Source organism: Lyngbya sp. CCY1209, from assembly GCF_055795065.1.
Genome location: NZ_JAYFER010000680.1, coordinates 1 through 46383, shown reverse-complemented (window position 1 = coordinate 46383; position 46383 = coordinate 1). Strand labels below are relative to the sequence as shown.

Below are 46383 nucleotides of genomic sequence, written 5' to 3'. Positions count from 1 at the left end.
GGGGGTGTGTGGCGATCGCGCGATCGCCACACACCCTGGCTGGCGAGCGACTGTTGAATCCGGAGATCTACGACATGGCAAAGAATATCGCAATTAACGGACTGGGAAGAATCGGGCGGGCAGTCCTCAAAATTGCCCACAAAAATCCGCAATTGGAAATCGTTGCAATCAACGATTTGGTTCCCCCGGAAACTTTGGCTTACTTATTAAAATACGATACCGTCTATGGCAGATACGAGGGCAGCGTCGAATCGACCAACGACAGTCTGATTCTCGACGGTAAACAGTATCCGGTGTACAGCGAAAAAGACCCGGAACAGCTCCCCTGGAGTTCCAAAAATGTCGATATTGTGCTGGAATGCACGGGCATTTTTACCAAAAAAGAGGGGTTGGAAAAACACCTGAAAGCTGGTGCAAAAGCAGTCATTTTATCCGCCCCCGCCAAAAGCGAGGGCATCCCCACAATCGTCCACGGCATCAACAAGCCAGACGAGAGCGATCGCATCATTTCCTGTGCCAGTTGTACCACCAATTGCGTCACCCCAGTATTTGAAATGGTCGGACGCCGCATCGGGGTTAAAAAGGCGATGATGACCACCGTCCACGCTTACACCTCCAGCCAATCTATTGTAGACGGTCCGAGCAAAAAATTGCGCCGGGGAAGGGCCGGTGCAGAAAATTTAGTCCCCACTTCTACAGGTGCGGCAAAAGCCACCACAAAAGTGCTCACCCAATACGAAAATAAATTCGATGGCGTAGCTGTCCGCGCCCCCGTCCCCGTCGGTTCCATCACCGACATCACCTTCGTGACGGAAAAACCGACTTCCGCCGAAGAAATTAACAGCATCTTTCGGGAGGAAGTCGATAGCGAAACCTACCGGGATATCGTCAGCATTTCCGAGGATGAAATCGTCTCCGCCGATATCGTCAAAGATCCCCACGCTTCCATCATCGACCTGACGATGACCCAGGTGGTGGACGGCGACCTGGTGAAGGTGATGAGTTGGTATGACAACGAGTGGGGTTATGCCAGCCAGATGGTGCGGGAAACGATGCGGATGCTGAAGGAATCCCCCGTTTTATCCGGGGCGAGCTAACTCTTTTTTAAATCCCCCCCGATCGCAGTTCGACAGGAGGAAATCACGAAATGTTTCCCATTCCCAAAATCAAAACTATAAAACTGCTGATATCCGGCTTTTTGGCGGTGACAGTTGCCTCGGTGTCGGCCGCCTGCGATCGCCGTCCGAGAGTCGGTGCCGAACCGAAGGTAATGGAAGAAACCCAGCAAGTCGAGTCCGTCGCCGCGATCGGGGAACCCGAGTTCACCGACTCGGAAATCACCGCCGCTATTAAGGGAGAATACGCCCTCAGCAACCACCTTTCCGGCTACGATGTTAACGTCGAAACTAACCAGGGCATCGTCATTTTATCCGGTGCCGTCGAAGATCTCCTCGCCCAAGAACGAGCCACCCGGATCGCCGAAACCGTCAAAGGGGTGCGATCGGTGGTCAACCGGGTTATCGTCGAACCGAGCGATCGCACCGATCTCGAAATTGCCGAAGACGTAAAAACCGCTTTGGAAGAAGATCCCGCCACGGAAGAATGGGCGATCGAAACTGCTGTAAATAATGGCGTCGTCTCCCTCTCCGGAACCGTGGATTCTTGGCAGGAAAAACAACTCGCCGCCCGCGTCGTCAAAGATGTCAAAGGGGTCAGAGAAGTTGACAACCAAATCCTCGTCACCTACGACGAAACTCGCGCCGATAGCGACATCGCCGCCGACATTCGCCAAGCCCTGAAATGGGATGCGCGGGTGGATGCCGCCCTAATCGATGTCAGCGTCGCCAACGACCAAGTGATCCTCAGCGGGACTGTGGGCAGCGCCTTCGAGAAATCCATCGCCGTCTCCGATGCCTACGTCGTCGGCGTCGATTCCGTGCTCGCCGAAACCCTGGATGTGGAGCCCTGGGCCGAAGATGAAAGCCTGCGGAAAGAGGCGATCGCGGACATCACCGATCCGAACCTCCGGGAAGCCATCAACGACGCCCTGAGGGCCGATCCCCGCGTGGCGGCGTTCAACGTCGATGCGGACGTCAGCAACGGCATCGTCACCCTGTCGGGCATCGTCGATAACCTGAAAGCCAAGCGGGCCGCGGCCCAGGATGCCGCCAACACCACGGGGGTTTTGGACGTCCGCAACGAAATTACCGTCGTCCCCCTCGACCCCCCCACGGACGGGGAAATCGCCGAAAATTTGAGAAATCGCATTTCCCGCAGTCCCTACATCGACGCCGAAGATGTCAACGTCTCCGTTGACGAGGGCATCGTCACCCTCAGCGGCACGGTCGATTCCTACTCGGAAAAATGGCGGGCGGGGGATCTGGCGACGCTGACGTTGGGCGTCACCGGCGCGATCAATAACCTGCAAATTGAAGGTCAACAATTGTCCTACGATCGCCCGTTTTACGACTGGGATGCTTTGGAAAATGGCGGCGACTACAGCCCCGCAGAAAAAGCCGATGCGGAACTCAAACAAGATATCGCCGACCAGATGGCTTGGTCGCCCTTTATCGACCGGGATGATATTAACATTTCCGTCAATAACGGCGTGGCAACCCTCACCGGAACCGTCGATTCCCGGTACGAACATACCCAAGTTTTGGAGGAAACCTACGAAGCTGGAGTTATCGGCGCGATCGATAAGTTGGATGTCGAACCGCGATCGGCATCGTAACCGCGATCGAGTAGCACGGGCATCCTGCCGGTGAAACATCACAAGCTAGAAGCTTGTGTTACCAAGTTATTTAAGGAAAAAATATGTCGGGTTCAAATTCTTATATTCGCTGGTTTGACGATCTCAACTCCGAAGATGTCGCCGCCGTGGGAGGAAAAAATGCCTCCTTGGGCGAGATGATTCAGAGTTTGAAAGAAAAACAGATTCGGGTTCCCGACGGTTTCGCGACCACGGCAACAGCCTATCGGGAATTTTTGGACGAAAACGAAATCACCGATAAAATTAAGGCAGAAATCGACAAACTCCACGACGAATCCGCACCTTTGGAAGAAGTCGGAAAGTCGATCCGGGGGTTATTTAAAAAGTCGAAATTTCCCGATCGCATCGCCGAGGACATCAAAAGCGCCTACCGGGAAATGAGCGATCGCTACGATACAAAATCCGTGGATGTCGCCGCCCGCAGCAGCGCCACCGCCGAAGATTTGCCGGACGCGAGTTTCGCCGGACAGCAAGAAACCTTCTTGAATCTGACCGGAGAAGACGAGGTTTTAAACGCCTGCCGGGACTGCTTCGCCTCCCTATTTACCGATCGCGCCATCAGCTACCGGGAAAGCCAGGGATTCGACCATTTAAAAGTCGCCCTCTCCGTGGGAATTCAAAAGATGGTACGGTCTGATTTGGCATCTTCCGGCGTCATGTTTTCCATCGATACGGAAACCGGATTTCCCCATGTCGTGGTCATTAATGGCGCTTGGGGATTGGGGGAAAATGTCGTGCAGGGCAGCGTCACACCGGACGAATTTCAGGTTTTTAAACCCCTACTGGATAACGAAAATTTGCAGCCGATTTTAGAAAAGCGGTTGGGGGAGAAACAGAAAAAAATGATCTACGCCAAGGGCGGGTCGAAGACGACAAAAAATGTCGAAACCTCCGAGGAAGAACGGCAACAATTCGTCATCGAAGATGAGGAAGCCCTGCAACTGGCGCGGTGGGCGACGACCATCGAATCCCACTATGGAAAAGCGATGGATATGGAGTGGGCGAAAGATGGGAAAAGCGGGGAATTGTTTATCGTCCAGGCCCGCCCGGAAACCGTGCAATCTCAGAAAGAGGCGGGTTCGCTGAAAACCTACAAATTGAAGGAAGAAGGAGAAAAAATACTGTCCGGGATCAGCATCGGAGAAGCGATCGCATCCGGGAAAGTTTGCCGGATCAAAAGTGCCGAAGAAATCGATAAATTTGAACCGGATTCCATCCTGGTGACGGGGATGACCGATCCGGACTGGGTGCCGATCATGAAACAGGCCGCGGCTATCGTAACCGATCGCGGCGGGAGGACCTGCCACGCGGCGATCGTCAGCCGGGAATTGGGGATTCCGGCGATCGTCGGCACCGGATCGGGGACGCAAGAATTGCGGGGCGATCGCGAGATCACCGTGTCCTGTGCGGAGGGCGATCGGGGTTTCGTTTACGACGGTATTTTAGACTTTGAAACCGCCGAAGTCAACCTGGAAGATATCCCCAAAACCGACACCCAAATTATGATGAATATCGCCAGCCCCGCCGCGGCTTTCCGGTGGTGGCGGTTGCCCAGCGACGGCATCGGCTTGGCGCGGATGGAATTCATCATCAATAATACCATCAAAATCCACCCGATGGCGCTGGTTCACTTCGACAAAATCGAAGATAAAGACACCCGCAAAACCATCGAAAAATTGACCCGGGGCTACAGCGACAAAAGCGAATATTTCGTCGATCGCCTCGCCCGCGGCATCGCCAAAATCGCCGCCCCCCAATATCCGAATCCGGTCATCGTCCGCATGAGTGACTTCAAAACCAACGAATACGCGGATCTGATCGGCGGCGAACAATTTGAACCCGGAGAAGCCAACCCGATGCTGGGATTTCGGGGCGCCTCCCGCTACTACAGCGATCGCTACCGGGACGGTTTCGCCCTCGAATGTCGCGCCATCCAACGAGTCCGGCAGGCGATCGGTTTGAACCATGTGATTATCATGATTCCCTTCTGTCGAACTATCGAAGAAGCCGACCGCGTTTTGGAAGTTTTGGCCGACAACGGTTTGAAGCGCGGCGAAGACGGTTTGGAGGTTTATGTGATGTGCGAAATTCCCACCAACGTCGAACAGGCGGACGAGTTTTCCGAACGGTTCGACGGCTTCTCCATCGGGTCGAATGACCTGACCCAATTAGCCCTCGGAGTCGATCGCGATTCTTCCGAATTATCCCACCTTTTCGACGAACGCAACACCACCGTCAAACGGATGATCCGGCGACTGATCGAAACCGCCCACAAGTGCGATCGGAAAGTCGGAATTTGCGGACAGGCGCCCAGCGACTACCCCGACTTTGCCGCCTTCCTCGTCGAGTCCGGAATCGATTCAATTTCCCTCAATCCAGATAGCATCGTGGAGGTAAAAAACCGCATCGCAGACATGGAAAATTAACCCTTCGTAGTTCGGGCATCCTGCCCGATCGCACCCCCGGCAAGATGCCCGGGCTACACAGTTTATATTTAGGAGAATTAAATGATGGATATGATGGATATCACCACTGTCTGGGAAGATTTAGTTTGGGATAACGGCGGCAAAATCGTTTACCTGATCCTCGACGGCGTGGGGGGGCTAAAAGACCGCGATCGCGGCGGCACCGCCCTGCAAGTCGCCCACACCCCCAACTTAGATGAAATCGCCAAAAATTCCAGTTGCGGCTTACTCGAAATTGTCGGCCCCGGCATCACCCCCGGCAGCGGCCCCGGCCATCTATCTCTGTTCGGCTACGACCCGTTAAAATACCGGATCGGCCGCGGCGTCCTCTCCGCTTTAGGCATCGATTTCGACCTGCAAACCGGGGATGTCGCCGCCCGCGTCAACTTCGCCACCCGCGACACCGAGGGCAACATCAGCGATCGCCGCGCCGGACGCATCGAAACCGATTTAAACCGCCACCTGTGCGATAAAATCAACGAAAAAGTCAGCTTGGATTTTGAGGGAAAATTCTTCTTCAAAACCGTCAGCGAACACCGGGCCGTTTTCGTTCTCCGGGGAGACGGATTGAACGACAAATTGCCGGATACCGACCCCCAAAATATCGGCGTTCCCCCCATCGAACCCAAAGCCACTTCGGAAGACTCCAAAAAAACCGCCGATCTGGTGCGTAAATTTATCGATCGCGTCAACGCCGTCCTCGCCGACGAACAGCCCGCCAACACCATTTTGATGCGCGGATTTGAACGCTACGAACATTTGCCAAAACTGCGCGATCGCTTCCGGTTGAACGCCGTCTGCATCGCCGACTATCCCATGTATCGCGGCGTCAGCCGCCTGGTGGGAATGGATGTTTTACCTCACCCCGGCGGCATGAAACAGCGCTTTGAAACCCTCCAATCCTGTTACGGCGACGATTATAATTTCTACTTCCTCCACGTCAAACATTCCGACAGCGAAGGGGAAGACGAAGACTTCGACGGAAAAGTTGACGTCCTCGAAGCCGTTGATCGCCTGATCCCCAAAATTACCGACCTCAACCCCGATGTCCTCGTCGTCAGCGCCGACCACTCCACCCCCGCCGTCATGGGGCGCCACAGTTGGCATCCCGTCCCGGCGATGATCCAAGCCGAAACCGCCCGCGTGGACGACGTTTCCCGGTTCGACGAATACTCCTGCGGCCAGGGACTCCTGGGATTGCGCCCCGGCACCCACCTGATGGGACTCGCCCTCGCCCACGCCGGACGCCTGCAAAAATTCGGCGCCTGATCGTTCTCTTTTGTAGCACGATGGGTAACAATGCGGCGACGCTGGTATACCTGGCAAATCAGGCCTGTACGACCCCCCACGTCTGGCCGAGTCGGTGCGATCGCCCCCGTTACCCCGATCGCGTCATTTTCGACCTCGACCCTCCAGGAGACGATTTGGGGTGTAGGGTGTGGGGTGGATTGGATCGAGAAACCGGGTTTCTGCGAGAATCTCGAATTCTCACCCAAGTTATTAGATAGAAACCCGGTTTCTTTGCCACCTGTAATATCTCGCGATTACTTCTCAGGGTAGACGTATCGACGGTTCGATTAACTTAGTCTGAAGCCAGGGAATATTTTTCTGTCAATTTATACACAATTTTTTGTGAAAAATTGAGAATTTTCCCGGAATTTAAGACGTATTTTGAGAACATCGATTATGACGGCACAACGCACGAAAAGACCGCCCCAGCACCAAGACCAAGTTCCCGGGCGCGAAGGGGAGATGGCACCCCGTCCGATAACGGATGATGCCGATTATAAGGGCAGCGACAAATTGCGCGATCGCGTCGCGGTGATCACCGGCGGCGACAGCGGGATCGGCCGTTCCGTGGCGACCCTTTACGCCAAAGAGGGGGCGGACGTGGCGATCGTTTACCTGGAAGAAAACGAAGATGCACAAGAGATCAAAGAACGCATCGAAGCGATCGGCCGGAAATGCCTGTTAATTGCCGGGGATATCAGCGAAGAATCGTTCTGTAAAGAGGCGATCGAAAAGACGGTCGAAGAATTCGGGCGGCTCGATATTGTGGTCAACAATGCCGGCGAACATTTCCCCCAAGAGAACTTGGAAGACATCAGCGAAGAACAGTTGGATCGCACCTTCCGCACCAACATTTATTCGATGTTTTTCATAACAAAAGCAGCCCTTCCCCATATGCAAGAAGGTAGCGCGATCGTCAATACCACATCCGTCACCGCCTATCGCGGCAGTTCCGGCTTGCTGGATTATTCCTCGACAAAAGGCGCGATCGTCGCCTTCACGCGATCGCTCGCCACGAATTTAGCCGACCGAGGAATCCGCGTCAACGGCGTCGCACCTGGCCCCGTCTGGACACCTCTGATCCCCTCTTCCTACGGCGAAGACAAGGTGGAAACCTTCGGCCAAAAAGTGCCGCTGGGACGGGCCGGACAACCCATCGAAATCGCCCCCAGCTACGTCTTTTTGGCTTCCAAAGATGCCGCCTACATGACGGGTCAGGTACTGCACCCCAACGGCGGCGAAATCATCAACGCCTGATACGCGGGAGTCGGGAAAAGGGGGGAGAACTGGACTCAAAGTCCCCCTTTTTAATGGGAATAATGGTGGCTCTTTCGTCCTCGGGCAAGGTTGAGATCCCCCCCAGCCCCCCTTGGTAAGGGGGGAGAATTGGACTCAAAGTCCCCCTTTTTAAGGGAGGAGAATTGGTTTCAAAGTCCCCCTTTTTAAGGGGGATAATGGGGGATCTCCGTGCCTCTGTGGTGAATTTACACCGTACTATAACTCATCGCCTCCGCCCGATGTTTTTGCAATGTCGTTTCCGGCAGCGGGCCCTGCAAGTGACTCCAGGGTAAAACCTGGTCTAAATCCCAATCTTGATGGACGTAAAAATCTTGTCCGGGAAGCTGCCCCCGCAACTCTTTAAACGCCCGCCGATAGCTTCCGGGCGTGTCCCCGTAGTGCCGCACTTTTTCCAGCAAATAAGATAACCGCCGATCGCCCCTCGAAATCAACCCTTGAATCACCGACCAGCGGTAACTCTCCGGGCGAAAATCCATGCCGTGCGATCGCAGTTGTTTCTCCAAAAATTTCAATCGTTTCTCAGCCTGTTTGTTGACCCCGAACCACTGAAACGGCGTGTGGGACTTCGGCACGAACGTGCTGCAACCGAGGGTGAGACGCAAACCGGGGGCTGCTTTTTTGATCGCCTTCATCATCGCCACGGTTTCTTCCAAATCCTCCGGTTCTTCGCCGGGAATGCCCACCATCCCGTAAAGTTTTATCCCCTTCAATCCCCCCGCTTTGGCATTAATTGCCGCTTCGATAATTTCGTCATTCTCCAATTTTTTGTTGATAATTTTCCGCAGGCGATCGCTCCCACTTTCCACCGCGATCGTGATGCTGCGGGTGTCCCGTTTCGCCAACGTTTCCGCCAGTTTTACGGTGACAGTATTTGTCCGCACCGAAGCCAAACTCAACCGCACGTCATCATATTTCGGCCGTCCGAGATAATCTAAAAGTTCTTCAAATTGGGGATGCTGCGTGACCGATGCCCCCAACAAACCCAGCCGTTTTGTCACGCTAAGACCCCTATCGATCGCCGGAATTAAAGAGTCTTCGATGCTGGCAGATCGGAAGGGGAGGGTCAGATAACTGGCGAGGCAAAAGCGGCACATTTCCGGACAACTGCGAACCACTTCCACCATGTAGATATTTTCCCACGCCGCCAACTCCGTCACCACCGTCGAGGCGGAGAGGACGTTTCCCCGGTAGGTTTGCTTTTTTACTTGCGGAGGAATATCGCCGTCAACGGGTTCGATAGAGGCGATCGCACCGTCCGGACCGGTGTAAGTGACGTGATACAAACTGGGGATATAAACCCCCGGAATTGTGGCGAGGTGGCGTAATTTTGTATCGCGATTTGCTCGTCTAACTTCCCGATAAGCGGTGATAAAATTGGGCAATAAATCTTCCCCGTCCCCCAATAAAATAACGTCGAAAAAGTCCGCGAAAGGTTCAGGATTCGCCGTCAACACCGGCCCGCCGCCGAAAATCAGCGGGTGAGAGTCGTCGCGATCGCGCGATCGGATGGGAATATTTAACCCCTCCAACTGCGACAAAATATTCACATAATCCAACTCCCAAGACAGGGAAAATCCCAGCAATTCCGGATGTTGGGGAAGCGGTTCCCGCCAGTCGGTAAACAGGCGACTCACCGCCACATCAGAACGCAGGGCCAAAGTCGCCCAAACCACCTGATATCCGAGGCTGGTAATTCCCACGCTATATTCGTTGGGAAACGCAAAAATAACGGGGATGGCGTCGGGTTCGGGAGTCGCCGGGGTAAACAGCAAACGTTCGCGATCGAAAGCGGAAACAGTCACGGGATAAAAGCTCGATAAATTGACATCTGGGGCGCCGGGTTCAGTGATATTTTAGCTTAAACCAGAGGATCGTCGAGGCGAGAATGAAAGTGGCGATATTCGTCAGCAGGACGGGAAGATCGCGAACCAGAGTCCCGTACACGATCCACAGAAACACCCCCGTACAGAAAATCACGAACATCCCCAAAGAGACATCGCGGGTAGATTTGGTTTTCCAAGTTTTGAGGGCCTGGGGGAGGAAGGCGATCGTCGTCAACATTCCCGCCAGCAGTCCGATTCCGGTAATCACGTTCATGGATAGATTCATAAATCGTCTCTGATGTTATAGCAATTGTTTCAAAAAACAGACGTAGAAGAGGACACCCCCACCCATCCCCAAAAATCCTTTCGCAAACAAGCGATCGCTTAAATCTGCGAAAATCTGCGTCATCTGCGGATCAAAAGAAAATCCCACTCACAAACGAGCGGGATCGGAGCAAATTTGAGCATTTAAGCTCTCAATGTGAGGGGTTTTCCTACATAGAGGATCCTACGCCGACGTAAGCTCCGTAGAAAAACAGACCGACGACAACGAGAACGCCCGTTCCGGCGATCGTTGCCACCAACCAAAGGGGAAGTTTAGCGTCTCCAGACACGGTTTTGTACCTCTCTCTTCAAAAATCAACTGACTGCACGGAAAACGGTCAAATTTTAAGGCAATTGCCAGTTAGTTAAAGAAGTAACTGGAAAATAGGATGCCGAGAACGAAAATGAGCAGCAAACCCAGATACAGAGAGGTTCTGTTTAATTCGACGGGCTGCTTGTTGGGATTAGAACTGCGATCCATAAATTCCTCCTATCGTTGAATGAACTGCATCGCGGCGATCGCGCCCAGGAAAAATACCGTGGGGACGGCGAGGGTGTGGACGGCCAGCCAGCGGACGGTAAAAATCGGATAACTTATCGGTTCGTTGGGATTTGCATTCGTCATTTTTTCGCGGTTCTCCTCAAAACTACTTACTTAATGAATTCGTCAATCTGTTTTTTGCTATCCAGGCGATCGGTGATGATCGGCAGCTCCTGACGCTCTTGAGTAAAATACTCATTGGGCCGGGGCGTACCGAAGGCATCGTAAGCCAGTCCGGTGCTGACGAACAACCAGCCAGCAATAAACAGAGCGGGAATCGTGATGCTATGAATCACCCAATAACGGACGCTGGTAACGATATCTCCAAACGGACGCTCTCCAGTGGTACCTGCCATTCAAATTGCTCCTGTAACCAAGTCAACAACGTATTCGGACTCTCGATCATATCTTATGATACGGGACGGAGGCATCGGTAACAAGTCAACTGAACCGACATTTGAAATCGACTTGTTTTTCCCTCAAACTGCCTCCGAGGGGGTTCCCGCATATCGGAGCAACGCCCCCTGTTGACCGAGTATAAATCCCCGGTCGGGATTCATGAACTCGATGCGGTAAAAGTTGGCGGGAACGTCCTCGACCCCGCGATCTTTTTTCCAGGTTTCACCCCCGTCAAAACTGCACAGGAGATTGCCGCTGCCGCCGCTGACCCAAATTTCCTCGGGGGTGCGGTAGGCCAGATCGAGCAGTCCCCAACTGGTGGCAAATTCCGGCTTGATCGGGTCGCTCCAGTTTTCCGGGTCCTCGGGATCGCTGAATCGGATTTCGCCGCCCCGGGCCAACATCCACAGGCGATCGTCCGGGGCGAAGCCAATTTTTTCCAGGCGTTTGGAACTGTAGCGGTTGTGGGGCGTCCAGGCTTTGTCCTCCCGTTCCCAAGTCGAGTAGAAGTTCCCCTTGGCGGAAACCGTGACGTACTCCCCTCCCTCGGAGCGGGACAGGCTGCGGATCACCCCGACCGCCTCTTCAACCAGGGCCTTCCAGTTTTGGCCCCCATCTTCGGTTTTGTAGATCGCCCCGACATTGGTGGTCATTTCAGCCGAGTTCGGCCCCACGGCGACAATGGTGTTGGGGGCGCCGGGCAGCTTGCTACTCAGGGCGATGCGAGTCCAGGACTGGCCTTCGTCGGTGGTGTGGAGCAAGACCGAAGGTTCCCCCACGATCCAGCCCTCGGAGCCTTTGAAGCTGACGGAGGTGAGCAGGAGATTTTCTTCGCCCAGGTCGAGCTGCTTGGTTTCCCAGGTTTTACCCCCATCTTGGCTTTCCAACAGGGTGCCGTCGCTGCCCACAACCCACCCGTGGTCCGAGCCGTCCACGAAGTCGATGTCCAACAGTTTGGCATCGGTGGCGACGGGAACCACTTCCCAGGGATTGTAACCCAGGTCTGCCGCGTAGTCACAACTCGCACAGAGCAAGGCGACGACGGTCAAAATGGCAATTTTTTTCAGAAATTTAGCGAATTGCATTTGATTCGATCGGTTTAAAGATTCCTTAACGCAAGGCGTACAAACTCATAAAAAACAAAAATCCCAAGGCGAGCCCGCCAAAAATGAGAAGATTTTTCTGCTGGGCGGTCAGCGTGTTGACTCCGAGGCCGAAGCCGAGATTTTCCTCAAATCCCGACGGCCCTTCCTTGGAGCCGATATTTCTGAATTGGCTCCGGGGCGCCCCGCAAACCGGACAGCGCCACCCCTTGGGCAAGTCTTCAAATTCGGTGCCGGGGGCAATGTCGCCCGACGAACTGCCTTTGGAGGGTTCGTAGACATAGCCACAGGCGTTGCACTCATAGCGATCCAGGGATTTGACTTCGGTGGCTTGCTCGCTCATAGTCTCGACCGGAGGGGAGTTAATTCTTAAAAGTCTATTACATAATATTACAGAACCTGAGAAAATTGAAGCCCGTCGGATGCGATCGCCCGCCCGAGGGCTCCCCGGCCCGGGGGATAGATTTATATAATTTGAAAAAACGCGCCACCCCGATGCGGCCAGACGGCCGGCACTGCACCGCCGGTCAGCCCCCGGAGCGTTGATGGCGCGGGTCCCCGAGTCCGGATGCAAATAGCGCTCTATCAAGTTTGGTGGTAAATTGAAGGCAATCGAACCTCGGTAGGGACGGGCGAGAATTGGGGTGCAGGGTGTGGGATGGCGGGGAAATTCCGACTCCCGACTCCCGAGTCCCAATTCCCGATCTCCCAAACCGCCAGTCTCGCACTGGAACACCCTTTGGAGAGATCGACCCGCGATCGCGGGTCGATCTCGCCGAAATAGAAATCCCGGGCCGCACCGAAACGGCCGGGGACAACGCCAGAACACTATAGCGCTCATTGAATTAACCGTGTTTGTCCTCAGTGGCTACGAATATTTCCTCGGCTTCCTGATCATTTGCAGCCTGGTTCCCCTCCTGGCTCTCGGAGCCTCCAAAATTGTCCGACCCAAAAGCCGCGGCGGTTCCCGCCGCACGACCTACGAATCCGGCTGCGAACCGATCGGAGGGGCCTGGATTCAGTTCAACATCCGCTACTATATGTTCGCCCTCGTCTTCGTCATTTTCGACGTGGAGACGGTGTTCCTCTATCCCTGGGCAGTAGCGTTTCACAAATTGGGGCTGCTGGCCTTCGTGGAAGCCCTGATTTTTATCACCATCCTCGTCATCGCTCTGGTTTACGCATGGCGCAAGGGTGCGTTGGAATGGTCGTAAATGGTTCATCAAAAATGACAACTCAAAGTCCCCTATCCGATAAAACAATTCTCAATCCCATCGAGCGGCCCCAGGTCACTCAGGAACTCTCCGAAAACGTCATTCTCACCACGGTAGACGACCTCTACAACTGGGCGAGACTCTCGAGCCTCTGGCCCCTGCTCTACGGGACGGCCTGCTGCTTCATCGAATTTGCCGGCCTGATCGGATCGCGGTTCGACTTCGATCGCTTCGGGTTAGTGCCCCGGTCGAGTCCCCGCCAAGCCGACCTGCTGATCACCGCCGGGACGATCACGATGAAATACGCCCCGGTCTTGGTGCGCCTGTACGAACAGATGCCCGAACCCAAATATGTGATCGCGATGGGAGCCTGCACCGTCACCGGCGGGATGTTCAGCATGGACTCCACCACCGCCGTCCGGGGTGTCGATAAACTGATCCCCGTGGACGTCTACATCCCCGGGTGTCCCCCCAGACCGGAAGCGATCATCGACGCGATTATCAAATTGCGGAAGAAGATCGCCAACGACTCCTTCCAAGAGCGGGGCAACCTGCAACAGACCCACCGCTACTACACGCGATCGCACCAGATGAAAGTGGTCGAACCGATTTTGACCGGCCAATACCTGGCCTCGGAAAGTCGCCAGGTGCCGCCCAAACAACTCACCGAGGCGATCGGGATGCCCGTCCCCCCCGCCCTGCAAGCCGATCCCGTCAAGAAGGAGGAACAGCGTGGCTGAAAACGAAACCGAAGCCCCCATCGTCGAAGCCGGCCCGGTGTCCAAATGGCTGAGTGAAAACGGCTTTGAACACGAATTTCTCGGCCCCAACCATGTCGGCGTCGAGATGGTGAAAGTCGATCGCGACTTTCTCATTCCCCTGGCTACCGCCCTCTACGCCTACGGCTTCAACTACCTGCGGTGCCAGTGCGCCTACGACGCGGGCCCGGGAGAAGATCTCGTCAGCACCTACCACCTGGCGAAAGTCGCCGACGACGTGGAACAACTCGAAGAAGTCTGCGTCAAAGTCTTCGTTCCCCGAAATGACCCCCGAGTTCCCTCCGTCTACTGGATTTGGAAGACGGCGGACTTCCAAGAACGGGAGTCCTATGATATGTATGGTATCGTCTACGAAGGCCACCCCAATCTCAAGCGCATTCTCATGCCGGAAGACTGGGTCGGCTGGCCCCTTCGCAAAGACTATATCTCGCCGGACTTCCACGAATTGCAAGATGCCTACTAGGGGGTTCCGGAGGCGGGGTTCTCGGGCGGCAACATGAAGGGTCATTCCGACGTTGGAGAATGGGAGATTGCCCCCGGGCAAATCCCAACTCCAAGGGGGATAAAATTGGGCATCCCCGGTTCAAAACCAAATTGCAATGTTTCTGGAAAGTCTGGTATATTTTCTTAGGCTCATGCTGTATTCAATGTGGTCTTAAGAATATGCACTCATAAGCGATCGAGTGTATTCTGTTCGGATTAAGTCGAGGAACAAGGACTTGGTCTTGCATAAACTGTCTTAGCCCAACATTTTGGTGGAGGAGTTCAAGCTAATGTCAAACCTTACAGGTACTAGTTTTCTAGATGTCAACGGTGACGGGGTACTCGGTCCCAACGACCAGAGACTGGCTGGCGCCACAGTATTTACCGATCTGGCTCCGTTCAATGCCGCCCTCGACGCGGGCGAGTTGAGCGGTGTCACCGATGCGAACGGAGGTTATACAATCGCCGGGTTGGAGGCTCTGGGGGCCGGGACGCCCTTCCAACTGCAACAAGCCCTGCCCGCCGGCGTGACGACCTCCGGGAGCAACCTGCCCGTCGATCTGAGCGTCCCCGCCGACCCGGCCGCCAACCTCGGTCCGATTCCCATCGTCAACAGCGTTTTCGTCCCCCCCGTCCCCCCCGTTCCACCGCCCACCGGTCTGGGTAACATCCAAGGGGTGACTTACGTCGATAACAACACCAACCGGATCTTCGATCTCGACGAACCCGTCGTCGGCGGCATTCCCCTGTTCCTTGATTTAGATAACAACGAAGTCCGGACGGCCAACGAACCCATTGCCGTCAGCCAACCCAGCGGGTTTTATTTCTTCAACAACCTCGTCCCCGGGACTTACCAAGTCAGACCGTTACTTCCCCTGAACGACCCCCCCTCCAGTGAGGAGCTGGCCCTGGTGGGGCTTCCGCCCATCACCCCCTTTGCCGAGGATTTCGAGGCCACCAATACCGTTCCGCAAGCAGTCACCGTTTTTGGCGGGGCGGTCACGTTCCAAGACCTCGGCTACGTCGTTCCCAACAGCATCTACGGTTTCGCGATCGAAGACCTCAACGGCAACGGCCTGGTCGATGCCGGGGAACCGGGAATTCCGGAAATTACGGTGACGGGCGGCGGACAAACCGCACTCACCGATCGCAACGGCTTGTACGTCCTCCAGGGCTTGGACACGGGCTTCGGTGAGATTTCCGATGAAGAGCGGGCTCAAAACCCCTATCTGCTCTACACCCTTGAGAATAATCCCGAACTGTTGGCGACCAGCTTCCCGGTGGAAGCCACCAGCCCCAGCAGCAGCGTCGTCCTGACCAATCCGCTCCCGGGGGTGAATGACTTTGACGTGGCTTTGCCTCCCGACCAGAGCGCTCAGAAGAACTTCTTCTTCAGCGTTTCCCCGGCTTTGATCGGAGGAGGTGGAGTCCCAGATACCGTCACCGGTTTCGTGTTCACCGATGTCAACATCGACAGCGGTTACCAGATTGGCGAACCCCTGATCGAAGGTGCCACGGTTTACATTGACATCAACAACAACGGACAGTTGGATAGCGGACCCCTGACGGTCTTCGATCCGGTGACGGGAACCGATATCATCGCCCGCGACGCCAACGGCAATCCCCTGCCCGCCGAGCCGAGTACGGTGACGCTCGAAGGTGGAAACTACGGAATCTTCGAGGTTTCCCGCTGGTTCTCTTCCACCGAGCTGTCCGCACCTCCGGTTCTCGTCGTCCGGGCTGAAGCCCCGGCTAACTTGCCCTTCCAGACCACCGCTCAACCCGTCATCGCGGGTGACGGCTTGGCACTTCTGGCCAGCAACGGTGCCTCCGGCGTGCCGTTCGGCTTCTCCGAGTTCCCCGTTCCCGTCGTGTAGGCGGCGGTGGAGACGGTCTCGGGCTTCCATCTGACCGGTATGACCCGATGAGCTTTCATCACCCCCGGCCGGAGTCAATCGGCCGGGGGTGATTTGTTGGGTCTCTGTGCGCCTTGCGATTTGGTATCAAAATACTCAGATTTTGTGGCGACGAACCATTATTCTGTAGGTAGGGGATTAATGGGAGTTTAAAAGGTTAAAAGTTGTCTGCACTCTCAACTGTCGAAACATTTCCCGCCACCGTCTTCACCCTGGACAATGGGCTGACCGTCATCCACCAAGAAATGCCGGCGACGCCCGTCGCGGTGGTCGATGTGTGGGTGAAGGCCGGCGCGACCCGGGAACCCGAACCCTGGTCGGGGATGGCCCACTTCCTGGAACACATGATTTTTAAAGGCACCGATCGCATCGCCCCCGGTTTGTTCGACTGGGCGATCGAGAGCCGGGGAGGAGTCGCCAACGCCGCCACGAGTCACGACTACGCCCACTTCTTCATCACTAGCGCCGCCCAATATTTGGAAGACACCCTGCACCCCCTGGCCGACCTGTTGCTGCACGCGGCCATCCCGGAGGACGAGTTCGCGCGGGAGCGGGCGGTGGTGTTGGAGGAACTGCACCAATCCCAGGATAGCCCCGATTGGGTGGAATTTCAGGCGATGATGGAGACGCTGTATCCCAATCACCCCTACGGGCGATCGGTGTTGGGGACCGAAGAGACGCTGATGGCGCGATCGCCCGAAGAAATGCGCCGCTTCCACCGCTGCCACTACCAGCCCGAAAATATGGCCGTGGCGATCGTCGGAGGGGTGGACCAGGGGCGGGCGCGGGAGCTGGTGTCCCGGGCTTTCGGCTGCTTCAGCAAACCCGAAGATTGCCCGTCCACCAATGGAAACGGGGCCCCCCAACTCACCGGCATCCGCCACGAAGAATTGTTGCTCCCCAACGTGGAACAGGCCCGGATGACTATGGCTTGGTCGGGGCCGGGGGTGGAAAATCTGCGCCACGGCTACGGTTTAGACCTGCTGTCGGTGCTGCTGGCCGAGGGGCGAACCTCCCGGCTGGTGCAACTGCTGCGGGAAGATCGGCAGTTGGTGCACGGCTTGAGCAGCGGTTTCTCCCTGCAACAGGAGTCCAGCCTGTTCACCATCAACGCCACCCTGGAATGGGAAAATGTCGAAGAGGTGGAATACCTGATCTGCGAGTGTCTGGCCGAGATCGGCGATCGCCCCCTCGCCCCGGCCGAACTCGATCGCGGCAAGCGACTCCTCTGCAACGACTACGCCTTTTCCACCGAAACCCCGGGACAACTCGCCGGTTTGTACGGCTACTACTTCACCGTCGCCCAACCAGAACTCTCCGTCACCTATCCCCGACAGATCCAATCCCTCAACGCGGCCGAATTGCAGCAGATCGCCAAAACCCACATTAGCCCGGAACGGTACGTCATGACAGTGGTGAAACCGCTTTTATAATTAATAATTAATAATTAATAATTAATAATTGAAGGAACGGGTGGGCAACCGGGGACGGTTGCCCCTACACATTTGATTCCCGATACAATAAAGGTGGGCAACCGGGGACGGTTGCCCCTACACATTTGATTCCCGATTCCCGATTCCCGATTCCCGATTCCCGATTCCCGATTCCCGATTCCCGATTCCCGATTCCCTACACCCTACACCCTTCCCGATACAATAAAGGCTGTTGTCCTGACGTGCGATCGCATACCATGTCCATCTCCTCGAACTGCCCGTTTCCCCCGGAAGAAATCGCCGCCGAAGGCCTGAAGCCGGAAGAATACCAAGAAATCGTCAACCGTTTGGGACGGCATCCCAACAAAGCCGAACTGGGGATGTTCGGGGTGATGTGGAGCGAACACTGCTGCTACAAAAACTCCCGCCCCCTCCTGAAACAGTTCCCTACCGAGGGCGATCGCATTTTGGTCGGCCCCGGGGAAAACGCCGGGGTGGTGGACTTCGGCGACGGACTGCGGCTGGCCTTCAAAATCGAATCCCACAACCACCCGTCCGCGATCGAACCCTTCCAGGGCGCCACCACCGGCGTCGGGGGCATCCTGCGGGACATCTTCACGATGGGCGCCCGCCCCGTCGCCGTATTGAACGCCCTCCGCTTCGGTTCCCTGGAAAATCCCCGCACCCGGCAAATTTTCCAGGGCGTCGTCGCCGGTATCGCCAACTACGGCAACTGCTTCGGCGTGCCCACCGTCGGGGGCGATGTCTATTTTGACCCCGCCTACACCGGCAACCCCCTCGTCAACGCCATGGCGATCGGAATCATGGAAACCCCCGATATCGTCAAATCCGGCGCCGCCGGCATCGGCAACCCCGTCTTGTACGTCGGTTCCACCACCGGACGGGACGGCATGGGCGGTGCCAGCTTCGCCAGCGCGGAACTCAGCGAAGAATCCGCCACCGATCGCCCCGCAGTCCAGGTCGGCGACCCCTTCCTGGAAAAATCCCTCGTCGAAGCCTGCCTGGAAGCCTTCAAAACCGGCGCCGTCGTCGCCGCCCAGGATATGGGAGCGGCGGGCATCACCTGTTCCACCTCGGAAATGGCGGCTAAAGGGGGCGTGGGGATTGAATTAGACCTGGATTTAATTCCGGTCCGGGAAACGGGCATGGTCCCCTACGAATATTTGCTCTCCGAATCCCAGGAGCGGATGTTGTTCGTCGTCCAAAAAGGCCGGGAACAGGAACTCATCGACATTTTCCACCGCTGGGGACTCCACGCTGTCGTTGCCGGAACGGTGATTGCGGAACCCATCGTCCGCATTTTATTCAAAAAAGAAATCGCCGCGGAAATCCCCGCCACCGCTTTGGCCGACAACACCCCCATCTACCACCGGGAACTCCCCCCGGAACTGCCGGAGTACGTCCAAAAAGCCCGGGCCTGGATGCCGGACACCCTGCCCCCCTGCACGACGTCGGGCATCGAACTGGCGGATGGGGTTTCGACCTGGAATCAAGTGTTGCTGACGCTGTTGGATACGCCCTCCATCGCCTCGAAAGCGTGGGTGTATCGCCAGTACGACCACCAGGTTCAGAACAACACCATCATCGTGCCGGGGGGGGCGGATGCGGCGGTGGTGCGGTTGCGTCCCCAGGGAGCGATAGGTGCGCGATCGCGGATCGCCACCCCCTCCCAAACTTGGCCGGGGGTGGCGGCAACGGTGGACTGCAATTCCCGCCACGTCTACCTCGACCCCTACGAAGGGGCGAAGGGGGTGGTGGCCGAAGCCGCCCGGAATTTGAGCTGCGTGGGGGCCGAACCCGTGGCGGTGACGGATAACCTCAATTTCGGCAGCCCGGAAAAAGCGATCGGATACTGGCAGTTGGCCCAGGCCTGTCGGGGCATTTCCGAGGGCTGTGAGGCGTTTTCGACTCCGGTGACGGGGGGGAACGTTTCCTTGTATAACGAGACGCTGGATGCGGACGGAAACCCCCAGGCGATCTATCCCACGCCGGTGGTGGGGATGGTGGGATTGATTCCCGACCCGGCCCAAGCCTGCGGCCAGAGTTGGCGGGAGGAGGGCGATTTGATCTACCTGCTGGGGGTGGCGAATTGGACGGACGACGATCGCAATTCTACCCACGTCACCCTGGGGGGGTCGGAATATTTGGCGACGGTACACGGTTTGGTGGCCGGAGAACCCCCCAAAGTGGATTTCGAGTTGGAACGGCGGGTTCAGGAGGCCTGTCGGACGGGGATTCGCCGGGGTTGGGTGCGATCGGCCCACGACTGTTCGGAAGGGGGTCTGGCGATCGCTTTGGCCGAATGTTGCATCGGCAACCGGCTGGGAGCTACCATTAACCTAGAATTAACTTCGGATTCCCCCGAACGGTGGGACGCCATCCTATTTGGAGAGGGGGGGGCCAGAATTTTGGTTTCGGTTCATCCCCGGCAGCAACGGGTTTGGGAGGATTATTTGCAAGAAATTTGGGGAAATCCTGGCCGGAACTGGCACCATTTGGGTACAGTAAATGCAGCGCTTTCCCCCCTGCGAATCGCGACATCTCATAACCTGACGTTAACTGAAGTCGGGATGTCCGAGATGTGCGATCGCTACGACGGGGCGATCGAGCGCCGTCTGACATAGTACAAACGCCTGTTGTGGGCGCGAATCCTCCCTTTGCTCATCGATTTGGCATCTCAGATTGAACGGTCAGTATCAGTCTTGTCTATGACAATCATCCGTTTTAACAATCTTTTTCGGGGGGCGAGCGATCGCGATCGGTGCGATACCGACCCCCCCCAAAAAAATTAAGAAATTGTTAAAATAAAAGCGGAGATTGTCCGAGACTGTCGCATTTTTTTAAGGTCCATTTCCGGTTCATCACAATCTGAATTCACGAGCTTTGCATCACCATGATTCCTAATAAGTCCCGCGCGATCGACGACCCCGGCCCCGCCGAATTGCACCCCGACAAACCGGAGGAAGCCTGCGGCGTTTTCGGGGTCTACGCTCCCGCCGAAGACGTCGCCAAACTCACTTATTTTGGTTTGTACGCCCTCCAACATCGAGGTCAGGAATCGGCAGGAATCGCCACCTTTGAAGGGGATCGCCTGCACTTGTACAAGAACATGGGATTGGTTTCCCAGGTCTTCAACGAATCGATTTTGCAGCAGTTGCCGGGGGATCTGGCGGTGGGCCACACCCGCTACTCGACCACCGGATCGAGCCGGGTGGTGAACGCCCAACCCGCCGTCGCCGAAACCCGCCTGGGGGCGGTTGCTGTAGCACACAACGGCAATTTGGTCAACGCCGCCGAGTTGCGAGAGGAGATGACCCGGCGGCAATTCGATTTTGTCAGCACGACGGATACCGAATTAATTGCACTGGCGATCGCTTCCGAGGTGAATCGCGGGAAAGATTGGTTGGAAGCCAGTATCACCGCCTTCGAGATGTGCGATGGAGCCTACAGTTTGGCGATCGGCACCCCGGCGGGATTGATGGGCGTCCGCGACCCCCACGGGATTCGCCCCCTGGTGATCGGCACCTTGGGAACCACCCCCCAGCGGTACGTCCTCGCCTCGGAAACCTGCGGGTTGGACATCATCGGCGCCGAATACCTGCGGGACGTGGAACCGGGGGAACTGGTTTGGATCACCGATGAAGGCATGGCGTCCTTCCACTGGAGTCAAAAACCCACCCGGAAATTGTGCGTATTTGAGATGATTTATTTCTCCCGGCCCGATAGCGTCGTGGAGGGAGAAACCCTGTACAGCTACCGCCTGCGGATTGGCCGGGTGTTGGCGAAGGAATCATGCGTCGATGCCGATATCGTCATCGGGGTTCCGGACTCGGGAATTCCCGCCGCGATCGGATTTTCCCAAGGGTCTGGCATCCCCTACGCCGAGGGGTTGATTAAAAACCGCTACGTCGGCCGCACGTTCATCCAACCCACCCAAAATATGCGGGAATCCGGCATCCGGATGAAGTTGAATCCCCTCAAAGACGTGTTGGACGGCAAGCGGGTGATCATGGTGGACGATTCCATCGTCCGGGGCACCACCAGCCGTAAAATCGTCAAGGCGCTGCGGGATGCGGGGGCGACGGAGGTACACATGAGGATTTCCTCTCCCCCCGTCACCCACCCCTGTTTCTACGGCATCGATACGGACAACCAAGATCAGTTGATCGCGGCGACCAAATCCGTCGAAGAAATTCAAGCTCAAATCGGGGTGGATTCTTTGGCGTATCTGAGTTGGGAAGGGATGCTGAATGCGACGAAAGAAGATCCCAACAGTTTCTGTTCGGCTTGCTTTACCGGAGATTATCCGATTGATGTACCTGAAACCGTGAAGCGTTCTAAATTGATGTTAGAACAGCCGATCGAGGTTTAATTCGGGTTGTTTTTAATTCATGTTCTGTCGGGGTAATTCGCAAATTGCCCCGACATTTTTTGAGATTGGAGAAGAAACCGGGTTTCTAGGAGGGTGTCGGGTTGTTGATCGAGAGGTTGCCAAGAAACCCGGTTTCTAGAGCTGTCTCGCTGGGGGGAAGAAACCAGGTTTCTAGGAGAGCGTCAGGTTGTTTATCGAGAGGTTGCCAAGAAACCCGGTTTCTAGAGATTACAAATGTTTTAATACCGTCTCCAGGGTTTCCAACGGTTTGGCTTCGTGGGTGGCGGGGTCAAATTGAAAACGTCCTGAAAAGTTGGTTTCGCCGTACAGGTTGAGGGTGACGCAGGGTTCGTCCCCCACCGCTTCGACGGCGTGGATGGCCTCCGTCGTCAAACTGACAATTTCCCCCACCTCCAAAATCTGTTCCCCGACCGTTTCAATTTTATCGGGAAATTGGGCACTCGGCGATCGCATCCAAGTGATATTTTTCGCCCGTCCTTTCACCACCGCCAAAATCCCCCAAGTTCCGTGATTGTGAATGGGGGTGGAGGCGCCGGGTAACATGGTTTCCATTTGCAGGGTGAGGGGATATCCGGGTTCGTCGTATAAAAGAGCGATCGCGGTTTCTTTTCCGGGTTGGGGTTCCGGAATTTTTGTCGTCACCCAGTAGGTTTTCAGCATGAGTTTGCGGACCAGCCGCCGCAGGGATTGTAAAAATACGTCCTCTGTCTGGTCTTCTTCCTCGGCGACATCGAGAATGCGATCGACATCCGCGAGAAAGTGAAAGAGGCGATAGTCCTCGCACTCCGTCAGCAAATCCCACTGTTTGGGAGGGGGGCAACTCACCCATCGGCCGTCCCCCGAAATCAACCAATCTCGCTGCTGCATGGCGACCTCCCCCAAGCCACAAATTCTCACGATTCAGCGTCTCACGGCGATCGCCCCGATTTCTGTTCGCCATGAACTTGTCGGGGGAGAGAAAAAAAATTTGCGTAAAATTCTGTATTTCGGCCGATAGGTATGATAGGCGCGATCGATTTTGATGGGGGAGTGCGATCGCGTCCCGTTTGTATGGCTCGGCGCGATCGCCGTCCGATACCGTGATTTAGGAAACTTTACAGTAAAAAGTTCGGCACTGTTTGATAATAAAAGTATAAACCGGAGGAATTGGCCGCGTTTATGAGAAATCATTCAGCTTTTAAATGTCGCGATCGCCCGTCTGGCAAAGGCTTCGGACGTTCTCGGGGCGGGGGGTCGGTGGAAAAAGTGTTGCATCCTTTTTTAGAACTTTTGCCGGGGGAGGGGCGATCGAGATGGTAAATGCGATCGCGATCCAGTTCATTCTTTGGATTTTGGCCAATATACAGTGAGGTTTCACGATTGAGATGGTTAACTTTACAGCAAAAAATCAAGCTCTACAGGTCATCCAACAAGCTGTTTGGCATTTGGCAAATTGGGCAAACGCCAAGTTGCCACAGAATTTCAGCGTTTCAGAAGATAATCCGGCGATCGCCAGAGCCAAACAACTGTTATCTTGGACGGAGACAAGTCAGATTAAACCTTTGCATCTATTGTTTGATGCAGTTAATCTCTCCCAGGGACAATCTCAAAAGCATTATGTACCGCCTATCTCAATTCAAGATAGCGATCCGACAATTCCCTATCCCACAACCGAACCCGTTCAGCAAAACCAAATTGATAATCTACAGCGCCAAATTCGTAAAACCCTCGAGTCTTTAACCGAAGCAGATTGGAAAAATTTGTCCCTGCTAACCTTGATTTTAGAAAAATTCGGTTCTCATGTAGCGTTAGAATTTGACAACGTTGCCCTATATGATTTGGCAAAATCAACGGCTGCGATCGCGGCCATTATATCGGGCAACCCTCAAGCTCATAACATCAGTTTAATAGCGGGTGATTTGTCCGGCATCCAAGACTTTATTTATACAATTTCATCGGATGGGGCATTGAAGTCACTGAGAGCCAGAAGTTTTTATCTAGAATTGGTAACGGAAGAAATCGCTCAACAACTGCTCATCAAATTAAATCTACCTCGCACTAATATTATTTATGTTGGGGGTGGAAATTTATATCTTTTAGCTCCCGAGCAGAAAGAACATGAAAATTGCGTGCAAAAAATACGAGATAGTTTCAATGAATGGCTGATCGATGAATTTCAAGGTAAAGTATTTTTAAGCTTGGGTCATAAAAATTTTGATATCGCACAAATTAGCTCCGCCCAATTTTCTGAACAATGGGCAACCGTTACTCAAAACCTGGCTCAACAAAAAGCCCGCAAATTTGACCGTCATTTTGAGAAAGTTTTGGCAATTCAGGAAACTTACGAACCTTGTCGAGTTTGCCATCGAGATGATGAGGAAAACTTGCAACCGCTCAACGATCAAGAAGCCGATTCTGTTTTGGCTTGTCCGATCTGTCGGCGGATGTTTCGCCTGGGCAGTCAGCTTTTTCGAGTGGACGCTATCGTGCGATCGCCAATTCGAGATAGTCTTCCAAAATCCTTAGATCGTTTGCAAATAAAATTGCCAGATAGAACCGTTTGTTATCACTTATTTCGAGACAAGGAGCAAGTTGAAAATTTACGAGATTCGGAAACGGTTTTTTGGGTCAACAATTGGACAGTTGCCGATTATCAAAATCATAAATCCGTGTCTCTGTTGCTCGGCAACTATGCTCAAAATAGCCGGGAAGAATACGGGACAATGAGAGCCAATGAAATGGCAGATATTGCCCAAAAAGATGGTTGTATTCCTAGAATTGGCTATTTGCGAATGGATGTGGACAAATTAGGACAGATTTTTGCCAAAGGCTTGGGAAATAATCAAACCTTGCCTCGGTTGGCTGGTTTGTCACGACAGATGAGCTACTTTTTCAAAGTTTATTTAAATAGTCTGGCTCAATGTCGCAATCAAAATTTACATGATACCGTCGTTCAAAGATTGACGGGAGAGCGAAAAAATTTGGTATTTATTTATGCTGGAGGAGATGATTTATTCGTGAGCGGTGCATGGCATGAAGTGGTCGAATTTGCCTTTGATGTCTATCAGTGTTTTCGGGCTTATACAGGAAAACATCCAGACATCAGCCTTTCGGGTGGAATTAGCTTATCCGTACCCAAATTTCCTCTCTACCAAGCAGCCGAAGAATCTGGCAAAGCAGAAGAAAAAGCCAAAGCAAATGGTCGGGACAGCTTAGGATTGTTTGGCAGTGTCTTTAAATGGGATGAGTGGTTGGGAACTTCACCAGAAGATTTGCAAAATATGCAACGGAGTCAGCAGGATTACCTCGATCGCGAATTGCAAAATTATCTGTCTGGCGAAATGAAACCGAGTCTTTGGGGAGTTTTGCCATTTGTCAAACAATTGGATCGCTCTCTACAAATCAACTATTCACGAAGTTTTGTAAGGAATCTCTTGGCAACGGCAGAACTTCAAGATAAAATGATCAAAGAATCCGTCAAAAAATCCCAAAAGGATCAGTGGGATATCCGTTACTTTCTGCACTTGCCAAAAATTGCCTATACTTTGGCAAGGCTACCAGCCCAAGTCCGGAATCATCCTGATTTTGAACCGATTCGTACTTCCCTAAAGAACCCCTATAATGCTCCCTATTTTCGGGCGATCGCCACCTGGCTGGAGCTACTCAACCGTTCTTCAATTAACCGTGAATGAAATTTATCCATTTCAGATCATGTTCGTTATGAATACAGGCAGTTACTATGACCCCAAATAAACCTAGACGCAACCCACAAACTCAGCCTCAAATATCTCAAAGCCCAGAGCAAGAGATAATTAAAGCAATTCACCAGTTGAACAATCAGAAAAATGGGACTCTCAAAGATTACCCCATTCGAGATCTGGTGAAACACGCTGAAATTTTTGGACCCTATCTAAAAAACAAGAGGTTAGAAACCAATCAGATCCGCAAGTTTTTGGATGCAATTAATCGTTTGAAGGCAAAGCTGGCTCAAACTGAAGAAAATCAGAATCAGCTTTTTTCCGAGATTGAACCGGAAATTGTACTTCTAAAGCCCAAGTTGGCTTATGCAGCAGCCAGACAAGAAGCAGCCAAACCTTTAAGTGATGTTATGTCTGCTGCTATTGACCAGGTACACTCTTTAGAAGACTTTGAGCGATTAGTTCAATTGATCGAGTCTGTTATTGCTTATCATAAAGCCGAAGGAGGAAAATAATGACAGTTATTGAAAGACCTCAAAAACCATTAGTTGGTAAGTTGAAAATCACCGGAACTCTAATTATTGAAACAGGACTACATATTGGTGGTGGTGGAGAAACGTTAGAAATTGGAGGACTGGATAAACCTGTGATTCGCGACCCGGTGAGTCAGTATCCTTATCTGCCGGGTTCTTCGATTAAAGGTAAATTGAGGTCAATTTTGGAACGATGGCTGAATAAACCTTTAAACCGGGGTGGAGGCAGCGGAACATACCGCTATGAAAGTGACGATCTGGAAAGTGGTTATACAGAGATTCAACGGGATCAGTATGTTGAATATGAAGGGGCAAAAACTTGTCAGGTTAGCCGTTTGTTTGGCTCCACTGGCGGTTCTAGCTGTTGGATTCCCACTGAGATCGCCCAGTCACAAGAATTAGAGGGGCAGGGAACTAAAACAATTGATGGTGTATCTCATACAAAAATTAAAGGCAGAAATTGTCCGGCTCGTTTGATTGTGCGGGATTGCCATTTGACTCCGGAATCGGCAGAGCAACTCCGCAACATTGACACGGGGTTGTATATGACTGAGTGGAAGTTTGAGAACGGATTAGATCGGGTGACAGCCGCAGCGAATCCCAGACAATTGGAGCGAGTTCCAGCCGGATCGAAATTTACCTTTGAAATGGTATATACCGTCGAGGATGAAAGTCAGGCGATTGAAGATGTTAAAAACTTGGCGATCGCCCTGTCAATTTTAGAAGACGATGCGTTGGGTGGACACGGTTCTCGGGGTTACGGAAAAGTGAAGTTTGAGAACTTTAATTTTTCTTACCGCGATGCCAAACAATACGAAAATATTGCCGGTGGCAGCGGTACTTCTATTAACTTTCCATCTGTCAAAAACACTTCTGAGTTTTTAAGCCGATTTAGTGAAATCCAATCTCAGTTACCAGGAAGTTAAACCTAAGTTATGAGCAACTACAAGCGAGTTAGCCTGAATTTTGGACAACATTCTGCCCATTTTGGTGAAGTCGGAATTGGAGTTGAGGAAACGAGCGAGCGGGTGCGATCGGATACATTATTTAGTGCATTGATTGTTACCTACGCTCGCTTGTTTGGAAAAGATGCCGTCGAAGATTTACTGAAGTCTTTTGACCCATCACCTCCTTTTCGCATCAGTTCAACATTTGTTTATTATGATGACGGAAAAAATAGGATTGACTACCTGCCAAAACCGCTCAAATTTCCTCGGGGATATCCGGTAGGGAATGACTTGGAATTTGCCAAGACCTACAAAAAAATTCATTACTTGCCTTTGGATGTTTGGCAACGTTGGTATCAAGGTAATGGGTTTACGAACGACGATCGCACCGAATTGATTGGCTATACAAACAAGACTAAAACCTCTGGTTCTCTTAATAATGCGGGAATCTTTGACTATAGCCAAACCTATCAAATCCATAAAACCCCGAAAGTGGCCATCGATCGCACGACTCGGGCGACGAATTTCTACCACACTGGTTTTGTTCAATTCGATCGCTCCTGTGGCTTGTACTTTTTGATCGAGTTTATTAATGCCGATCAAGACCTAGAAAATCGACTTCACGCAGCCTTAAATCTGCTGGGAGATGAAGGCTTAGGTGGTGAGCGATCGAGTGGTGCAGGACAGTTTGAAGCGACCTGGTCGGATTTATCAGATACATGGAAAAAGTTGCTCAACTGTTCTCAACCAACTGACTACAGTTTAATCAGTTTGCTTTGGCAAACTCCCATTCCAGATACACTCCATGCCGATCGCGCCAGCTATGGAATCTTGGAACGAGGGGGGTGGATTTCCTCTCCCTTTTCGGGGCGACAACTGCGACGTAAAAAAGTGCGGATGTTTGTCGAAGGCTCGGTATTTCCCGTGCGTCCTGACGGACAACTGGCGGATGTCACTCCCTACCAATTTCAAAAATTGCATAAAATTTATCGGAGTGGAATTGCTTTTAGTTTGCCCATTATTCTCTATTGACAATCATGGTTGCTTCTTCTAATCTTTCCAAGCCTCAAGTTTACGAAACTCGAACGATTACATTATCGAGTCCCCTGCTGCATATTGGGTCTGCGGTATCTCGGCTGAACCCATTTGAATATGTTCAGACAAGGCAAAAAGTCTATCTTCCAGATCAAGAAGCTCTGGCAAGGGAATTGCGAAATCGGGGAAAATTGCAGGACTATATTGGTGCGATCGAGCGTCGAGAAGAACTGACCGGTATTCTTCAATCAGCATTTGGTGAGCGGTGGCACGATGCTGAAGATTCTGTGGGCAATCGCATTTTTCCAGAAGCTGCGATCGATGCTAAGTGGACGGATGAAAGAGTTACCGATTTACGACCGATGATTCGGAACGGATTCGGACAGCTTTATATTCCGGGAACCTCAATTAAAGGTGCGATTAGAACAGCGATCGCATATTACTTGCTCAAAAATGATCAGGAGTATGGAGTACCCAATTCTAACCGAGTGAGTGCGATCGAGCAAAGACTCAGGCAGCAGTTGAATAATGGAGAGTTAAAACAAAGGTCAAAGTGGGCAGATGATCGGCTATTCATGGATAGTTTATTTTCTGATTTTTCATTAAACTACCAAGGGAAATCGATTTCAGCCCGTACCGGGCCAAACACTGATATTATGAGAGCCGTCCAAGTCACTGATTCTCAACCTTTAATTAAAAGAAAGGTGACGCTCAAAAACAACAAAATAGTTACTTTTAACATTCCCGCTGTAGCTGAAGTTATCGTTTCCAGCCATTTTGAGGATTGGAATGCCAAATACAGAGCTTCTATTTATGCAGAGGTTGTCCGAAATGTCAAAACGACTTTTGCCTTGGCTCTGGATACTGAAATGTTGTCCTGGTTCAAGCACAAGCAAGGGATGAAAATTCCGTTTCACTCTGTAGATGAATTGCTGAATATCTGTCAAACTTTTGCTCAAGATCAGTGGGATGGAGAATATGATTATTGGGCGATGGTGAAAAACAAACGGCATCAAGGTAAAAATCTTGATTTTGAAGCGATTCGAGATTTTTATGAAAAGGAAGAATGTCCTTATAATTTGCGAATTGGCTGGGCAAGTGGCATGACGGGAACAACGGTAGGATGGCTTTTTAAGGATGATTTGCGAAAACAGATTCGAGATACTTGTGGGATTAGAGCGCCCAACTTTGAAGCTCCAAAATCTCGTCGTACTGTGGTCGATCCTAGAGGAGATATTAAATATGTTCCGGGGTGGGTCAGATTTAAGGGATAATTAATTGATGCTGATTCGTTCGACTTGGACATTGACGGTTTCCGAACCGATGACACTTCCCCGATCTTACGGCTTAGAGTTGGTCAAGCAACTTCACCATAAATTGGGGTTAGAAATTGGTGGCGATATTATCCCAGATACCAGCTTTTCGACCATTAGAGGGCGGTGCTGGGGAGCCGGAGATTTTATCACGTTTCAACCGGAAGAGTTTTATCGTCTCACATTTTCTGGGTTGCAAGAAAAAAGTTCTAAGGCGATCGCATCTCTCGACCTGTCCGATGGCTTAGAATTTTTGGGGACTAAATTTTCGGTTGGCGATCGCCAAGATCAGATCGCGAGTTACGAACAGCTTTACACAACCTTAGTCGCTAATGAGCCGGAACCCATCCGCGAGTTTCAGTTACAGTTTACAACCCCCACTGCTTTCGCCCAGCAATCGATCAAGCTTCCCCTTCCAGTTCCCGGACTCATGTTTCGGAGTTGGCTGAAATCTTGGAATAACTTTGCTCCCATTTATTTGGGTGGGGGAGAATTGATTGGTTATTTAGCAAATGCGATCGCAATCAAGCGTCATCGCATTTCGACTCAACTATTCCGCATCGGAAAAGACTCGGCGACCGGATTTGTTGGCGAAGTCACCTTAAAGGCGCTGTACAAAACCGATCCTTTACTGGCGAACGTCGCCAACTTGTTAGTTCAATATGCTCAGTTTTCAGGAACGGGGATCAAAACTCGCTTGGGAATGGGCCAAACACAAACTGATTAGAGGAGTCATTAATCATGGCAAAACAAATCACAAAAATCCTTTCTTTTTTAGGATTTAACTCTTACCAAGTCACAGAATATCAACATCCTACAAAGTCAATCTCTTTGAAAACAAAATACTATCAAGAGGCTTTAGCTGAATTTTATCAGCCCGACAAAATGTATATTTTCTTAACTCCAAAGGTTGAAAATGAATGTCCCGGACATAAAGAAAAAAAAGAAGATCGCTCAAATTGGCATCAACTTGAAGAACGATTGGCAGAGAAATTTCCAAACATCGAGATCGTCCCAGTCAAAAACATTCCCGAGCGCAATAGTCCAGAAGATATATGGACTATTTTCAATAAAGTTAATGAATGTTTAGAAGAAGGCGATCGCGTCATTTTCGACATCACACATTCATTTCGCTCCGTGCCGATTGTTGCACTGTTGGCAGTCAGTTATTTTCGAGTTGTACGAAATATTGCTATCGAAGGTTTGCTTTATGGCGCGTTTGAAGCAAAGGAGAATGGCATTACCCCCACGTTTGACCTTTTACCAGTGGTCCGCTTGTTTGACTGGCTCACCGCAACTGACCAGTTTTTAAAAACAGGGAATGGTCAAGACTTGGCGCAATTGCTACAAGAAGCGGAAGGTCATACGCAAGCATTGGGCGATCGCATTTTAGAAATTTCACAAGGTTTGCAGTTATTGCGTCCGATGGATGTGATGACGGCGGCGGCTGCATTACCAGAGGATATTGAACAGGCTAAACCAGATTTAGGAAAAGTTGTGCCACCATTTGAGATGTTGTTAAATCGGGTTGTAGATGAGTATGGTCAGTTTGCCTTAGAAGAACCGCAAAATTATCAAGACAATGGCAAGGCTGCATTGCAGAAACAGCTTTTTGAAATTGAGTGGTATGCAAAGAAGGGTCTAGATGTCCAAGCTATATCACTGGCACGGGAATGGCTACCTTCTCTCCTTTGTTATCATTTTGAACTCGATCCAATGGATAAACAAACACGCGAAGAAATGGAAATCCTTTGCTGTGGTGGTAAAGTGGGAGATCGGGAGTCCATTTACCGCAGTCAATATAAAGAAATTGAACAATCTAAACGTAAGACGATCAATCAGTTGTGGAACAATCCGCCTTGTAAGTTGGCTAATTTACGCAATGATGTTCTACATTCTGGATTTCGCAAAAATCCGAAAACTGTGGCAGAAATTAAGAACACCTTACAAGAAATCTTACAACAACTGAATCAGATTGCTGTAGCCTGGGAGATCATCGACAAGCCGAGCTAGAGTTTTAAAAATTGTCTAGGGGGTAAAAAAATGTGGCTTTATCATCGATATAAAGTCCGTCTATTCCTCTGGATAATTGACTCTAATTCTAATCTTCTCCTGCTCTATTATCTAATTTGCAACAACCATGAGAAACACGCTCATTTGCACCGTCGGAACCAGCCTCCTGAACAACCTAAGACGATCGCCCGATTCGGACATTCAGGACGCCTTCAACGCCCACAACTGGCAGCAACTCTCCCTGTCCCTCCTCGATCGCAGCAACTCCGATCGCCTCTGCGGGGCGGAAATTAACTCCATCGCCAGCATTTGCGACAAGGGGTTTTTGCCAAATCGCCTGTCCCTGATCTTTCTCGTCTCTGATACGGACGACGGCAGGGCGATGGGAAATTTGCTGAAACTGTATTTTGATAATAACAAAAATCCCCTGAAATTTGAACGGGTTGAGTATCGCGTTTTGGAGGGACTCCGGGATGATAGTGTCCAGGATTTTCGACAAAAAGGTTTGAAAAATTTGGTTCGGGAAATTAGCACCGAAGTCCGCAAGTTCTCCCCGGAAGCGATCGCTATCAATGCCACGGGAGGCTACAAAGCCCAAATTTCCTTCGCGGGGATGATCGGACAGGCGTTGGGAATTCCCGTCTATTACCTGTTCGAGAAGTTTTCGGAGGTGATCGAACTGCCGCCCCAACCCGTCGCCCTCGATTTGGCGTTTTGGTTGAACAATTATTTGCTGTTTGAATCTCTGGAAACGGAAAATATCGTCGAAGTTTCTAATCTCGAATTTTCCCTCGAAGATCCCTACCTTCAATCTTTGCTCGATCGCGAAGCGGATTTGGTCTGTCTTTCGGCAATGGGGATCTTATTCAACGAGCGATCGCGCCTGCAATTCGCCAAACAGGAAACGGCGATTTTGTCCAGTATTCCCCAAAATGACACCGTTCCAGATCGCAAACCTATCAGTTTGCGAGACGATCATGGCAAAGATATTCTGGAAGATTTTTCTAAAAAAATTCGCCGTTCTCCCTACGTCCTTAAGATTGTAAATTCTTTGCCATTTAACCCCAATCAAACCAACCCAATTCGGCGCACTACTGCCGATGGGATTGTCGAGTTCGTCCTCACCTGGACGGATGCGGGTTACGGTTTGTGCATCCAGACGACGGGGCGAAATCTGGCGGAAACCAACAGTATCGCCATCCACCTGAACCAGGAATTTGCCGAGTAAGCTGTTTCGGCTGAATCCATATAACTGGGGGTGGCTCAACAGCCACCCCCACAGTATTTATCTGTCTAAAAGATTCTGATCGCGTTGATATAAGGGCGATTGCGGGGGTTGCTGCACCCGTCCCTGGGTGTACAATTCCGGATCGTCAGACATCATCATTTCCCAGCCGTTGCGTCGCAGGAGTGAGAACAGGGTGCGATCGCCCGCAATTCCCGCAGCCAGAGAAATTCCGAACACGAAAGCCGTACAGATGATGACGGTAAACAATCCCAAAGGCGCGATAATTAAGAACACCCAAGTTGCGACGGCATTGGCGATCGCGACCCCGATGCTGCGATACCGGATCAGCGTCCGGGCACTGGAACGGTTCATGATTTTAGACCCCGATTTTCAATTGATTTTTTTCACCAACAATTATATGCTAAAAAAACGAGATGACCAACAATTGAAACATTCTGTTTAAATACTATAATTTTCTTTACATTATCGCCATGACCACCCTTTACCTGACCGAACCCCAAACCGTGGTTCGGTATCAGAATCAGACCCTAAAAATTGAGCAGTCCGAGAAGTCCACAACCTGCCGCCTCGCCGAAGTTGATTTGATCGTCATCCTCCCCGGCGTGCAGTTGACGGATGGCGCGATCGCCCAACTCCTCGATCGCGGCATCGAAACCATTTTCCTGCGCCGGGACGGGCGGTTTCGCGGGCGCCTCCAGGGGCACTTCGCCACCAACCCCACGGTGCGACTCGCCCAATATCGCGCCCTGGACACCACCTTCGGCATGGCCCTGGCCCAACGGCTGATTTTGGGGAAAGTCAGAAACCAGCGGTACGTCCTCCAGCGGCGCAACCGGGACACCGGGGGGCGCATCGGACAACTCACCGAGGCGATCGACACCATCGCCTCCTACCTCCCCCGCCTCAAACAGACGGAAACCCCCCTCGATCGCGACGAGTTGATGGGTGTGGAGGGGATCTGCGCCCGCATCTACTACCAAGCCCTGACCCACTGGTTCCCCCCCGAGTGGAAGTTCGGGGGACGCAACCGCCGCCCGCCCCGCGATCCGGTGAATGCCCTGCTGAGTTGGGGTTACGGCGTTTTGTTGGCGCGGATTTTTGCCGCCGGCGTCCAGGCTGGGTTCGACCCCTATTTGGGCTTTTTCCACGCTATTACTCCATTTCGCCCCAATTTAGTCCTGGATCTGATGGAGGAGTTTCGCCCCGTGGTGGTCGATCGCGCCGCCATCGCTTTGGTGAACGGCGGGTTGATCGATCCGAATGATTTTGAACCGGCGCCGGGGGATGAGGAGGGGGTCTGGTTGGGGCAGACGGTGAAAAAGCTGTATTTGGGGCAGTTGGAACGCCAATTTCAGGACTCTATTTTATATCCGCCCCAAAATCGGAAGTTGAAATTGAGTCAGATCCTGTTGGAACAGGCGCGATCGCTCGGCCGTTGTCTGGTGGAAACTCGCCTGGACTACGAGGCGTTTACCTTGCGTTGAGCAAAGCCGGTATTGATATCAAATCCGGCGAAAACTCCGCTGGGGGAGGATCTGCAATGGTCGGGCTAATCGGGGGATCTGCATCAAAGCCCCCAGAATTGGGGGTTTGGGGGCTAGAGCCGATGTCGGTTGGGTTGAGGAACGAAACCCAACAGATTATCCGGACACCATAGGACTGATGAATCAAAAGATCGGACTTTTGACTTTTAACGTTTTGAGGAATGATTATGGCGAATTTTTGGTTGGTTTGCTACGACGTCCGGGACGACAAGCGCCGCAACAAGTTGGCGAAGTTGCTCGAACAGCGATGTCAGCGGGTTCAGTATTCGGTGTTCGAGTGTCCCCTGGAGGAAAAAGTTCTGGAGGATTTATTAAATAAACGATGGCTGAGGGTTTTGAAGTTGGAGGAGGATAGCCTGCGGGCCTATCCCCTCAATCCCGCCACCAAAGCCCAGGTGAAGGTGTACGGCGGGCCGGCCCCCTACGAGCCGCCGGATTTTCTCATTTTGTAGGGGTGCGATCGCGCTATTTTTGAAAGTTTTGGGGCTGGAATGCTTGTGGGAAAATCGTTTCAGCTTTTGTGAAGTTATGTTGCTTTTTTTAAGAATGTGGCGCGACGAGCAGGGACGCGGGAGTTGATGTATCCGTCAGCAAGAAAAAGAAAATTTTGTGTTTTTGGGGGTTGACAGTCTCGCGCAAGGGCTGATACTATAAAAACCATCGAAAACGAAGAAATTTTCTCGCGACAACAAAGCCCGTAAAGTTTTGTTAAGCAGTTTCTCCGTGCTCTCGCGCAAACGCACCTTGAAAACCGCATAGCGTATAGTTTCCAAAGGTATAGGGTTCTTTCCTACCTATTCCCCGCAAGGGGACGGAAACATGTGGGGTGGATACCCCAGTGTGGGTTGCGTCGCGCCCAAGTTCTTTCCTACCTATTCCCCGCAAGGGGACGGAAACTCCTTGCAGATTTGGATTGACAGATAGCCAAGGATTCCAGGTTCTTTCCTACCTATTCCCCGCAAGGGGACGGAAACGCCCCTCCGCCCGGTCCCGTATTGTACAAATAACGGTTGTTCTTTCCTACCTATTCCCCGCAAGGGGACGGAAACCTTCTCGTAGGGACATCAGGACATGCCCGATCAGGTTGTCAGTTCTTTCCTACCTATTCCCCGCAAGGGGACGGAAACCGGTTGCCTTCCGGCACCGCCTTCTTGCCATACTCATACAGCAGGTTCTTTCCTACCTATTCCCCGCAAGGGGACGGAAACCTCCTCTCCAAATATGAATGATTTACCCCCCATCTTATGTGTTCTTTCCTACCTATTCCCCGCAAGGGGACGGAAACGACGTCGAAGTCTTCGTCGTCGTCCTCCAGGTCGTCCAGTTCTTTCCTACCTATTCCCCGCAAGGGGACGGAAACTCCTCCAGGACTTCGGAGTCTGTTTCCAATACGTAGCGGTATGGTTCTTTCCTACCTATTCCCCGCAAGGGGACGGAAACGGAGGTTCCCTTCTTCGAAGCTTCCTCCTCAATCGGAGTTCTTTCCTACCTATTCCCCGCAAGGGGACGGAAACTCGTTTCTACCAGGGCACAGCCCCGGTAGGACCACACGTTCTTTCCTACCTATTCCCCGCAAGGGGACGGAAACCAGCCGGGATACTGCTTTATTCCTAGAGAAGTTCTTCAGTGTTCTTTCCTACCTATTCCCCGCAAGGGGACGGAAACTAACCTTATTTGATGCTCTTTATGAAGTCTTCAGCAGGTTCTTTCCTACCTATTCCCCGCAAGGGGACGGAAACGTAGGCGTCGTGGCGGCATGCCTGTGTTGAAATCAACTTGTTCTTTCCTACCTATTCCCCGCAAGGGGACGGAAACCTACGACACCTTGGAGGCCGCAGAACCACTGCAACCATTCAGAGTTCTTTCCTACCTATTCCCCGCAAGGGGACGGAAACAAAACTTGGAGCCCCTTCTCGGGGGTCTGCATCTGGACCCAGTTCTTTCCTACCTATTCCCCGCAAGGGGACGGAAACGGAGTCTCGGCCTGAGACGTTCTTCCAGGTCGGAAGCTTGCGAGTTCTTTCCTACCTATTCCCCGCAAGGGGACGGAAACTCTTGATAAACATCAGAAGGGGTCTCTACTCCCTGGTTCTTTCCTACCTATTCCCCGCAAGGGGACGGAAACTCGGCTTGGACGGACCTTGGCCTTTTTCACCCCGATGCTGTTCTTTCCTACCTATTCCCCGCAAGGGGACGGAAACATCACCCCGCCGTGACCATCGGAGGTCCGGCGCATCGTGTTCTTTCCTACCTATTCCCCGCAAGGGGACGGAAACGAGAAACAAAGGAACGCAACAAAGAGAAGAACTGGAAGCTTTCGTTCTTTCCTACCTATTCCCCGCAAGGGGACGGAAACGCGAGGGGCGGGCTTCATGAGTTTCTCGATGATGGACGCGGTTCTTTCCTACCTATTCCCCGCAAGGGGACGGAAACGGACGGTCATCAGTGCTTGAAGGGCCGCTTTTTTCTCGGGTTCTTTCCTACCTATTCCCCGCAAGGGGACGGAAACTAGGGTTAACCATGGTATTTGCCTCTATTTTGAACAAGTTCTTTCCTACCTATTCCCCGCAAGGGGACGGAAACTTATACCGAGATTTTCGGTAGAATGTTAAAATCATTAGTTCTTTCCTACCTATTCCCCGCAAGGGGACGGAAACCTCCATCCCTTCTGAAGAGATGTCGACTCTTTCAAAGACGCCGTTCTTTCCTACCTATTCCCCGCAAGGGGACGGAAACGACTGAATAGCCGGAAATCCTCTAGCCGGGAACCTCGGTGTTCTTTCCTACCTATTCCCCGCAAGGGGACGGAAACAAGTCGTGGCGGTACGCCTCCTCCCACCGGGCACGGACGTTCTTTCCTACCTATTCCCCGCAAGGGGACGGAAACATCCAAGCTACTGATAAACACTTGAGAAAACATTTTGTTGTTGGTTCTTTCCTACCTATTCCCCGCAAGGGGACGGAAACGTCGTTTCGATGAGACTACATCCACGGTAGGACCAGTTCTTTCCTACCTATTCCCCGCAAGGGGACGGAAACTTGCCATCGCTGACACGGGTCATTGTCTGGAAGTTCATGGAAAAGTTCTTTCCTACCTATTCCCCGCAAGGGGACGGAAACTCCGGCGACACAATATAAGACAACTACATAGTTATATAATCAATTAAGTTAACTACCAATTCCCGGTCAGGAGACAGAACTTTAAGCAAAAATCGCCACACATTTGCAGCCCAAAATACGGGCAAATTCACAATATAGCCGTGTCAAATGTTCGCAAAATTTCCAGCCGATCAAAGCCCCCAGAATTGGGGGTTTGGGGGCAAAAAAAATTAAAATAACTTCCCATTACTATCGTCGAAGCGAAAGAGTCCGATCGCCCGCTGGAAACGAAAAATTGACGGCGATCGCTCTGACGAATGCCATGATTTCAGCAATAATAAAAAACGGTTACGAACCCACCGGACACACCGTCAAACAGCGCGTGCAACTCTTACAAACCGCCATGTCCACCTGTCCGGTTGCCATCGGGTTTTGGGGACATTTTCGCACGCAAACCATGCAATCCGTACACCCCCCCGCCTCCGGCCGGCGACTCGATATTTGCAGGGGATAATCGGTTTTCAATCCCGTCAAAATCAACCGGGGGCCGAACCGGGGATGGACCAACAATCCGTAGGGACTCAGATTCCCCAAACCCGCTTCCACCGCCAGACGCGGCAAACTGAGTTGGGGCGAGAGGGGATCGAACGGTTCGGCCCGATATCCCGCCTCCCGCACCCCCCGCGTCACCTTTGACAAAAAAACTTTCGCCCGCGCGAAGGCCGTCGGATCAAAATCTTTCCCCCGCCAACGGTGCACGAAAACCAACGTTTCTCCGACTCTCGCCACATCGTCCGTTTCTGCTGTAATAAATGTGTCGATATCCGGCGGGGGGGTTTGGCGGGACTCCCATTGGGAGGTGAAAAAATAACCGGGCGATCGCACCAACAATAACCCCATCGGCATCACGGTGCCGAACACCCGAAGCAAAGTTTCATTCGTCGTCGCCGGTATGGTTTGAATTTCCCGCCGCTTCACTTGTCCTATCTTCTCTTCCTCCGAATTTCTTTTTTCTCGACGATCGCCCGCGCGATCGCCCCGTTGAAATGGGGAATTTCGGCGATCGCTCTCAAAATGCCCCGACCCACCCCTATCCCGTTTGATGACTAAAATCCTATATAATTATAACAAAAGAACCCGAAACGGTTCCGCGATCGCCCACAACGGACATTCACAGGAGACAATCGTGAAAAATTATCCCGAAATCGGCAAAAACTTCATGGCCGGAAGCAAAGAACTGGCCAAGGCCGAACCGGAAACGATGAAGGCCTTCAAATCCTTGATGATAGCCACCTCCGCCAAGGACGGCGCCCTCTCCCACAAGACGAAAGAAATGATCGCCCTGGCCCTCGGCATCGCCGCCCGCTGCGACGGTTGCATCGCCCACCACCTCCACGAATGCATCGAAGCCGGCGTCACCCGGGAAGAGTTGGTGGAAGTGATCGGCGTCTGTCAACTCATGGGGGGCGGTCCGTCCACCGTCTTCGGCGCCGACGCCCTGATGGCTTACGATCAGTTTATGGCTGAAAAGGGCTGATCTCGAAGTTTTATAGCAGTTGTCGATCTGTTGCGATACGGTTCGATCCGCCATTATCCCCCTTCAAAAGGGGGACTTTGACTCTCCGTAGCTGACTCATTTGAGAAACACCCGATCGTAATTTTAAATAGTCCTCCCCTTACCAAGGGGAGGGTTGGGTGGGGGCGATCGCATCTCGAACCCCACTGCATTCATCCCCACGGATAAACTGGGAAAAAGGCGATCGGCTATGCGATCGAATTGAATTTCGAGGAGGCGTAATCGGAACGTATGGAAAAAATGCGATCGGATTTTGCGTAAAAGTTGGCATTGCGGCCGATAGGTATGAGAGCACCCCGCATCGAGGTGGAACTGTCGGCGGTTTGGTTTTGATGGGAGGGTGCGATCGGCCTCCGAAGCCGTGATTTATAGCAACAGACTGCAACGGTTCGCACTGATCTGCCAATTTGAAACCCGCCTTGAAATTCATTTCAAGGCTCATAGCAAAAGTCCACTCAAGTGGACTCGGGACAGGCAATTGTATCCGAACTGCTACGGTTGCTATATAAAAGTTTACATTCAAAAGTCAATCAATGTTAGATAATAAAATATAAACCGGAAGAATTAGTCGCGTTTATGACGGATCGCTCGGATCGGAAAGGCGCGATCGGCTTGTCGTGATATGATTGTGGCGTTTTAAACCAAGCGTTGCCTTCAATCAAAAAAACGAATCAATTCAATTAGAGGAGAAACTCAAAAATGGCAATCATGATTCCATCTCCTATTCCTGCAAAAGCGAGTGAAGGAGAAAAAAAACTTTATGAAATATTGCGCGATCGGTTAGACGATAACTTTTATGTTTGGTATGAACCTCTGCTGAATAGTCATTGTCCAGACTTTATTATTTTAGGTCCCGATTTAGGATTGTTAGTAATCGAAGTGAAAGGTTGGTATTCTAATCAAATTAGGGAACCATCAGATACTAATACTTTTCAAATTGTTTCTTTGAAAGATGATGTAGAAAGTGTAGAGTGGCAAAAATCGCCTTTACGACAGGCGAATGATTATCTAGATAAACTATTAAATAATTTGCCCAAATATCGAATTCTCCAACAGCAGCAAGGTAAGCATCAAGGAAAAGTGGCATTTCCGATAGGTTTGGGTGTCATCATGTCAAACATTAACTATAAAAAAGCCACCGAGACTGATTTAGATAAGATTCTTCCTTATCCCCAGGTTGTCTATCGAGATGAGTTTTTAAATTGGCAAAACTTATCGACGGAAAATTTGTGCGATCGCTTGCGACAAATGTTTGTAAAAGCTTATTTCAATTTTGAACCACTAACATCAGATCAGATTAGTACAATTAAAGGCGTTCTCAATCCCGAAATGGTGATTAGAGATGAACCAGCAAAAACGACCAGTGTTAGAGGTAATTTTTATCCTTTACCTGATGACAAAATTCTGAAAACTCTAGATGCAAAACAAGAGAATTTGGCGCGCAGAATTGGAGAAGGACACCGGATTTTCTTTGGTGTTTCCGGATCTGGAAAAACTTTGCTTTTATTGGCTCGTGCCAAATTAATCCTCAATAATAATCCCCATGCTAAAGTTTTAATTGTCTGTTTTAATGTTAGTCTAGCATCTTACTTGCGATCGGTTATCAAAAATTCAGTCGTCGCAGATCAACAAAATAGAATCCTGGTAGAGAACTTCCATGAATGGTCAAAAATTGTAACTGGCAAATCCTTAGGCAGTCAACCTGGAATCAATTATGATGAATACGTAGGTCAAGAGACTTTGAAAGCGCTTTCACAAAAACACAGTCAAAAATGGGATGCAATTTTAGTCGATGAAGCTCATACCTTTGTACCAATTTGGTTTCGCTGTTGTGTTCAGGCATTAAAAGATCCGGAAAATGGAGATTTAATGATTGTTGCAGACGGTAGCCAAAGTCTTTATAAGCGAGACGATTTTACATGGAAGGAAGTTGGGATTAAAGCTGTAGGTCGAACCATTAGCAAGCGATTTGATTTAGACAAAAATTATCGTAATACTCAAGAAATTCTATCAGCAGCATGGACGATGCTTCATCATTCTGTGCCTCAAGATAAAGTCTCAGAAACTGATGAAATTACTTTTCCTATCGTTCTTCCCAGCCAAGCTCAACGCTCAGGTACTCGTCCAGAAGTTTATGTGACAGGTTCTTCTCGAACTCAAGAACAAGTGGTGACAGAGGAAATCAAAAAATTATTAAAATCTGGAAATTATCAACCAGAAGATATAGCTGTAATTCACCGTCAATCGAATAAAAAACAGATGAATATTTTTCAACAATACCTCGCCCAAGCCAATGTTTCATTTTATTGGGTTAGCAAAGGTCAGCAAAGTAAGAAGAATTATAGCCAAAGTCGTCCGGGTATTCGATTAATTTCTAGTTTATCATCTTTGGGTTTAGAGTTCAAAGCAGTTTTTATTATTTGGATGGAAGATTTTGCCCAATGCTCTGATAGTAGTGATGGGAGTATTCTTGCTCGTCGTCAGCTTTATGTATCCATGACTCGTGCTCAAGAATTATTGAAGTTGTTTATTTGTCAAGAAAATGCGTTAATCCGAGAGTTCAAAAATGACAAAAAATTTGATTTTGTTTATTTGTGATTTTTTCACAATTTATCGTTGATTAATTTTGGGGTCAATTGAAAATGATACAAGTTGGAAGAATCAAATGGTTTGGCGGTTTTAATACCCAAAGGGGAGTTGAAAACAACTATGGTTTTATTGAACGAAAAGGCGAAGCAGATTTATATATACACAAAAGTCAAGTAAAATGTGAATGTAGTAATTTAGTGGCGGGTAAACTTGTCAAGTTTGATTTGGGTTTCCATCCCTATAATCATCGAGAACAAGCTCAAAATTTAGAATTACTTAAATTATCAGAAGAGACGGCTTGTAATGTACTCCAAGCTTGTTTTGAACATCAAGACCCAAAAATATGGCAACCCATTATTAACCGATACTTATCGATGTTATCGGCTAATGAAATTAAAGATCAACTTATCAAAAAAATCAACAGTATCAAGCCTGAACAGCAATTGAGCTTGATCGAATCTCTTTCCCCGGAGTTTTTGTGTTCTCCTGATTTAAGAAATATTAGAGATTCTTTGCCTACAGACAAGCATCTACAGATATGCAAAAAAATGCTTCCTGCGGATGTTAACGGACAAATATCCCAAGAATTGAGAGAAGAAATTATTGGAATTTTGGACTCTGGGATTCATAATATTGATCGAGAATTATCAGAAACTATTGGGTTGTTTATCCCCGAACATCCTTATTTTAAAAAAGAATTGGGAAGGGATTATCTCAATAAATTTGGGATTAAATATTTGTATCACATGACACATATTTCCAACTTAAATTCGATTTTAGAAAATGGCTTGCTTTCTCACAATCTTTCTCATCAGGGTGGGTTTATAAAAACAGATATTTCCATGCAAGAAGCTCAGTCTTGGAGAACAAGATGGCATGGTCATGTTCCTTTTTATTTTAATCCCAGAAATACCATGCTCTATAAAAGACGGGATCTTCAAGATGAGATTGTCATGCTTGGCATTGATCCGATGTTAATCTTGGAAGAAGGAACATTGTTTTCTGATGGAAATGTAGCAGCGGTTGCTACAAATGTTTATCATGACCTAGCCATGCTAGAACAACTACCTTGGACAATCATAAAAGGACGTTCATGGAATGATGAAGATCCGGCAACAAAACAAAGGTATAAAATAATTATGTGTGCAGAAGTGTTAGTACCTGACCGAGTAAATGTGCAAAGCATTCTTAAGATATTCTGTAGATGGCCGTTTCAAATGCCAGCAGTTCGAGAGCTTATCCCTGATTGTGTTAACATATCGGTAGAAGTCAATCGTTCTCTATATTTTTGAGAGTTGCTAATGATTAAGTACACAGATACAACGGTGTTTAATGTGGAGTCCCAAACTATTGTCAATACGGTCAATTGTGTGGGAGTTATGGGAGCGGGTTTGGCTTTGGAATTTAAACTTCGCTATCCAGATATGTATGAAGACTATCTCAACCGATGCAAGCAAAAACAAGTTCGGGTCGATCATCCTTACCTCTATCGAGGTTATGAATCGCCTTGGATCATGAATTTTGCGACCAAAAATCATTGGAAGTATCCTTCAAAACTAGAGTGGATAGAACAAGGATTAACTTACTTTGTTGACAATTATGAAAGAGCAAAAATTGAATCAATTGCATTTCCGAAGCTGGGTTGTGATAAAGGAGGGTTAAATTGGCATGATGTTCGAGAAGTTATGGAAAAATACTTGAGTGATGTTGACATAGATGTTTACATTTGCTTGGATCGGGAATCTCATGCTAGTGGAACAGAAGGTTTGATGGTTGAGATGCTGAATAAAAAAAATAATCAATTCTGGATTTCTAAGTTAAAAATCCGCAGCAATATTGTCGATAAAATAAATTCAGCTTTGCCAATTCAACGTTTTCGGCAGTTGCAAAAAATTCCAGGAGTTGGTAAAAAAACTTATGAAGATATTTTTAAGCTGTTGTACTCAAAATCTCAATCCGAGATGGCTAAGAACCTACACTCTGACAAACAATTAACTGGTGGAGACAGTGAAAGAGAACCAACCCAACTACAATTGCTATTTTAATTACAGACAATTCTTTTCTTGTTGGGACTGACGCGACGGTAACATATTCCATTCCATTCTCTATCAGGGGGGGCTGTTTCGCACTTTACGATCGCCCCCTCTCCACCCCATCCCCCCATACAAAATACTCCGGGGCTTGACATTTTGCAGAAAAAGTGCTAGGTTCAACAGCTAATCCAAAATCCCAACGCCAAATCAAAAGACGATCGCACCCTATTGAAATTGCGAGTTATCCAACCTTTAATCAAAAACGAAATAGGCTAATCCAATTTTGGGGCAATTGCTGAAAATACACCCAAAGAATCGATATGTAGGACTTTGAAAAGCCCTTGTAATCAACTTTTGACTTTTGACTTTTGACTTTTGACTTGCGCGTAGCGCTATACTCGTCTGAAGCGTAACACTCGACAGCATGAACCAAACCCCCACCCCCGCTTCCGACCCCGCCGGAGACATTCCGAACCCATTTGATGTCCTCGTCGTCGGCAGTGGCGCCGCCGGACTCTACGCCAGCTTGTGCCTGCCCTCCCATCTGCGGGTGGGGTTGGTGACGAAGGACAACCTCGAAAGCGGTTCGAGTCCGTGGGCTCAGGGGGGCATCGCCGCGGCTATCTACCCCCCCGACACGCCAAACCTGCACCTGGAAGATACCCTCAAAGCCGGGGCGGGACTGTGCGATCGCGAGGCGGTGCAGTTTTTGGTGGACCACGCGGCGGAGGCGATCGCATTTTTGGTCAACCTGGGCGTCGATTTCGATCGCAAGGGGGAAAAATTGGCCACCACCCTGGAAGCCGCCCACTCCTTCCCCCGAGTCCTCCACTCCCGCGACACCACCGGACGGGCGATTGTGGACGTATTGATGGCGACGGTATTGGAACGCCCCAACATTCAGGTGATCTCCCAGGCGATCGCCCTGAGTCTGTGGCTGCACCCCGAAACCGGCCGCTGTCAGGGCATCAGCCTCCTCTGCGACAACCAAATTCGCTGGATGCGGGCCAAAGCCGTGGTCCTGGCGACGGGGGGCGGCGGCCAGGTGTTCGCCAAAACCACCAACCCCGAAGTCAGCACCGGGGACGGGATCGCGATCGCGTGGCGGGCGGGGGCCGCGGTTCGGGATCTGGAGTTTGTCCAATTCCACCCCACCGCACTGATGAAACCGGGGGCGCCCCACTTTTTGATCAGCGAAGCGGTGAGGGGAGAGGGCGCCCATTTGGTCGATCGCGAGGGGCGGCGGTTCGCCTTCGACTACCACCCCTCCGGGGAATTGGCGCCGCGAGATGTCGTCAGTCGGGCGATCTATCTCCACTTACAAAATACCGCCGAAAATCCCGCCGAAGCCAACGTTTATTTGGATATGCGGCCGATCGCACCGGACAAAATTCGCCGCCGGTTTCCGAATATCATCCAAGTGTGCCAGCACTGGGGAATCGACGTTTTCAACGAGTTGATGCCCGTCGCCCCCGCCGCCCACTATTGGATGGGGGGAGTCGCCTGCGACGTGATGAACCGCACCTCGATTTCGGGATTGTACGCGATCGGAGAAACGGCGAGCACGGGGGTGCACGGCGCGAACCGGTTGGCGAGTAATTCCCTGCTGGAATGTTTGGTTTTTGCCTCCCAGTTGTCGAAGATTGAAAGCGATTTAAATAAGGAGATGAATGGCACAGCCGAACCGTCCCCGGAAACGGTCGAAATCGACGATCGCCCCGTCCCATCCGGCGACCGCATCGCCAGTTTGCGGCAGGATTTGGCAGCTTTGATGTGGGATAGCGCCGGAATTTGTCGCACCCGAGAGGTTTTGGAAGCGGCGATCGCCACCGTCGAAGGTTGGCGAAAGGAGGTGGAAAACCTGGAAATCAGCCCCTATTTACTCGCTCCAAATCCCCAAAAAACCGTCCGATTTACATCCCCGGAAACCGGCAAATATCTGAAGTCCGTCGCCGAACTTCTCAACTTATTAGATATCGCCCATTTAATTTTAAAAAGTGCTGCATTCCGCACCGAAAGCCGCGGCGGACATTACCGCTTGGATTATCGGGAAACCCGGGAAGATTGGCAGGTTCACACGGTTGTTAAGGGCGATCGGTGTACGTCCGTGCCCACGGGGATGCGGTATCAGGAAGAAATGATCCGATCTTGATATTTTGGGAGAAGTGAGGATCGTCCGAAATTTTTACCACAGAGGCACAGAGGACACAGAGAGAGGATGTGTGTTCACCTAAATACATACCGCTATAGCAATGAGAAATAATTGGGAAGTTTTCTGTCCCCCAAAACCACCAATTATGAGGGCTTGGAATGGGTGAGATGAGTCCACTTGAGTGGACTTTTGCTATCAGCCTTGAAATTCATTTCAAGGCGGGTGAGTTCTGAGAACTCCTCATATCAAATCCGGTTGAATGCCCGGAAACAAACGGGTTGGATATCAACACCGCTTGGGAATCAATTCCCGAGGGCGCAAGCCTTGCGCCCCTACCAGCTCAAATCATCTAAAGATGATTGGGGAG

Annotated in this window: 39 protein-coding genes and 1 CRISPR repeat array; of the genes, 28 read left to right on the top strand and 11 right to left on the bottom strand. The window is 51.1% G+C overall.

The window, feature by feature from the left end:
• From gap to AC0QHF_RS28155, 6 genes are all read left to right on the top strand, one after another.
• The coding region (gene gap, locus AC0QHF_RS28180) for a type I glyceraldehyde-3-phosphate dehydrogenase (protein ID WP_324707604.1) at nt 1–1097 on the top strand (1097 nt) is incomplete at its 5' end.
• A gap of 50 nt (nt 1098–1147) precedes the next feature.
• Nucleotides 1148–2734: a BON domain-containing protein gene (locus AC0QHF_RS28175; RefSeq protein ID WP_324707603.1), complete on the top strand. Its 1587-nt coding sequence runs from the start codon at nt 1148–1150 to the stop codon at nt 2732–2734.
• 83 nt (nt 2735–2817) lie between these two features.
• On the top strand, nt 2818–5199 hold the full coding sequence (gene ppsA / locus AC0QHF_RS28170; protein ID WP_324707602.1) for a phosphoenolpyruvate synthase: 2382 nt from the start codon (nt 2818–2820) through the stop codon (nt 5197–5199).
• 81 nt (nt 5200–5280) lie between these two features.
• Entirely contained in the window at nt 5281–6507 is a 1227-nt protein-coding gene (locus tag AC0QHF_RS28165) for a 2,3-bisphosphoglycerate-independent phosphoglycerate mutase (protein WP_324707601.1), read from the top strand.
• 20 nt (nt 6508–6527) lie between these two features.
• Nucleotides 6528–6746 carry a non-homologous end-joining DNA ligase LigD gene (ligD, locus tag AC0QHF_RS28160; protein ID WP_324707600.1) on the top strand — a complete coding sequence of 73 codons (219 nt, stop codon included), beginning with the start codon at nt 6528–6530 and terminating at the stop codon, nt 6744–6746.
• A 178-nt stretch (nt 6747–6924) separates the two neighbouring features.
• Entirely contained in the window at nt 6925–7785 is an 861-nt protein-coding gene (locus tag AC0QHF_RS28155) for an SDR family oxidoreductase (protein WP_324707599.1), read from the top strand.
• Nucleotides 7786–8012: 227 nt separating this feature from the next.
• On the opposite strand, the gene AC0QHF_RS28150 is transcribed toward AC0QHF_RS28155, so the two are convergent.
• From AC0QHF_RS28150 to AC0QHF_RS28115, 8 genes are all read right to left on the bottom strand, one after another.
• Nucleotides 8013–9629, bottom strand: coding sequence for a B12-binding domain-containing radical SAM protein (locus tag AC0QHF_RS28150; protein ID WP_324707598.1), 1617 nt, complete (start codon nt 9627–9629; stop codon nt 8013–8015).
• Between the two features lie 40 nt (nt 9630–9669).
• Complete coding sequence (locus tag AC0QHF_RS28145) at nt 9670–9924, bottom strand: SemiSWEET transporter (protein ID WP_324707597.1); 255 nt, start codon at nt 9922–9924, stop codon at nt 9670–9672.
• Nucleotides 9925–10144: 220 nt separating this feature from the next.
• A complete protein-coding gene (locus AC0QHF_RS28140; protein ID WP_324707596.1) occupies nt 10145–10264 on the bottom strand; it encodes a photosystem II reaction center protein J in 120 nt (39 codons plus the stop codon).
• 71 nt (nt 10265–10335) lie between these two features.
• On the bottom strand, nt 10336–10455 hold the full coding sequence (locus AC0QHF_RS28135) for a photosystem II reaction center protein L (RefSeq protein WP_324707595.1): 120 nt from the start codon (nt 10453–10455) through the stop codon (nt 10336–10338).
• Between the two features lie 9 nt (nt 10456–10464).
• On the bottom strand, nt 10465–10599 hold the full coding sequence (gene psbF, locus AC0QHF_RS28130) for a cytochrome b559 subunit beta (protein ID WP_324707594.1): 135 nt from the start codon (nt 10597–10599) through the stop codon (nt 10465–10467).
• Nucleotides 10600–10625: 26 nt separating this feature from the next.
• Nucleotides 10626–10871, bottom strand: coding sequence for a cytochrome b559 subunit alpha (gene psbE, locus AC0QHF_RS28125; RefSeq protein WP_324707593.1), 246 nt, complete (start codon nt 10869–10871; stop codon nt 10626–10628).
• 123 nt (nt 10872–10994) lie between these two features.
• A complete protein-coding gene (locus tag AC0QHF_RS28120; protein ID WP_324707592.1) occupies nt 10995–11999 on the bottom strand; it encodes a photosynthesis system II assembly factor Ycf48 in 1005 nt (334 codons plus the stop codon).
• Nucleotides 12000–12024: 25 nt separating this feature from the next.
• A complete protein-coding gene (locus AC0QHF_RS28115) occupies nt 12025–12360 on the bottom strand; it encodes a rubredoxin (protein WP_324707591.1) in 336 nt (111 codons plus the stop codon).
• 508 nt (nt 12361–12868) lie between these two features.
• On the opposite strand from AC0QHF_RS28115, the gene ndhC reads away from it, so the two are divergent.
• The 7 genes from ndhC (at nt 12869) to purF (ending at nt 22235) form a co-directional block, all read left to right on the top strand.
• Nucleotides 12869–13231 carry a photosynthetic/respiratory NAD(P)H-quinone oxidoreductase subunit C gene (gene ndhC, locus AC0QHF_RS28110; RefSeq protein ID WP_324707590.1) on the top strand — a complete coding sequence of 121 codons (363 nt, stop codon included), beginning with the start codon at nt 12869–12871 and terminating at the stop codon, nt 13229–13231.
• Between the two features lie 14 nt (nt 13232–13245).
• The gene (gene ndhK / locus AC0QHF_RS28105; protein ID WP_324707589.1) at nt 13246–13971 is read left to right on the top strand and encodes a photosynthetic/respiratory NAD(P)H-quinone oxidoreductase subunit K; all 726 of its coding nucleotides are present in this window, start codon (nt 13246–13248) and stop codon (nt 13969–13971) included.
• On the top strand, nt 13964–14473 hold the full coding sequence (locus AC0QHF_RS28100; RefSeq protein ID WP_324707588.1) for an NAD(P)H-quinone oxidoreductase subunit J: 510 nt from the start codon (nt 13964–13966) through the stop codon (nt 14471–14473). The genes ndhK and AC0QHF_RS28100 overlap by 8 nt, the downstream gene beginning before the upstream one ends.
• Nucleotides 14474–14783: 310 nt before the next feature.
• A complete protein-coding gene (locus AC0QHF_RS28095; protein WP_324707587.1) occupies nt 14784–16370 on the top strand; it encodes a Cna B-type in 1587 nt (528 codons plus the stop codon).
• A 203-nt stretch (nt 16371–16573) separates the two neighbouring features.
• Nucleotides 16574–17842: a M16 family metallopeptidase gene (locus tag AC0QHF_RS28090; RefSeq protein ID WP_324707586.1), complete on the top strand. Its 1269-nt coding sequence runs from the start codon at nt 16574–16576 to the stop codon at nt 17840–17842.
• A gap of 257 nt (nt 17843–18099) precedes the next feature.
• A complete protein-coding gene (purL, locus tag AC0QHF_RS28085; RefSeq protein ID WP_324707585.1) occupies nt 18100–20487 on the top strand; it encodes a phosphoribosylformylglycinamidine synthase subunit PurL in 2388 nt (795 codons plus the stop codon).
• A gap of 269 nt (nt 20488–20756) precedes the next feature.
• Entirely contained in the window at nt 20757–22235 is a 1479-nt protein-coding gene (gene purF / locus AC0QHF_RS28080; protein WP_324707584.1) for an amidophosphoribosyltransferase, read from the top strand.
• Between the two features lie 228 nt (nt 22236–22463).
• Here the strand turns inward: purF and AC0QHF_RS28075 are convergent, their stop codons facing one another.
• Entirely contained in the window at nt 22464–23153 is a 690-nt protein-coding gene (locus AC0QHF_RS28075) for a cysteine dioxygenase family protein (RefSeq protein WP_324707583.1), read from the bottom strand.
• A gap of 467 nt (nt 23154–23620) precedes the next feature.
• Between AC0QHF_RS28075 and cas10 the strand changes: the two genes are divergently transcribed.
• From cas10 to AC0QHF_RS28035, 8 genes are all read left to right on the top strand, one after another.
• Entirely contained in the window at nt 23621–25927 is a 2307-nt protein-coding gene (gene cas10, locus AC0QHF_RS28070; RefSeq protein WP_324707582.1) for a type III-A CRISPR-associated protein Cas10/Csm1, read from the top strand.
• A 47-nt stretch (nt 25928–25974) separates the two neighbouring features.
• Complete coding sequence (csm2, locus tag AC0QHF_RS28065) at nt 25975–26448, top strand: type III-A CRISPR-associated protein Csm2 (RefSeq protein ID WP_324707581.1); 474 nt, start codon at nt 25975–25977, stop codon at nt 26446–26448.
• Nucleotides 26448–27392 (top strand): type III-A CRISPR-associated RAMP protein Csm3, encoded by a 945-nt coding sequence (gene csm3, locus AC0QHF_RS28060; RefSeq protein WP_324707580.1) that lies wholly within the window; start codon nt 26448–26450, stop codon nt 27390–27392. Before csm2 ends, csm3 begins: the two co-directional genes overlap by 1 nt.
• A gap of 9 nt (nt 27393–27401) precedes the next feature.
• Complete coding sequence (gene csm4, locus AC0QHF_RS28055) at nt 27402–28445, top strand: type III-A CRISPR-associated RAMP protein Csm4 (protein WP_324707579.1); 1044 nt, start codon at nt 27402–27404, stop codon at nt 28443–28445.
• A gap of 5 nt (nt 28446–28450) precedes the next feature.
• Nucleotides 28451–29722: a type III-A CRISPR-associated RAMP protein Csm5 gene (gene csm5 / locus AC0QHF_RS28050; RefSeq protein WP_324707578.1), complete on the top strand. Its 1272-nt coding sequence runs from the start codon at nt 28451–28453 to the stop codon at nt 29720–29722.
• 7 nt (nt 29723–29729) lie between these two features.
• Complete coding sequence (gene cas6 / locus AC0QHF_RS28045) at nt 29730–30488, top strand: CRISPR system precrRNA processing endoribonuclease RAMP protein Cas6 (RefSeq protein WP_324707577.1); 759 nt, start codon at nt 29730–29732, stop codon at nt 30486–30488.
• Between the two features lie 14 nt (nt 30489–30502).
• Entirely contained in the window at nt 30503–31774 is a 1272-nt protein-coding gene (gene csx2 / locus AC0QHF_RS28040) for a TIGR02221 family CRISPR-associated protein (protein WP_324707576.1), read from the top strand.
• A gap of 127 nt (nt 31775–31901) precedes the next feature.
• Entirely contained in the window at nt 31902–33002 is a 1101-nt protein-coding gene (locus AC0QHF_RS28035; RefSeq protein WP_324707575.1) for a putative CRISPR-associated protein, read from the top strand.
• Nucleotides 33003–33059: 57 nt separating this feature from the next.
• On the opposite strand, the gene csx18 is transcribed toward AC0QHF_RS28035, so the two are convergent.
• Nucleotides 33060–33374 carry a CRISPR-associated protein Csx18 gene (gene csx18 / locus AC0QHF_RS28030; RefSeq protein WP_324707574.1) on the bottom strand — a complete coding sequence of 105 codons (315 nt, stop codon included), beginning with the start codon at nt 33372–33374 and terminating at the stop codon, nt 33060–33062.
• 119 nt (nt 33375–33493) lie between these two features.
• On the opposite strand from csx18, the gene cas1 reads away from it, so the two are divergent.
• Nucleotides 33494–34507: a CRISPR-associated endonuclease Cas1 gene (cas1, locus tag AC0QHF_RS28025; protein WP_324707573.1), complete on the top strand. Its 1014-nt coding sequence runs from the start codon at nt 33494–33496 to the stop codon at nt 34505–34507.
• A 227-nt stretch (nt 34508–34734) separates the two neighbouring features.
• On the top strand, nt 34735–35019 hold the full coding sequence (cas2, locus tag AC0QHF_RS28020; RefSeq protein ID WP_324707572.1) for a CRISPR-associated endonuclease Cas2: 285 nt from the start codon (nt 34735–34737) through the stop codon (nt 35017–35019).
• A 330-nt stretch (nt 35020–35349) separates the two neighbouring features.
• Nucleotides 35350–37687: a CRISPR direct-repeat array (repeat unit 37 nt; unit sequence GTTCTTTCCTACCTATTCCCCGCAAGGGGACGGAAAC).
• A 327-nt stretch (nt 37688–38014) separates the two neighbouring features.
• On the opposite strand, the gene AC0QHF_RS28015 is transcribed toward cas2, so the two are convergent.
• Entirely contained in the window at nt 38015–38644 is a 630-nt protein-coding gene (locus tag AC0QHF_RS28015; RefSeq protein ID WP_324707571.1) for a hypothetical protein, read from the bottom strand.
• Between the two features lie 208 nt (nt 38645–38852).
• On the opposite strand from AC0QHF_RS28015, the gene AC0QHF_RS28010 reads away from it, so the two are divergent.
• From AC0QHF_RS28010 to nadB, 5 genes are all read left to right on the top strand, one after another.
• Nucleotides 38853–39203 carry a carboxymuconolactone decarboxylase family protein gene (locus AC0QHF_RS28010; protein ID WP_324707570.1) on the top strand — a complete coding sequence of 117 codons (351 nt, stop codon included), beginning with the start codon at nt 38853–38855 and terminating at the stop codon, nt 39201–39203.
• Between the two features lie 738 nt (nt 39204–39941).
• Nucleotides 39942–41840 (top strand): nuclease-related domain-containing DEAD/DEAH box helicase, encoded by a 1899-nt coding sequence (locus tag AC0QHF_RS28005; protein ID WP_324707569.1) that lies wholly within the window; start codon nt 39942–39944, stop codon nt 41838–41840.
• 44 nt (nt 41841–41884) lie between these two features.
• Complete coding sequence (locus AC0QHF_RS28000) at nt 41885–43123, top strand: DUF4433 domain-containing protein (RefSeq protein ID WP_324707568.1); 1239 nt, start codon at nt 41885–41887, stop codon at nt 43121–43123.
• A 9-nt stretch (nt 43124–43132) separates the two neighbouring features.
• Complete coding sequence (locus tag AC0QHF_RS27995; protein WP_324707567.1) at nt 43133–43876, top strand: macro domain-containing protein; 744 nt, start codon at nt 43133–43135, stop codon at nt 43874–43876.
• Between the two features lie 412 nt (nt 43877–44288).
• Entirely contained in the window at nt 44289–46016 is a 1728-nt protein-coding gene (nadB, locus tag AC0QHF_RS27990) for an L-aspartate oxidase (RefSeq protein ID WP_324707566.1), read from the top strand.
• The last annotated feature ends 367 nt before the right edge of the window (nt 46017–46383 follow it).

What these genes read in the sequence shown, in the direction of transcription:
- AC0QHF_RS28175 (WP_324707603.1), top strand. Translation starts at nt 1,148, where the DNA reads ATGTTTCCCATTCCCAAAATCAAAACTATAAAACTGCTGATATCCGGC.
- ppsA (WP_324707602.1), top strand. Translation starts at nt 2,818, where the DNA reads ATGTCGGGTTCAAATTCTTATATTCGCTGGTTTGACGATCTCAACTCC.
- AC0QHF_RS28165 (WP_324707601.1), top strand. Translation starts at nt 5,281, where the DNA reads ATGATGGATATGATGGATATCACCACTGTCTGGGAAGATTTAGTTTGG.
- ligD (WP_324707600.1), top strand. Translation starts at nt 6,528, where the DNA reads ATGGGTAACAATGCGGCGACGCTGGTATACCTGGCAAATCAGGCCTGT.
- AC0QHF_RS28155 (WP_324707599.1), top strand. Translation starts at nt 6,925, where the DNA reads ATGACGGCACAACGCACGAAAAGACCGCCCCAGCACCAAGACCAAGTT.
- AC0QHF_RS28145 (WP_324707597.1), bottom strand. Translation starts at nt 9,924, where the DNA reads ATGAACGTGATTACCGGAATCGGACTGCTGGCGGGAATGTTGACGACG.
- AC0QHF_RS28135 (WP_324707595.1), bottom strand. Translation starts at nt 10,455, where the DNA reads ATGGATCGCAGTTCTAATCCCAACAAGCAGCCCGTCGAATTAAACAGA.
- psbF (WP_324707594.1), bottom strand. Translation starts at nt 10,599, where the DNA reads ATGACGAATGCAAATCCCAACGAACCGATAAGTTATCCGATTTTTACC.
- psbE (WP_324707593.1), bottom strand. Translation starts at nt 10,871, where the DNA reads ATGGCAGGTACCACTGGAGAGCGTCCGTTTGGAGATATCGTTACCAGC.
- AC0QHF_RS28120 (WP_324707592.1), bottom strand. Translation starts at nt 11,999, where the DNA reads ATGCAATTCGCTAAATTTCTGAAAAAAATTGCCATTTTGACCGTCGTC.
- AC0QHF_RS28115 (WP_324707591.1), bottom strand. Translation starts at nt 12,360, where the DNA reads ATGAGCGAGCAAGCCACCGAAGTCAAATCCCTGGATCGCTATGAGTGC.
- ndhK (WP_324707589.1), top strand. Translation starts at nt 13,246, where the DNA reads ATGACAACTCAAAGTCCCCTATCCGATAAAACAATTCTCAATCCCATC.
- AC0QHF_RS28095 (WP_324707587.1), top strand. Translation starts at nt 14,784, where the DNA reads ATGTCAAACCTTACAGGTACTAGTTTTCTAGATGTCAACGGTGACGGG.
- purL (WP_324707585.1), top strand. Translation starts at nt 18,100, where the DNA reads ATGTCCATCTCCTCGAACTGCCCGTTTCCCCCGGAAGAAATCGCCGCC.
- purF (WP_324707584.1), top strand. Translation starts at nt 20,757, where the DNA reads ATGATTCCTAATAAGTCCCGCGCGATCGACGACCCCGGCCCCGCCGAA.
- cas10 (WP_324707582.1), top strand. Translation starts at nt 23,621, where the DNA reads ATGGTTAACTTTACAGCAAAAAATCAAGCTCTACAGGTCATCCAACAA.
- csm2 (WP_324707581.1), top strand. Translation starts at nt 25,975, where the DNA reads ATGACCCCAAATAAACCTAGACGCAACCCACAAACTCAGCCTCAAATA.
- csm3 (WP_324707580.1), top strand. Translation starts at nt 26,448, where the DNA reads ATGACAGTTATTGAAAGACCTCAAAAACCATTAGTTGGTAAGTTGAAA.
- csm4 (WP_324707579.1), top strand. Translation starts at nt 27,402, where the DNA reads ATGAGCAACTACAAGCGAGTTAGCCTGAATTTTGGACAACATTCTGCC.
- csm5 (WP_324707578.1), top strand. Translation starts at nt 28,451, where the DNA reads ATGGTTGCTTCTTCTAATCTTTCCAAGCCTCAAGTTTACGAAACTCGA.
- cas6 (WP_324707577.1), top strand. Translation starts at nt 29,730, where the DNA reads ATGCTGATTCGTTCGACTTGGACATTGACGGTTTCCGAACCGATGACA.
- csx2 (WP_324707576.1), top strand. Translation starts at nt 30,503, where the DNA reads ATGGCAAAACAAATCACAAAAATCCTTTCTTTTTTAGGATTTAACTCT.
- AC0QHF_RS28035 (WP_324707575.1), top strand. Translation starts at nt 31,902, where the DNA reads ATGAGAAACACGCTCATTTGCACCGTCGGAACCAGCCTCCTGAACAAC.
- csx18 (WP_324707574.1), bottom strand. Translation starts at nt 33,374, where the DNA reads ATGAACCGTTCCAGTGCCCGGACGCTGATCCGGTATCGCAGCATCGGG.
- cas1 (WP_324707573.1), top strand. Translation starts at nt 33,494, where the DNA reads ATGACCACCCTTTACCTGACCGAACCCCAAACCGTGGTTCGGTATCAG.
- cas2 (WP_324707572.1), top strand. Translation starts at nt 34,735, where the DNA reads ATGGCGAATTTTTGGTTGGTTTGCTACGACGTCCGGGACGACAAGCGC.
- AC0QHF_RS28005 (WP_324707569.1), top strand. Translation starts at nt 39,942, where the DNA reads ATGGCAATCATGATTCCATCTCCTATTCCTGCAAAAGCGAGTGAAGGA.
- AC0QHF_RS28000 (WP_324707568.1), top strand. Translation starts at nt 41,885, where the DNA reads ATGATACAAGTTGGAAGAATCAAATGGTTTGGCGGTTTTAATACCCAA.
- AC0QHF_RS27995 (WP_324707567.1), top strand. Translation starts at nt 43,133, where the DNA reads ATGATTAAGTACACAGATACAACGGTGTTTAATGTGGAGTCCCAAACT.
- nadB (WP_324707566.1), top strand. Translation starts at nt 44,289, where the DNA reads ATGAACCAAACCCCCACCCCCGCTTCCGACCCCGCCGGAGACATTCCG.